The sequence below is a fragment of the Pseudomonas sp. FW215-R2 genome (genome assembly GCF_058789255.1).
On record NZ_JBYTBO010000001.1, the window covers coordinates 516412 to 572774 of the forward strand.

The window sequence follows — 56363 nt, forward strand, 5'->3', positions numbered from 1 at the left end:
TGCTCGCGGTGGAACTGCTGGCCTCCAGCGAGGGCATCGGTTACCTGATGGTCTGGGCGCGGCAGCTGTTCATGCTCGACATCGTGTTCGTGTGCATCGTGGTGATCGGCCTGATCGGCGTGGCGATGGATCGCGGCATCGGCCGGCTGGACAGAAAACTGGTGCACTGGCCGCACCCGGCCACGGCAGAAATTCGTCGCGGGCCGCGCTATGAAGGCTGGCAGCGCGTGCAGCCGTGGCTGTTGCCGCTGGGGTTGTTTGCGCTGTGGCAACTGGCGGTCGATCAGCAATGGGTCGACGCCAACATTCTGGTCAGCCCGTTGGCGGTGCTTGAGGCGACGAAAAACGGATTGCTCGATGGCACGTTGATCTCGGGCATGGTCCTGAGCCTGGGTCGCACACTCGGCGGCCTGTTGATTGGCGGCGGCCTCGGCCTCGTTCTGGGTTTGCTGCTGGGTCTTTCGCGCACCAGCGAACGCGTGCTCGGCCCGACTCTCGCCGCGCTGCGGCAGATCGCGATTTTCGCCTGGGTGCCGCTGTTGACCGCATGGTTCGGTCTGGGCGAGTTGGCCAAGTGGGTGTTCGTCGCCCTTGCCGCGTTTTTCCCGCTGTTCGTCGCCACCCAGCGCAGCGTCGCCAACCTTTCGCCACAACTCAACGAAGCCGCGCAGGTGCTGCGCCTGAGCCTCGCTCAACGCCTGCGCCGACTGGTGCTGCCGGGCGCCGCGCCAGGGATTTTCGCCGGGCTTCGACTGAGCCTGATCTACGCCTGGCTCGGCACCATCGGCGCCGAATATTTCATGCCGTCCAACGGCGGCATCGGCAGCCAGATGATCGGCGCCCAACAACTGCTGCGCATGGACCTGATCATGGCCGGGATGCTGCTGGTCGGCCTCACCGGCGCCCTGCTCAACCTCATTGGCCAACGCCTGGAAATCCGCGCCACCCGCTGGAGACACGCATGAACGCACCGATTGTCAGCTTCACCCACGTAGGCAAATCCTTCGACGTCGACGGCTTCGAACTGGAGGCGATTCGCGAATTCAACCTCGACATCGCCGAGGGCGAATTCGTCGCCATCGTCGGCTCCAGCGGCTGCGGCAAATCCACTCTGCTGCGCTTGCTGGTGGGCCTCGACACACAGTTTCGCGGGCAGATCACGGTCGATGGCAAAGCCGTCAGCGGGATCGGCGGCGAACGCGGCATCGTGTTTCAGGAACACCGTTTGTTCCCGTGGCTGACGGTGGCCGACAACATCGGCCTGGGCCTGGTCAACGAACCGCTGGCTGCCTCCGAAAAGCAGCAACGCATCAACGACTTCATCGAACTGGTGGGCCTGCGCGACTTCACCCGCGCCTACCCGCATCAACTCTCCGGTGGCATGGCGCAGCGCGTGGCGATTGCTCGCGGGCTGGTGGCGAGCCCACGGATCCTGCTGCTCGACGAACCCTTTGGCGCCCTCGACGCGCTGACCCGCCAGCAGATGCAGGACGAGCTGCTGGCGATTCGTGAACGGGCAAAAATCACCACGATTCTGGTCACTCACGATGTCGAGGAAGCGATTTTCCTCGCTGATCGCGTGGTGGTGATGGAACCGCGCCCCGGCCGGATCAAACAGGTGGTGGACATCGCCCTGCCCCATCCGCGCCAGCGCAGCAGTTTCGACTTCCACCAATTGCGCGAAGAACTGCTGCACGAACTGACCAGTGATGACCATTACCAACCGAGCGTGCCGGTACAGATCCGTGATCTGCCGTTGTCGTTCATTGCCTGCTGAACAGGAGCCTGTTGATGCCGCAACGTCCCAACTTTCTGGTGATTCTGGCCGATGACCTCGGCTTCTCCGACATCGGTTCCTTCGGCGGCGAAATCGCCACACCGAACCTCGATGCCCTGGCCAACAACGGCCTGCGCCTGACCGACTTTCACACTGCACCGACCTGCTCGCCGACCCGCTCGATGCTGCTCACCGGCACCGATCACCACATCGCCGGCATCGGTACCATGGCCGAAACGCTGACGCCGGAACTGATCGGCAAACCGGGTTACGAGGGTTACCTCAACGACCGCGTCGTCGCGTTGCCGGAGTTGCTGCGCGAGGCCGGCTACCAGACGTTGATGAGCGGCAAATGGCACCTGGGCCTGACCGCCGAACTGGCGCCCCACGCCCGTGGCTTCGAGCGCTCGTTCTCGCTGCTGCCCGGCGCCGCGAACCACTACGGATTCGAACCGACCTACGATGAACACACGCCGGGATTGCTGAAATCCACCCCTGCGCTGTACATCGAAGACGACACTTTCATCGACGAATTGCCCAAGGATTTCTATTCCTCCGACGCTTTCGGCGACAAGCTGTTGCAGTACCTCAAAGAGCGCGATCAGAGCCGGCCGTTCTTCGCGTACCTGCCGTTTTCCGCGCCGCACTGGCCGTTGCAGGCACCCGCCGACATCGTCGAAAAATACCGTGGCCGCTACGACGCGGGCCCCGAAGTCTTGCGCCTCGAGCGTCTGGAAAAACTCAAATCGCTGGGGCTGATCGAGCCGGATGTCGAGCCGCATCCGCTGATCCAGCTGACCGCACAATGGGCTGCGTTGAGTGATGAGCAGAAGCAGATTTCCGCGCGGGCGATGGAGGTCTACGCCGCGATGGTCGAGCGCATGGACTGGAACATCGGCCGCGTCGTCGACTACCTGCGCCAGCAAGGCCAACTCGACAACACCTTCATCCTGTTCATGTCCGACAACGGTGCCGAAGGCGCGCTGCTGGAGGCTTTCCCGAAATTCGGCCCGGAGCTGGTGACTTACCTGAGCCAGCATTACGACAACAGCCTCGACAACATCGGCCGCGCCAACTCCTACGTCTGGTACGGGCCGAACTGGGCGCAGGTGGCGACCGCGCCCTCACGCCTGTTCAAGGCGTTCACCACCGAGGGCGGGATTCGCGTTCCGGCACTGTTGCACTATCCGCAGCTGCCGCTGAAGGGGCAGATCAGCCATGGTTTCGGCACGGTGATGGACATCACGCCGACCATTCTCGATCTGGCCGGCGTGCGCCATCCGGGCAAGCAGTGGCACGGCAAACCGGTGGCGCCGTTGCGTGGCAAATCGTGGCTGGGGTTCTTGTCCGGCGAAACGGCGCAGGTGCATGACGAACACACCGTTACCGGCTGGGAACTGTTCGGGCGCCGGGCGATTCGGCAGGGGCAGTGGAAGGCGGTGTGGATCCCCGGGCCAGTGGGGCCGGCGACCTGGCAGCTTTATGATCTGGGCAGTGATCCGGGGGAGATTCATGACCTGGCGTCGAGTCAGCCGCAGAGGCTTGAAGCGCTGATCGAGCATTGGCAGCGGTATGTGGAGGAGACCGGGGTGATTTTGAGTGAATCGCCGTTTCAGCCGGATTGAGATTGCCGGATACAACGCTATCGCCGGTTGGCCGGCGATAGCTTCGAATACCTTCAAGCCTGAGCCGTCTGCACTTCTTTCTGCACCACCTCTTCTTTGCGAACAAACCGGTTCGCCCGCCCGAACGTCCCGAAATCGTTAAACCGAACCCCCATCTCCCGCATCACTTTGTGCGCCACCGGCACCGTCAGCTGGCGAATGTAGAACGGCTCCTTCACCACAAAATGATGAATCCCGTGACTGCTGCCGAAGTTGAAGCAGAACGCCTGCAACGGCCACAGCCACCAAGGATTCAACACCTGGCACTGCTGAAGCACATTACCCGGCTCCACATCCCCGTAGTAATGCATGTTCGAACTGATGAAGTGCAGGCAAAAGGTGCGCAACACGTTCGGCCCGATGATCACCACAGCAGCGATGTCGATCACTTGCATCACCGACAACGTGGTCGCTGACCATTCAATCGGCGAGCCCATCAAGTAGGCGATGCCATTGGCCGCATGGAAACCGAGAAACACATACCACGCACCCCAATGCACCAGCGCCAGCGGCGCGTAGACCTTCAGCGAGCGTTTGATGATGCTGAACTTGTGCGTCCATGTCCTGGCCCGCAGCATGCGGATGAACGCCGACATCACGTTGTCGCCGACCATCAGCAACCGCGCAAATCCCCAGGGTTCACCGTTGGTGATCGCCCGCTCTTCCATGTCGGTTTCGGTGCCGGACACCTTGTGGTGATTGAGGTGCAGATGACGACGGATCCACGGGTTGATCGTGCTCGGCCGCGCCAGCCACACCAGGCCCATCATCAGGTTGTGCGGCACGCGCTGTTTGCGGAAATACATGCTGTGAATCAGGTCGTGTTCGAGCTCATGGGTCAGCGAGGCAAAAAACGCGTTCAGCAACAGGCATACCCACCAAGCCATGTGCCCGCTGATGTAGAGCGCCGCCGAACCGATCATCCCGGCCAGCGCGAAGGCCAGAATCCCCGCGCCGAGGGCGTCCTGATGGTTGAGAATCGGGTAGCGCTCGCGCAGCTCGACGCCTTTGGCCAGCACCACTTCGCGAATATGCGCTGATCGCTGGGCAGCATTGTGTCGCTGGGGACTTGCAGAAGTACGGTCCATGCTTCCATCCTCTGGTTATTGATGTTCGCATCCTGCCCTGTGCAAGTTCCGAACGCGGTAGCCGAGAACGCCAACCTGTTGACCGGAAGCGCCAATCAGCATGAAGGAACCGACTTCTCTCGCCAGCTGGACCCGTGCCCTGCGCAAGCAACTCGACGCGCTGGGGCTGGACAGCACTGCCCTGTGCCAGCAGGCCGGGCTCGATCCACAATTGATGGACGACCCGAACGCCCGCTATCCGTTGTCCGCCACCACGCGCCTGTGGGAAATCGCGGTGCAGGTCAGCGGTGATCCGGCGATCGGTTTGCGGGTGTCGCGATTCGTCAGCCCCACGACATTTCACGCGCTGGGATACGCGTTGGTGGCCAGCGGCAGCTTGCGGGAAGTGTTCGAGCGGATCGTGCGTTATCACCAGGTGGTCAGCGACGCACTGGAACTGGAGCTGACGCGCACCGAAGACCGCTACCGGTTTCGCCTCAAGATCCCGGCCGACAACCCGGCCCCGGCGTTCGAAGCCATCGACGCCTTCGCCGCAATCTACGTGCGCACCTGCCGCAATCGCCTGGGCCGCGACTACGCGCCACTGGCGGTGTATCTGCGTCGGCCTGCACCGGCCGATGAGCACCAGTGGCACAAAGTGTTCCGCTCACCCGTGCATTTCGCCGCCGAAGAAGACCGCATCGAATTTGCCCTCACCGACTTCGACAGCCACCTCGACGACGCCAACCCGGAACTGGCCGAGCACAACGAAGCAGTGCTCAAACGCACCCTCGCCCAGCTCAAGCCGCTGACCTGGGAGCGCAAAGTCCGCGACGCCATCGAAGAACAACTGCCCGAAGGCGAACCCAGTGCCGAACGCATCGCCCAGGCCTTGCACCTGAGCCTGCGCAGCCTGCAACGGCACTTGGCGGACGAGGGTTGTCGCTTCGACACGCTGCTGAATGAGAGCCGCGAGAACCTGGCGCTGCTGCACCTGCGGGATCCGCACTGCTCGTTGAGCGAGGTCAGTTATCTGTTGGGGTTTGCTGATACGAGCAGCTTCAGTCGCGCGTTCAAACGCTGGACGGGAATGACGCCGGGGCAGTTTCGGGATCAGTTGCGCTGATCACACATGGGTCGCTCAACTCTTGGTCAGACTGCGTTCTATCCCGGATTCCCACTGCTCGATCATTGCCACACCCACCTCTGCGAACGACTGATGGGTTCGGCAATGCTCAAGCATTTCCTCCATCGCCGTCTGCATGCCATGAACAACCTGCAGCAGTAGTTCATTGCACCGGCCTTCAGTGAGATTGCACGCCGTACGACCGAAGCGGATGAGCGCCTTGTGCTTGGGCCATGCCTTCGACCCGCCCAACAGCAAGGCCAGGCTGTCGTTCCTGATGTAAACCGATGTGGTGATGATGTCGTAAGCCGGGGCCAGCCGGATCGAAGCCTGCGCACCGCAATGGTCATACAGCACACCGAAGTTCTTCAGATGCGCATCGCCGTTTTTCAGTCCCGCTGACAGCGCTACGATCTTGAAAAAAGCTTCCAGCGCCTGACTCAACAGCGCAGGCGAAACAAAGGCCTTGATCTGTCGGGCAGCGCCTTCGTAAGAACCATCGTACTTGGCTCTGGAAGGCCAACCATTGAGTACGCAAAAGTCCTCGAAACCCAGATAGCCGTGCTCAATCAGGTCAAAACGCTCGACCACCAGAAACTTGCCCTGCTCACTCAATTCAAACTTTGGCACTTCAAGTCCGCTAAGCGCGGCGGCGCGCATACAGAAGTACTCGTTGGTCGCCAGCTCGGGAAACTCTTCGGGATGGAAGGCTTTGAGCAGATGTGTGGAGCCTCGGTGAGTCAGGCGATCAACTGCTGCCGCGCTATCGCGTACCAGCACTTTGGGCTGCACGCCCGAAACCCCGGAGTATTGGCCGTACTTCTGTAACAAGTCATCGAACAGTCCCTGGGCACCGTCATGCACCAGAAGCTCGGCCAGTGATGTTTCGGGCTGACGCTCGGTTGCCGACTCACTGGTAATCGCCAGCCGCCCCAACTGATGCGGTCCGACAATAGCGAGCAAGGCGAAATCATCAAAACCGCGGACGGCCTTACTGAAGCGTCGAACCAGCTCATCGCGCAACGCGCCTTCCGGCAGATTCATTTCGAAAACGGGATGAATGCCCCGCTCCCAGCCGTAGCTCTCCAGCCGGGTCGGCATTGTCAGCGACACCGCATTTTCGTCGATGGCGTCCTCGCGATAGCTGAACACACTGTCCATGCCCGGCTGCCCTCGACCGAGCGTTCCGACCAGGCTATCAGCGACGGTGATGTGCAAGCGATCTGTCGGCTCAGTCATGGAAATTGACCTTCTGCAACGCGTCGAGTGTCGGGCGTTGCGCTCTCACTGGAACCGCAGTCAGCTCATAGCCAAAGCCGTTGAGGATCGCCTCGACTTTGCGCAGACCAATTTCAGAAATCGTATTGTTTTCGATACCCGAAATGGTGGCGCGGCTCATGCCGTAACGTTGCGCCAGCGCCTGTTGCGAGAGTTTTTGCGCTTTGCGCAGAGTTCTGATCAATTCACCCAACTGTTCCATGACACACCAGTGCATTATATGCAGTGCAAGAAAGTGTAATTAAAATTATATGCATCGTATTTGATGCCAATTCAGGGCGAGTCTAGCTTAGATGAAACGGCATGTGCGGGCCGATTAGCGACTGGTTACAAATCCAAGCTCAAAAACCGTAACCTGCACATCACTACTCACCCGCACCTGCCCCCCATGCAATTGCATGATCGACTGCACGATCGCCAATCCCAATCCGCCGGAATCTCCCGGTTCGGCGCGGGATGGGTCGACGCGGTAGAAGCGATCGAACAGTCTGCCCAGATGCTCATCCGCGATGACCGGGCCAAGGTTGTGGACTTGCAACCAGCACACGCCTGGCTCATCGCGCCGGCACAGGCTGATGACCGAACCTGCGTCGGCATGGCGTACGGCGTTGGCCAGCAGATTGCCCAAGGCGCGTTGCAGCAGTTGCTGATCGGCCAGCAAATCTCCGCTGAGCGTGTTTTCGAGGCGGATTCCACGGTCATCGGCCAGGGCTTCGAAGTACTCGCACAACTCACTGCCGATTTCGTGCAACTTCAGTGTGCGCAAATCGAGCGCCCGCTCCGCCTGTTCTGCGCGAGCGAGAAACATCAGGTTTTCGGCCATGCGCTTGAGCCGTTCGAATTCTTCCATGTTTGACGCCAGCACTTCCTGATACTCCGCGCTGCTGCGTGGGTGATTTAGTGCCTGGCCATTGCTCGCGAGCAAGGTGTGCAGCGGCGTGCGGATTTCATGGGCAAGGTCGGCGGAAAACTGCGAGAGGCGCTGGAAGCCGTCGTCCAGCCGCACGAGCATGCCGTTGAGCGCCTGCACCGGTTCGAGCAATTCCGCTGGTGTGCCTTTTGCGGGCAAGCGTTGATCGAGGCTGCGCAGGTCGATACCGCGCACCGCCTCGCTCAGCTTGCGCAGAGGAAGCAAACCCCGGCGCAACAAAACCAACCCGAGGGCAAAGGCGAGTAAAGCACCGAGTCCGACAGCCAGGTACAAACGCAGGCGATAACTGCCGAGCATCTGCTCGCGTTCGCTCAATACCTTGCCGGCGATCACGGTCAGCGATTCGCCATTCGGGCCTTGGGCCTGACCTGACAACAGCGCCAACTCGACACCGTCGGGCGCCTGCCAGGTCAGCACATCGCTGCGTTGCGGAGGTTGCTCTCGCGGAATGGCCCGCACGGTCGGAAGTGCGCGTTGGCGGGGGTTGATCGCGATCACGTTCGAGCCGTCCGCACGTTGCACCAACAGCAGACTGTCGAGGTTGCCAAGCATGTTCTGGTACAGCCGTGGCCGTGCCTGCAAGGCGTCGAGGCTGTCGCTGTCGGCGAGCAGCGCGCTTACCTGTTCCAGACGACCGAGCAAGGCCATGTCGTCGCGCCAGGCGATTTCCGAGGCCAGCGAGCGATACAGGAACACGCCAATCGCGCTGAGCACCAAGGCACAGACTGCAGCGAATGCCAGCGCCAGGTGCCAGGCAATGGATCTAGCGCGCATCGTCGGGCGCTTCCAGTTGATAGCCGACCCCGCGCACCGTGTGGATCAGTTTGGGCATGTACGGATCATCGACTTTCGAACGCAAGCGGCGCACTGCGACTTCGACCATGTTGGTGTCGCTGTCGAAATTCAGGTTCCACACTTGCGAGGCAATCAGCGTGCGCGACAGCACTTCGCCCTGACGGCTGGCGAGTAAATGCAGCAGGGCGAATTCCTTGTTGGTCAGGGCGATACGCTGACCGCCTCGGCTGACCCGGCGGCGCAGCACGTCGATTTCCAGATCGGCGATGCTGTACGACTCGGCTTCGCGCATCGGCCCGCGCCGCAACAACGTGCGCACCCGCGCGAGCAATTCGGCGAAGGCGAACGGCTTGAGCAAATAGTCATCGGCCCCCAGTTCGAGACCGCGCACGCGATCTTCGATCGCATCCTTCGCCGTCAGGAACAGAACCGGCGTGGCGCCACGCTGACGGATCAGTTGCAGCAATTGCCAGCCGTTGAGGCCTGGCAGCATCACATCGAGGATGATCAGGTCGTAGTCCTGCTGCTCGATGAAGTAGCGCCCGTCGAGGCCATTCAGCGCCACATCCACGGCAAAACCCGACTCACCCAGCCCTTTGGCGAGGAAATTCGCGGTTTTGGCTTCATCTTCTACAACCAGCAAACGCATGGCACACCTCGATTATTCAGAGGCACAGGCTAGGCCCCTTCCGCGGCGTTGCCCATTACAAACTTGTAATCCGACTGACGAGGTTTCGACGGGGACCGGCGGATAAGGTGGCGGCCTTCGCTTCTGGAGCCTGTCCATGTCCGCTAAATACTTGGTTGCCAGCCTGGCAATCGGCCTCGGCACTGCCGCGTTCGCCGCACCTGAGCTACCCCGCCACGCCGATCTCGATCTGAAAACCGCTCGGCTGCTGGCCGATGCGACGCTGGAAAACTGCACCGGCACGGTGTCGGTGCTCGACCGGGGCGGCAACCTGTTGGTGACCTTGCGCGGCGACGGTATCGGCCCGCACAACACCGTCGCCAGCCAACGCAAGGCCTACACCGCGCTGTCGACGAAAACCCCGACCCGGTTGTTCGCCGAGCGTGCCCGAAGCAACCCGGAAGCCGTCAACCTCAACACTCTCGATAAATTGCTGTTGCTCGGTGGCGGCATCCCGTTGTTTGCCGGCAAAGAACTGGTCGGCGCCATGGGCGTGGCCGGTTCCGGTGGCGGCGAGCAGGACGAAAAATGCGCGATCAAGGCCGCCGAAATCGTCGGCCTGTCCATCAACCGTACTTGAACCCAGGAGCATCACCATGACCCCACTGCGCATGACTTTCGCCGCGCTCGGCCTGAGCGCTTTTTCGAGCCTGGCGCTGGCCGCCGGCAACCCGCTGAGCGTACACGTACTCAATCTGGAAAACGGTCTGCCATCGCCGGGTATCAACGTGACACTGGAACGCCACGTGGGCCAGAACTGGCAGCCGCTGGCGCAGGGCACTACCAATGAACAGGGGCGGATCGCCGAACTGTTCCCGGCGAACAAACCGTTCGAGGCGGGTGAATATCGAGTGGTATTCAAGACCGGCGAGTACTTCGAGAAGACGAAGCACGAGACGTTTTTCCCGGAGATTCCGGTGATTTTCAAAGTGGAGCAGACGGATCAGCACTACCACATTCCGTTGCTGCTGAGCCCGTATGGCTTCTCCACTTATCGCGGTTCGTAAGCCATTGATCGGTAGCGATCAGAGTGTCGCCAGCGCGCGCAATCGCGTGGCGTCGAGGATTTCGATTTCGCCATAACTCAAGCCGATAATCCCCTGCCCCTGCAGCTCCTTGAGGATCTGGTTGGTGGTCTGGCGCGACAGCGACAGCATCGATGCCAGTTGCTCCTGAGGCAGTTGCAGCACCCGGCGTGGCGGATCGAGTTCGCCGTAGCCTTCGGCGATCATCAGCAAGCGATGAGCCAGACGCGCCGGGGCCGGCAGCAGGCTCAGCTGTTCAAGGTTGATGAAGGTCAGACGCAGTTTGTGGCTCATCAGCAAGGCCAGATGCCGCCAGTAAACGGGGTGTTCGTCGAGCAGCTTCAGTAGCGTGGCCTGAGGAATGTTCAGCAGGGTGCAAGGCCCGACCGCATAAGCATCGTGGGTGCGTGGCTGACCGTCGAACAAGCAGATTTCGCCGAACCAGTGCGGCGCCTCCACCAGGCTCAGCAATGCCTCCTTGCCCTGCTCGCTGACCGCACCGATGCGCACTGCGCCGTCGAGCACCGCGTACAACCCGCATGGCGCATCGCCGCGCTGGAACAGCCGCTGCCCCGCCGCCAGCCGCCGCTCCTTGGCCGTCGCCAGCAGACTATCCTGAAAGGACGAAGGCAGATGACTGAACCATTGCCCGGTCAGCAGGCGCTCGCGCCAGACCTTATCCATGCGTTCTCCTAAAGATTGTCGCCTGCCTGACAGAGCGAACCGTTTACCCGGGGCATGATTCGATCACCCTACAGGAGGAACAACAATGAAAAGCCTCGTCGATCATTTGAGTCAATACGCCGCTTACCACCGTGACCCGCGCAACATCGCCAGCCACTTTATCGGGATTCCGCTGATTGTGGTGGCGGTGGCCGTGCTGTTGTCGCGGCCGGAATGGTCGGTGGGCGGATTGTGGATTTCGCCTGCCGTTATCTTGGCGCTGGCCTCGGCGTGGTTTTACCTGCGACTGGAAGTGAAACTCGGTGTGTTGATGACGGTGCTGATGGGGCTTTCCGTCTGGGCCGGGCATGTATTGGCACAGCAGAGCACCATGGTCTGGCTCAGCAGCGGTCTGGCGATGTTCGTGATTGGCTGGGTGATACAGTTTGTCGGGCACCACTATGAAGGGCGCAAACCGGCGTTCGTCGATGACTTGAGCGGGTTGATTGTCGGGCCGCTGTTTGTGGTGGCCGAGTTGGCGTTCATGCTCGGGATGCGTCATGAGCTGAAAGAGCAGATTGAAGCGAGGGCGGGTGTGGTGCGGGTCAATCCGAATCGTGCGGCTGTCTGAATACAGGCTGATTCGCTCGTTCCCACGCTCTGCGTGGGAATGCATCCCGCGGCGTTCCCACGCAGAGCGTGGGAACGCGCAAGATCAAACGTTGGCGACTTTCTGCCAAACCTTCGGCTTGAAGAACAACGTCTCCCCCTTCGCCAACCCGGTCAGGCTGTCGTGGTCTTTCACCACTTCCGCCTCGATCAGATCCGTCTGACCTTCAACCTTCAACGTCACCCGCGTGGTCGCGCCCAGCGGCCGGATATCGCGAACTTCAGCGGCGTGGTGATCCTCCAGCTCATGCCGCGACAGCGACACTTCGTGCGGACGGAACAGCACGTGGTTGTCATCACCCAGATGCAGACGGTTCGAATCGCCGAGGAAGTGATAGACGAAATCGCTGGCCGGGTTTTCGTAGACATCGCCCGGTGAGCCAATCTGCTCAATCACACCCTTGTTCATCACCACGATGCGGTCAGCCACTTCCATCGCCTCTTCCTGGTCGTGGGTCACGAACACCGAGGTCAGGTTGATGTCTTCGTGCAGGCGCGCCAGCCAGCGGCGCAGCTCTTTACGCACCTTGGCGTCGAGGGCACCGAACGGCTCGTCGAGCAGCAGCACTTTCGGTTCTACCGCCAGGGCGCGAGCCAAAGCGATACGCTGACGCTGGCCGCCAGACAGTTGCTCCGGATAACGATCCGACAACCAGTCCAGTTGCACCATGTTCAGCAGCTCGTGAACCTTGGTCGCGATCTGGCTTTCGCTCGGGCGCTGGTTTTTCGGCTTCATGCGCAGGCCGAATGCGACGTTGTCGAACACCGTCATGTGGCGGAACAGGGCGTAGTGCTGGAACACGAAACCGACGTTGCGATCCCGCACGTCGTGGCCGGAAACGTCTTCGCCGTGGAACACGATGTTGCCGTTATCCGGGGTTTCCAGACCGGCAATAATGCGCAGCAAGGTGGTCTTGCCGCAGCCGGACGGACCGAGCAGCGCCACCAGCTCGCCGCTGTGGATGTCCAGGCTGATGTTGTCCAGCGCCTTGAACGCGTTGAAATTCTTGCTGACGTTACGCACTTCGATCGACATGAATTATTCCTCCGCGGCGCTGGCGCGCAGGCGGTTGATACGGTTTTCGCTCCACTGCTTGAGCAGCAGGATGAAGAGCGCCAGGATCAGCAACAGGCTCGCCACGGCGAACGCGGCCACGTGGTTGTATTCGTTGTAGAGGATCTCGACGTGCAGCGGCAAGGTGTTGGTCACCCCGCGAATGTGCCCGGAAACCACCGACACCGCACCGAACTCACCCATGGCCCGCGCGGTACACAGCACCACGCCATAGATCAGGCCCCATTTGATGTTGGGGACGGTCACGTGCCAGAACATCTGCCAGCCATTGGCGCCGAGCAGACGCGCGGCTTCCTCTTCCTGAGTGCCTTGTTCCTGCATCAGCGGGATCAGCTCACGGGCCACGAACGGCACGGTGACGAAGATCGTCGCCAGCACGATGCCCGGCAGGGCGAAGACGATCTGGATGTCGTGATCCTGCAGCCACGGCCCGAACAGGCCCTGGGCGCCGAACATCAACACATAGACCAGACCTGCGATCACCGGCGACACCGAGAACGGCAGGTCGATCAGCGTCACCAGCATACTCTTGCCACGGAACGAGTATTTGCTCACGCACCACGCGGCGCTGACACCGAACACCAGGTTCAGCGGCACCGAAATCAGCACGGCGATCACCGTGAGTTTCAGCGCCGACAAGGCATCCGGTTCAAAGATCGCGGTGAAGAACGCACCGAGGCCGTTCTTCAAACCCTGCGACACCACGATGAACAGCGGCAACAGCAGAAACAGGAAGAAAATCAGCCAGCCGAGGCCGATCAGGATTCTGCGCGAAGTGGCGCTGCCACGGCGGGCGGCGTTGGCCGAGGAAGCGGCCGCAATAGACGATTGGGACATGGTTCGCGCCTCCTTATGGGGTTTCGATGCGCCGCTGCAGCAAGTTGATCAGCAGCAACAGGACGAAGGAAACCACCAGCATCAGCACGCCGATGGAGGTAGCGCCGGTGTAGTCGTACTGGTCGAGCTTGACCATGATCAGCAGCGGCAGGATCTCGGTTTTCATCGGCATGTTGCCGGCGATGAAAATCACCGAACCGTACTCGCCGACGCCCCGGGCGAACGCCAGGGCAAAACCGGTCAGCCAGGCTGGCAACAATGCTGGCAGCAGGATGTGGCGGAACACCTGCAACGGCTTGGCACCGAGGCACGCCGCCGCTTCTTCGACTTCACGCGGAATGTCAGCCAGCACCGGCTGCACCGTGCGCACCACGAACGGCAGGGTCACGAAGGTCAGCGCCAGGGTAATCCCGAGCGGGGTGTAGGCAATCTTGAAACCGAGGTCGGCGGCGAACTGCCCGACCAGCCCGGTCGGCGTGTACAACGCAGTGAGCGCGATACCGGCCACTGCGGTCGGCAGGGCGAACGGCAGATCGATCATCGCGTCGATCACCTTGCGCCCCGGGAACGTGTAGCGCACCAGCACCCAGGCCAGCAACGTGCCGATGATGCCGTTGATGATCGCGGCGCACAGCGCAGTGCCGAAGCTCAGCTTCAGTGCGGCGAGAACGCGGGGCGCGGAGATGATCGTCCAGAACTGATCCCAGGTGAGTTGGGCGGCGTGGACGAACATCGCCGCCAGCGGGATAAGCACAATCAGGCTGAGGTACACCAAGGTGTAGCCCAGCGTCAGCCCGAAGCCGGGTATGACGGGGGAGATACGACGCGACATAAAAGTCCTTGGTTTGAGAACGCGCAAAGCCCCGAACATAAATCCGGGGCTCGTTTTAGGCTATTGAAACTTACTGCGCCTGATAGATCTGGTCGAACACGCCACCGTCGTTGAAGAATTTCGGCTGCGCGGTTTTCCAGCCGCCGAAGTCCTTGTCGATGGTCACCAGTTCCAGTTTCGGGAACTGCTGGGCGTACTTGGCAGCCACGTCCTTGTCACGCGGGCGGTAGAAGTTCTTCGCCGCGATTTCCTGGCCGGCCGGGCTGTACAGGTGCTTGAGGTAGGCTTCGGCGATCTGCTCGTTGCCCTTTTTCTCGGCGTTCTTGTCGACCACCGCCACCGGTGGTTCGGCGAGGATCGACAGCGAAGGCACGACGATGTCGAACTTATCCTTGCCGCCGTCTTCTTTCAGCGCCAGGAAGGCTTCGTTTTCCCAGGCCAGCAACACGTCACCCTGACCGTTGTTGACGAAGGTGATGGTCGAGCCACGGGCGCCGGTGTCCAGAACCGGAACGTGCTTGAACAGGGTTTGGACGTACTCCTTGGCTTTCGCTTCGTTGCCGCCGTTGGCTTTCAGGCCGTAGGCCCATGCCGCGAGGAAGTTCCAGCGCGCACCGCCGGAGGTTTTAGGGTTCGGAGTGATCACCGAGACGTCGTTCTTGACCAGGTCGCCCCAGTCCTTGATGCCTTTCGGGTTGCCCTTGCGCACCAGGAACACGATAGTCGAGGTGTACGGGGTGCTGGCGTCCGGCAGACGCTTCTGCCAGTCGGCCGGCAGGGTCTTGCCGAGCTTGGCGATTTCGTCGATGTCGCCGGCCAGGGCCAGGGTCACGACGTCGGCGCGCAGACCGTCGATCACCGCACGGCCCTGCTTGCCCGAACCGCCGTGGGATTGCTGGATTTTCACGGTGTCGCCGGCATGCTCTGCCTGCCAGTACTTCACGAATTCGGCGTTGTAATCCTGATACAGCTCGCGCGTCGGGTCATACGAAACGTTGAGCAGTTCGTAATCCTTGGCAACCGCGGAACCGGCAAACACAGCGCTGGCCAGGGCGGCCAAAGCGTAACGGCGAATCGACGACATGGTGAAAGCTCCTGGAATTCTTGGTGGTGGCTTTTTCTTATGTATTGCTGGAATCGGGTTGCTCATTCAACGACCGCAGCCTGTGGCAGCTTCTGCCAACAGCTCCCCGCAGGAGCTGCCGCAGACTACGAATCAGGCCGGTTTGTTACCCGGTTGCTGCAGACGGAATTTCTCTTTGCGTTCGATCTGGACCACTTGGGCGTTGTGCACAGTGATTTCCACCGCGCCGAAACGCAGGTCGCGCAAGGCGCTCTGGATTTCGCGCAAGATGGTGGTTTCGTCCTGACCGTCAACGCTACGCAGGGATGCGCTCATGGTGCTGCTCCTTTGTATGGGATATGCCTGGCAGTGGGCGGCACTGCGTTCGGCGTGGGAGCAATATAAGAGAGGCGCGGATATTCTTAAAAAGACTATTTAAGAATGTTTATATAACTGGAAAACATTATGTGATGCAGCAAGGGTTTGCGGCGGATTTGCCCGATTACAAACCCGCTGTGCACAACCGTCAGCCGATTGCCGGCGCTCGGGTCCAGTCGATTTGAGCTTCGGGCACCGGCCGCCCGAACCAGTAGCCCTGCCCCAGATCGCAGGCCTGCTCCAGCAGGAACGCCGCCTGCTCGGCCTGCTCGATGCCCTCGGCATGTACCTGCATGCCCATGCTGCGCGCCAGGGCGATGATCACCCGGACGATCGCCGCGTCGTCCTCGTCCCACGGCAGGCCGGCGACGAAGCCCTGATCGATCTTGAGTTTCTGCACCGGCAGGCGCTTGAGCCGCAGCAGCGACGAATAACCGGTGCCAAAGTCATCGATGGCCAGGCGAATGCCCAGCTCGCGCAGACGATGCATCTGTTCCAGCGCGACTTCCGGATCGTCCATCACCGCGCTTTCGGTAACTTCCAGTTCCAGATAGGCCGGGTCCAGCCCGGTGTCGTGCAGCACTTGCGCCACCTGTTGATAAAGCTCGCGGCGGGCGAACAGCCGCGACGACACGTTCACCGCGACAAACGACAGCACGACCCCGGCCTGCTGCCATTGGCACATCTGCCGGCAGGCTTGCTGCATGACCCAAGCGTCGATTTCCGAGATCATCCCGGTGCGCTCGGCAATCGGGATGAACTCCGCCGGCGACACCAGCCCCCGCTGCGGATGCTCCCAGCGCACCAGCGCCTCGACGCCGATCAGGCGGCTGGTTTTCAGGTCGTGCACCGGTTGGTAGTAAACCCGCAGTTCTTGCTGCTCCAGCGCACGGCGCAGTTCGAAGGCGATCTCGACCCGCTGCTGGGCGTGGGCGGTGAGTTCTTCGGTGTACAGCGCGTAGCCGTTGCGGCCGCTGCTCTTGGCCTTGAACAGCGCCGCATCGGCGTTGCGCAACAGCTGTTCGGCGCTCAACGCATCGCTGGGAAACAGACTGATGCCGAGGCTGGCGTTGATGAACAGTTCATGACCGTCGAGGCAGAACGGCTCCTTGAGCGCATCGAGAATGCGTTGGGCCAGCGCCGCCGCCTGCGCAGGCTGTGGACAACTTTCCGCCAATACTGCGAATTCATCACCACCCAGCCGCGCCAGGGTGATGCCAGAGCCGAACAGCGCCTGCAAACGCGCGGCGACCGCCTTGAGCAAGCGGTCACCGATGTTGTGGCCGAGGCTGTCGTTGATCAGTTTGAAGTGGTCCAGATCGATCATCAGCAGCGCACAGCCGCGCTTGTGGGTCTGCGCCGACGCCAGCGCCTGTTCGGCGCGATCGCTGAACAGCAGGCGATTGGGCAGATCGGTCAGCGGATCGTGGTGGGCCAGGTGCTTGAGTTCATGCTCGGAATCCTTGATCGCGCTGATATCGGAAAACACCGCGACGTAGTGGCTGAGCCGACCGTCTTCGTCCCGAATGACGCGGATCGTCTGCCATTGCGGATAAATCTCGCCGCTTTTACGACGGTTCCAGATCTCGCCGCTCCATTCATCCTGCGCCTGCAATGTGGCGAACATCGCCTGATAGAACCCCGGAGGATGGTGCCCGGACTTGAACAGGCTGGGCTGCTGGCCAATGACTTCTTCACGCTGATAACCGGTGATTTCCATGAAGGCGCGATTGACGTGCACGATCAGCCCCTGCCGATCCGTGACCAGCACGCCTTCGCGGGTGCAGTCGAACACCGCCGCAGCCTGACGCAGGCGTTCGCGATCCGCCTGGCGTTCGCGCAACCGGGCACCAATGCCCAGGCACTCGAACAGGCGCGCCCGGGCAAGAAAGATCAAACCGGCGCTGAACACCACAAAGGCATAGCCGTTGATCAGTTGCCAACGCAGCAACTCATCAGAGCTATCGAAGAAACTGTTCAATAAATAGCCAATGCCTTGCAGCCAGACAACGGCAAGGACCAAGTAAAGCAGCGCTGCACGCAAGGCATCGCGGTATGAGGCAGACATTCGGCCGTCCATGTCCCTACAAAAATGTCGGGATTATAGGTCAAGAAACATCCAGCCATCTCTTATCTGAAAGGGCGACTGGTTTTATCTGTGTGCTTGGTGATAATGCAACGGCTGTTTTTTCTTTATCGAGGGCCCTATAGCCTATGTGGTACGAAGGTTTTCTTGGCTTGTCGGCCTGGTCACTGGTCGCCGTCACCCTGCTGATGACCCATGTGACGATCGTTGCCGTCACGGTCTACTTGCACCGCTACTCGGCCCATCGCTCCCTGGAGCTGAATGCTGGCCTGAAGCATTTCTTCCGTTTCTGGCTGTGGCTGACCACGGCGCAGAACACCCGCGAGTGGACGGCCATCCACCGCAAACACCACGCCAAATGCGAAACCGTCGATGACCCGCACAGCCCGGTCGTCAAGGGTCTGTCGACAGTGCTGCGCAAAGGCGCCGAGCTGTACCGCGAGGAAGCGCAGAACGCCGAGACCCTGCGCATCTATGGCAAGAACTGCCCGGAAGACTGGATCGAGCGCAACCTCTACAGCCGCCACCGGTTGCTGGGCATTGCAATCATGGCGGTCGTCGACCTGCTGCTGTTCGGCACCATCGGCATCACCATCTGGGCGATCCAGATGATGTGGATTCCGGTCTGGGCCGCCGGCGTGGTCAATGGTCTCGGCCATGCCATCGGCTACCGCAACTTCGAATGCCGCGATGCCGCGACCAATCTGGTGCCATGGGGCATCCTGATCGGCGGCGAAGAGCTGCACAACAACCATCACACCTACCCCAACTCGGCCAAACTGTCGGTCAAGAAGTGGGAGTTCGACCTCGGTTGGGCCTGGATCCAGGTCTTCAGCTTCCTGCGTCTGGCCAAGGTGCAGCGCGTTGCGCCGATCGCCCACCGCGTCGAAGGCAAGGGCAGCCTGGACATGGACACCGCCATGGCGATCCTCAACAACCGCTTCCAGATCATGGCCCAGTACCGCAAGCTGGTGATCGGGCCGCTGGTCAAGCAGGAGCTGGACAAGGTCGATCATTCGGTACGCCATCAGTTCCACCGCGCCAAGCGTCTGCTTTCCCGTGAAACCAGCCTGCTGGAGGATCGCCACCACGCGCGCATCCAGAACATGCTCGAGCACAGCCAGGCGCTGAAGGTAATTTACGAGAAACGTCTGGCCCTGCAGCAGATCTGGGTCAAGACCAGCGCAAATGGCCACGACATGCTCGCGGCCATCAAGGAATGGGTACACGAGGCCGAGGCCAGCGGTATCCAGTCCCTGCGCGAATTCGCCGACCAGTTGAAAACCTACTCGCTGCGCCCCGCCGCCGTCTGATGCCGTTGATCGGTGCGCCCGGTTCCGGGGCGCACCCTTCGGAACTTCACCCCCGATCCCCTATCTCAAAGACACTTCGCCACCCCCGGCGGGCTGTCCCGTGGCCGTTGTCGACTGATCGGCACGCCCTTTGAGATCCGTGTCGATGGTCAACAACAATCAAAAAGACTCATCCCTTCCCCAGTGGCCAGAGGCCGCACAAACCCTGATGGCGCTGATGCACGCCCAGGGCGAAGTGGCGCGCCTGAGCGAACGCGAACAGCTGTTCAGCTCGCTGCTGGTCAGCGTCAACGCCGTGCTTTGGGCCTTCAACTGGGAAACCCGTCAGGTGCTCTACGTCAGCCCCGCCTATGAACGGATTTTCGGCCGTTCGGCCGCCCTGTTGCTCGCCGACCATAACCAGTGGCGCGACAGCATCTACCCCGAGGATCTGGAATACGCCGAACGCAGCCTCGCCGAAGTGCTGCACAAAGGCGCCGTGGAAGACCGCGAATACCGGATCATCGACGCCGACGGTCAGGTGCGCTGGATCAGCGACAAGTGCTTCATCAACCGCCAGGAAGAACCGGGACAACCGGTGATCATCGTCGGCATCGCCGAAGACATCACCGAGAAAAAACAGATGGAAACCGAGCTGCAACGCCTGGCCACCACCGACGTGCTGACCCAAAGCAGCAACCGTCGACACTTCTTCGAATGCGCCAACCGCGAGTTTGAAGAAGCCCGTTTGCAGGGTGCGCCACTGGCGTTTCTGTTGCTGGACATCGATGACTTCAAAGTGATCAACGATACCTACGGCCACCCGGAAGGCGACCACGTGCTGCAACGAATCGCCGAAAGTGGCCGCGCCTCGTTGCGTCGGGGGGATCTGTTCGGACGGATTGGCGGTGAGGAATTTGCTGCGGTTTTTCCGGGCTGCGCGCCGGACATGGCGATGCAGGTGGCCGAGCGCCTGCAACAGGAAATCCAGCGTCTGAGCTTCAGCCACGGTGAACAGGCCTTCGGCATCACCGTCAGCCAGGGCCTCACCAGCCTCACCCCGGAAGACGAAAGCCTCGACGACCTGTTCGCCCGAGCCGATGCGGCGATGTACGAGGCCAAGCGTCAGGGCAAGAACCGGATCATTTCCGGCTGAACACAGCGCTGATGCGGAACAAGCGCTATTTGCGCATCCGCATCAGCTCCGGCAGCCCGATCTTGAGCAAGCGCGCCGTGCGACTCTTAGCCAGCTCCTCGACGCCCTCGTGCTCGGTCAGTCGCGCCATTTGCGCCGCCATGTTCATCACCAGCGCTTCGCGGGAGTACACCCCGCCACCGAGCTGGTAGACGGATGCAATCAACTCGCGCAACTCCAGCGGCAAACGCCAGCGAGTACGCAACGCCGAGCCGTACGCCGCACCGAATTCCGCCAGCGCATCGCCGACTTCCTCCAGTTCATCCAGCTCGCCGCCGGCCTGCTTCCACTCCTGCAAACAACGCAGCAACGCCAGATCGCCGAGACGATGGAGCATCCCGGCGCAATAGCAGCGTTCCTGATCCAGATCGAGCAGACGCGCCAGGGTACGCGCGTATTCAGCGGTGTGTAGCGACAGGCCCCAATAGCGCTCCGCGTAGTCCGCCAGGCATGGATCGCTGAGTCTGGCGCTGCGCTTGAGGGCCAGGCCGAGGATCAGGTTCATGCTTTGGCCGGTGCCCAGGCGATGCAGCGCCTGAGCCAGGGTCTGCACCGCCGCACCGTGATGCTGAGCGGCACTGTTGGCTGCGGCGATCAACACGGCGGTGATCTGCGGGTCGGTGCGGACTTCCTCTTCCAGCAGCTTCAGATCCAGCCCGTTGGGGTTGAGGCTGCGTTTGACCGCCACCTGTACGTCGGTCATCAACGGTGCGCCGTCGGCCTGCTCGCGGCGACGCTCGAGGAACACCGACAGGGTCATGCCCGGCGCCAGTGCAGGCACTTCGCAGAACACTTCCTCGCCGGCATTGAGCAGCAGCCCCTGCAAACGCTCGGTCAGGCTTTCCATGTTCAGGGGTTTGGCCAGATAGGCCGTCGGCGCCAATGGCAGGGCTTCGCGCACACTGGCGCTGTCGTTGCGGCTGCTCATCAGAATGAACGGCAGCGGCGGATTGCGTTTGCGCTGGCGGACACTGCGCAACACATTCAAACCGTCGACACCGGGCAGCTCCCAGTCGACGATCGCCAGGTCATAGGGGACTTCGCTGAGCAGCGTCATCGCCTCCTGGCCATCGGCGCACAGATCCAGCCGCGCATCGCAGCGCACGTTGAGCAAAACCTGTTTGAGCAGGTCACGAGACCATGGGTCCGCCTCGGCAATCAGGACTCGGGGTACAGCGGGTAATTCGACGGCAGGCATGCTCGCCCTCCCTTGCAATGCTTGAACCTTAGCCAATGCTGGCGTTTCGATACAGCTCGAATGCGGGGTATGTGTTTCAGCAAGCGTAAAAAAACCCGCCGAAGCGGGTTTTTTGTCGATCCGATCACACAGTGCCCGGGCTTACAGCTCCGAGAAGCACTCTTCGATGATCGCCAGGCCTTTGTCCAGTTGCTCGTCCGGCGAGGTCAGCGGTACCAGGACGCGCAGAACGTTGCCGTAGGTGCCGCAGGACAGCAGGATCAGGCCCTTGTCACGCGCCTTGGCCACGACGGCAGCGACTGCGGTCGGGTTTGGCTTGTGACTGTCGCCGTTTTCGAACAGCTCGACGGCAATCATGGCGCCCAGGGCACGGACTTCGCCGATCACCGGGTACTTGGCCTGGATGGCCTTCAGGCCGGTTACCAGACGCTCGCCGACAGCCTTGCAGCGGTCCAGCAGTTTTTCTTCTTCGAACACTTCCATCACGGCCAGGGCCGCGGCGCAAGCGATCGGGCTACCGGCGTAGGTGCCGCCCAGGCCGCCTGGCGCGATGGCGTCCATGTATTCGGCCTTGCCGCAGACACCAGCCAGCGGGAAGCCGCCAGCGATGGATTTGGCGAAGGTGGTCAGGTCGGCGGCAACGCCCATCTGTTCCATGGCGAAGAAAGTACCGGTACGGCCAGCGCCGGTCTGCACTTCGTCAGCGATCAGCAGGATGCCGTGCTGGTCGCACAGGGCACGCAGACGCTTCATGAATTCCTTCGGCGCGACGTAGAAACCACCTTCACCCTGCACAGGCTCGATGATGATCGCGGCGATGTCTTTCGGCTCGGCGTCGTTCTTGAAGATGCGTTCGATGGAAGCGATCGAGTCGTCGATGCTCACGCCGTGCAGTTCGTTCGGGTACAGCGCGCGGAAGATGCCGCCTGGCATCAGGCCCATGCCGGCCGAGTAAGGCACGACTTTACCGGTCAGGCCCAGGGTCATCATGGTGCGACCGTGGTATGCGCCGGTGAAAGCGATCACGCCAGCACGGCCAGTGGCAGCACGGGCGATCTTCACGGCGTTTTCAACGGCTTCGGAACCGGTGGTCACCAGCAGGGTTTTCTTGGCGAAGTCACCCGGTACGCGAGCGTTGATTTTTTCGCACAGCTCAACGTATGGCTCGTAGGCCAGTACCTGGAAGCAGGTGTGAGTCAGCTTGTTCAGCTGTTCGGTCACGGCGGCGATGATTTTCGGGTGCACGTGGCCGGTGTTCAGCACGGCGATACCGCCGGCGAAGTCAATGAACTCGCGACCTTCAACGTCGGTCACGGTCGCGTTCTTCGCGGACTCGGCAAAAATCGGGTGGATCTGGCCAACACCACGTGGAACAGCTGCGGTACGACGGGCCATCAGTTCAGCGTTAGTCTTGCTCATTACAGTCCTCATTCACCGCTCATCGGGCGGCGTGGTTCAAGGATTAAGCGGGAGGAATCGGCGGTGGCAGCATGCGATGATCGACTGCCACGGCGTTCCCGGCCGCAGAGAAAATTCCGGTTTGAAACGACGCAAAGGGACAGCGCTCTCGTGCCCTTTGCGTTTGCAGCGATCCCTTTCTCGGCTTAGATGCCCAGGCAGAGGTATTTGATTTCCAGGTAATCTTCGATGCCGTACTTGGAGCCTTCACGGCCCAGGCCCGAGGCCTTGATGCCGCCGAACGGCGCGACTTCGTTGGAGATCAGCCCGGTGTTCACGCCGACCATGCCGTATTCCAGGGCTTCAGCCACACGGAACACACGGCCCAGGTCACGAGCGTAGAAGTAGGAAGCCAGACCGAACTCGGTGTCGTTCGACATCGCGATCACTTCGGCTTCGTCTTTGAAGCGGAACAGCGGCGCCAGCGGACCGAAGGTTTCTTCCTTGGCCACCGCAGCGTTTTTCGGCACGTTGGTCAGGATGGTCGGTTCGAAGAAGTTGCCTTCCATCTGCTTGCCACCGGCCAGCACGGTTGCGCCTTTGGCAACGGCGTCAGCGATGTGCTCTTGCACCTTGGCCACAGCTTTCTCGTCGATCAGCGGGCCAGTGGTGGTGCCATCTTCCAGACCGTTGCCGATCTTCAGTTTGGCGACGGCCGCTTTCAGCTTCTCGGCGAAGGCGTCGTAGACCGAATCCTGAATGTACAGACGGTTGGCGCAGACGCAGGTCTGGCCGTTGTTGCGATACTTGGAAATGATCGCGCCTTCGACGGCCTTATCCAGGTCCGCGTCGTCGAACACGATGAACGGTGCGTTGCCGCCCAGTTCCAGCGAGACTTTCTTGATGTCCTTGGCGCATTCCGACATCAGCTGACGACCGATTTCGGTCGAACCGGTGAAGGACAGTTTGCGCACGATCGGGTTGCTGGTCAGCTCGCTGCCGATGTCGCCGGCGCTGCCGGACACCACGCTGAACACGCCTTTAGGGATGCCGGCGCGCTGGGCCAGTTCGGCCAGAGCGAATGCGGAGAACGGGGTTTGCGAAGCAGGCTTGAGCACCATGGTGCAACCGGCAGCCAGGGCCGGGCCTGCTTTACGGGTGATCATCGCCGCCGGGAAGTTCCACGGGGTGATGGCGGCGGTCACGCCGATCGGCTGCTTGATCACGATCAGGCGCTTGTCAGGCTGGTGGCCCGGAATCACGTCGCCGTAGATGCGCTTGGCTTCTTCGGCGAACCACTCGATGAACGAAGCGGCGTAAACGATCTCGCCCTTGGCTTCGGCCAGTGGCTTGCCCTGCTCAAGGGTCATCAGGCGAGCCAGGTCTTCCTGGTTCTCGATGATCAGTTCGAACCAGCGACGCAGCTTGCCTGCACGCTCCTTGGCGGTCAGTGCACGCCAGGCCGGCAGCGCCTTGTCGGCGGCTTCGATGGCACGGCGGGTTTCGGCAGCGCCCATCTTCGGCACGGTGCCCAGGATTTCGCCAGTGGCCGGGTTGTTGACCTTGATCGTCTGACCGTTGTCCGCGTCGACCCAAGCGCCATCGATGAAGGCTTGCTGGCGGAACAACTGGGTGTCTTTAAGCTGCATGTCGGCTTTCCTTAACAGCACCGCGGCCAGCGCGGAGCAAAATTATGATTGTAGAAAGGCGCCTCGCAAGGCTGCCGTCAGGGAAATCATTCACCGGGCTGAAGCACCTGAAGTGTGCACGGTTGCAAACACGTGCGGCTCGGCACCCGATCAAAGAGCGTTTGAAATCTCAAACGGATCGTAGGATCAAAGGGGGTAAAGGACAATAGGTCGTTCGAAAAAAAGAACAAAAACGCCGCTTTTGCCGGATTTTTCAGATCAACGAGCAAACCAGCCTGCGCCGCAACGAAACCTTAGTTCAGTCCCGCCAAAGCGCCAAGCGAGCCTTTTGCAGGACGTTACAGCTTTATGGAATGCAGCGCTTTCGACCGACACGCGCACTGACAATAAGCGCCAAAACCCGGCATGGACGCCCCGAGCCGACCTAGGTATGATGTCGCCCGCTGCACCAGTAGCTCAGCTGGATAGAGTACTGCCCTCCGAAGGCAGGGGTCGTGGGTTCGAATCCCGCCTGGTGCGCCATGAACAGAAACGAAAAAGCCTCAGGCCGTAAGGTCTGGGGCTTTTTTGTGGGTGCTGATTGGCGACTCACTCCGTCGTCCAGTCAAACTCGTCATATTCATCATCGTCTTCGTCGTCCTCGATCAACTCATCATCAAGAACGTCTTCCTCCAGATCCTCTTCTGCCTGTTTCGCCAGAAGAAACTCCTTGCGACTCTCGGTCACTGCTCGCCGCAGTTCCTCACCCTTCACCGGGCAGTTGAGCATTTGGGCGATGCGGTCGATTTTTTGGGCCACGGCATCCTCCAGCGCATCGGCAATGGCCTGATAGTGCGCGTTTTTGCGGGGCAATGCCAAATGGCTGAGAGTTCACCCGGTCAGTTCTGGCGGATTTGTTCGAGGCGCAGGTCCAGATTCACGCTCGGGTAACGCTTGTGCAGATTGTTGTACAGGGTATCGGCAGCCTGTGATTGACCGGATTCGCGCAGGCGCAGGACTTCGCGCAGTTGCTCGTCGAGGCCATTGGCCGGGGCGGCAGCGCGCTTGCTGACTTTGGCTTCGTCCGCGCTGTCGGCGCTGATCGATTCGCTTTGCATCGGCGCAGCCATTTCCGCCATCGGCGCAGGCGCAGGTGCGGATAACGCGCCAGCGGGTGCTGATAATGTCCGGGATTCGCTGGCCTCTTTACGAGCCATTGGCGCAGCAGGTTTGGCGGCTGGGGCGAAATCGTAATGAGCCACGGGTTCCGGCGCGCGATGCACCAGCGACAGCATCAGCGCGATGCCGACCAGACTGGCGAAAGCCACCTGATAGCGCGGTGTCTGGCAGGCCTTGATCCAGCGTTGCCACAGGTTCGGTTTCGGTGCCGGGATCTGGCGATGCGCGGCGCTGAGAATCAACGCGTCGAGATTTGCCGGCGGTTCGCCGGTCTGTTGCTCGCGGTAATGCTTGAGCAGTTGCTCTTCGGGTGTCTGGCGGGTGTCCGTCATGTCAGTACCTCCTCGGCCAGCAGCCGACGCAATTTTTGCTGGGCGTAGCGCAAGCGGCTCTTGACGGTTTCCAGCGGTGTTTCGGTGAGGCTGGCGATTTGCGCCAGGTCGAGGTCGCCGTGGGCGCGCAGCAGGAACACTTCGCGCTGGTCGGCGGGCAAGGTTTGCAGGGCGCTGTCCAGGCGTTGGCTGTCGCGGCTGAGGCTCAGCAGTTGCTCCGGGTCGCTCGCATCGTCACTGACCGCATGGGCCTGTTCGTCGTAACTGTCATGCAGCGGTTGATGGGCGCCATGCTTGCGCCAGTGATCGATCAGACGGTTGCGGGCAATCTGGAACAGCCAGGTACGAAAAGTCGCCCGGCCTTGTGGCTGACTGCTGCTGCGGATCAGGCTCAGCCACGTTTCCTGATACACCTCTTCGGCCAGTTCCGGTTTGCCGCTCAACCCGAGCAGAAACCGGTAAAGACTCTGGCGATGGCGGGCGTACAGGATCTCGAACGCCTTGCCGTCGCCCTCGCGATAACGGGCCAGCAGCGATTCGTCGCTGCTGGCCTCAAGGCTGTCTGCGGAGGCAAACAGTTGTGTGATGAAGCCTTTGAGGCGGCTCACTATTCAATCCGTCGCTCGGTCGGCATCGTGTTGGAGGCGGTCGAAGTCCGCAGGCTCTGCGCCAGTTCCACCAGTTGCACGAACTCGTTGCGCAGGCCGAAGCGGTCATCGCCACGGGCACCTCGGGCCAACGCTTCGGTGTCCTTGAGGCTGAAATCACCGGTATAGCGGCCATCCTTGAGCTGCTGGGAAAACGCGGCAACGGCGGCGGCAAATCGCAGATCCTCGCTGGCCGGCGCGACTTGATTGGTAATTGGACGCTCGATCAGCAGACTTTTCCCACCTTCAGGCTTTTGATATCTCACACGCAGCATTGCCAGTTCTCCTTTCTTTTCAGAAACCACTGCATCGGTTTTTCCGTAACGCAGCGGTTCCAGCCAGCCCTTCTCGCCTGCGGGGACAATTTCGTACAACGCCGTCACTGTGTGTCCCGCGCCGATCTCACCGGCATCGACCTTGTCATTGCTGAAATCCTCACGCTTGAGCGCGCGGTTTTCGTAGCCGAGCAGCCGGTATTCGCTGACCTGCGCCGGGTTGAATTCCACCTGCAATTTGACGTTTTTCGCCACCACGGCGAGGGTCGAACCGAGCTGATCCACCAACACCTTGCGCGCTTCACGCAGATTGTCGATGTAGGCGTAATTACCGTCGCCGGCATCCGCCAGTTGTTCCATCAGATGTTCATTGTAGTTATCCACACCAAAACCCAGGGTGGTCAGGGAAATCCCGGTCTTGCGTTTATCCACAGCCATTTGCTTGAGGCTGTCGAAGTCGCTGACGCCGACATTGAAGTCACCGTCGGTGGCCAACAGGATGCGGTTGATGCCTTTGGGGATGAAGGCTTGTTGTGCCAATTGATAGGCCAGTTCGATGCCGGAGGCGCCTGCGGTCGAGCCTCCCGCCGTCAACTGCTCGATGGCTGTGCGAATTTTCGCCTTTTCCCGTCCGGAAGTCGGTTCCAGCACGACTCGTGATTCGCCGGCATACACCACCAGCGACACGCGATCCTGTTCGCGCAGTTGATCGACCAGAAGCTTCAGGGTGCTTTTGACCAGCGGCAGCCCTTCGCGACGATCCATCGAGCCAGATACGTCCACCAGAAACACCAGGTTGGCCGGGGCCAGTTCCGCTACTGAACGGTCGGACGCCTTGATACCGATGCGCAGCAGGCGGGTGTGCGGGTTCCACGGCGAAGCGGCCAGTTCGGTGGTTACGCCGAACGGCGATCCGTCAGTGGGCAACGCATAGTCATACGGAAAGTAATTGACCATCTCCTCCAGCCGCACCGCGCCTTCCGGCGGCAGGCGTCCCTGATTGAGCAGACGGCGGACATTGGCGTAGGCGCCAGTATCCACATCGGCACTGAAGGTCGAAACGGGCGTTTCGGCAACGCTGTGGATCGGATTATCCGCCAGGGTTTCGTATTGCTCACGCGGCTCGGCGCGATAGTCCTGTGGATAACTTTCCCCGGCCGGCATCGGTGCAAAACTGGCCATCGGCACCGCCAGCGCGCTGCGCTTGGCCAAGGAGTGATCGGCCATGACCACTTCTTGCTGCACCACGGGTTTCGAGGGGAGCTGTGCCGGTGGCGGCACGGCGGCGGATTCCGGACTGGAGGAAATGCCGCAACCGGCGACGGCCAACAGCACACCGGCAGCAAGGGGTCGCAGAAGCATCGAAGGAAGAGACATGGGGCTGACCTCGAGGAAGAATTGATCCATTCAACCTCTGAGACGGACAGCCCTTTCAGTTCGGGTTAAACGCCGCCGAAATTTTTTTTCAGCGGTGATAACGCCGCACTGCACTGCTGTTGCGCAGCACATGGCCTTTGATTTTCTCCAGCAGCTGTGCGCGAGTCAGGCCGGCCGGCAAGGCGTCGGGGGCCAGGTCCAGGGCGTAGATCTGAATGATGTAGTGGTGCGCACTGTCGCCAGTCGGCGGGCATGGGCCGACATAAGTGGTCGTGCCTTTGCTGTTGGTGCCCCCCAGGCCTTCGAAGGTCGGCTTGGTGCCAATGCCGGCCGGGATCTGCCGGGTCGTGGCCTTGATGCCGTAGTGAACCCAGTGATCGACGCCCAGGCCTTTCTGGCCGTCCGGATCGTGCATCACGATGGCGTAGCTCTGGGTCGCGGCCGGGCCGGCGTTCCAGCTCAACGCCGGCGACTGGTTCTTGCCGCCGCAACCGGCGGCGTCACTGGCTGCCGCCGCAGTGAACAGACGGTTGTCCGAAACACCGGGAATGCTGAGGGTGAAGCGCTCCTGGGCTTGCGCCGGAAACTGCACGCAAAGGGCGACGGCAACGGCCGCCAGCCAAGGGTTGAGAGAGGTCAATCGGGTCATTCCGGGAGCACCTTGTGCAGTTGGGCCGTCTTCGGCCTGCAGACTATAGCTGTACCGTTCGTGCCGTGGCAGTGGCAAATGACGCCCATTGGTATCACCGCGCTTACAGACGGTTCACCGGCTCACGGTTATCGTCGTCCTCGGCATGCAGAAAGATCACCCGCGGATGCTCCAGTGGCGCCAGCGGTGGCGGCAATTCCGCCTGTTCCACCGGCCACAGGTGCGGCACCACATGGCTGACGTCACCGTCCTGATTGTTGTGGATGGTGATGACGCCCGGGCTGCGAAGCTTCTGCAGGCGGTCATCGCACAGCTTGAAGCTTTTGCTCAGGCCATCATCGTCAACCACCGGAGCCGCCAGGCGACGCTGAGCAAAACTGCGGCTCTTGCGTTGTTGATAACGCGCCCAGGAAATCAGAATGACGGCGTTGACCAGCGCCACCCACAGGTAGATCTGCAAGGTCCCCAGCGCTTCGAACGCCGAGTTATCGATGCGCGGCCCGCCGGCATGGGTTTCGATCAGCGGCCACAGCCCGCGCACCAACAGATACAGCAGGCCAACCCAGGCCAGCACCGTGAGGAACACATCGACCACCACCAGGAATGGTCGCTGGCGGGTCCGGATGATTTTCATTTGATGACCTCCTCTTCGTCGTCCCCGACCGGTTTGATACCCCGGTCCGGGCTGACCCAACGCGCACGCTTCTGATGCTGGCCGAACAGCACCTTGGGAAAACTGACCAGCGTGGTCAGCAGGCTGATGAACCAGAACACCAATGGATACCAGACCACCCAGAACATGGTCTTGCCCAGACCCGGCTCGTAGCGCCGGTCGATGATGATGCTGACCGCGAACTGCACCAGGCAGACAAACGCCAGCAGCAACCCGGTAAACGCCGGCGGCATCAGGTGATGCACGGCGATCGCTTCAGGCATGACCATGAATTTGCCCATCACCCAGAAAATCACCGACAACAGGAAAGTGAACGCCCAGCCGGTCGACAGGCAGTATTCGAACAGCAGCGGCCACAGGTAACGGTGACGGTATTGCCAGATGCCGCGAATGTTCTTGAACAGCACTTCGGCACCGCCCTGGGCCCAGCGCAGGCGCTGCTTCCACAGCCCGCCCAGGGTTTCCGGCATCAGGATCCAGCACAGGGCACGGGGCTCGTAGAAGATGCTCCAGTGGTCCAGTTGCAGTTTCCAGCTGATGTCGATGTCTTCGGTGATCATGTCCGGGCTCCAGTAGCCGACCCGGTTCAGCGCCGTGCGGCGAAACGCGACGATCACACCCGACACAGTGAAAATCCGCCCGAACACTCGTTGGGTGCGTTTGATCAGCCCGATGATCGACGAGAACTCGCCGACCTGAACCCGCCCGACCAGCGTCGAACGCGTGCGGATCCGCGGGTTACCGGTCACCGCGCCCAGTCGCGCGTTGTCGAGCATCGGCGCCACGAGGTAAGCCGCCGTGTTCGGCGCCAGCAGCGCATCACCGTCGATGCACACCAGATATTCGCTGCGTGCAGCGATGGCGCCCATGCGCAGGGCCACGGCCTTGCCCTGGTTCTCCGCCAGGTGCAGCACGCGCAACCGTGGATCTTCCTTGGCCAGCGCATCCAGCACTTGCGCGGTGTTGTCCTTGGAGCCGTCGTTGATCGCGATGACTTCGATGTTCGGGTAATGCTGGGCCAGCGCCGCGTGAATGGTGTCGGCGGCGTTGTCGCCCTCGTTGTAGCAAGGGATCAGGATCGAAATCAGCGGTTCGCCTTCCAGCGGTGGCGGCAGCGTGTCGTCCTTCCACGGCCAGTGCCGCTCCCAGTGCAGCCAGAAATACAGGCCGCCGGAAATCCACAACCCGGACATGAACAGCGGGTAGAAGAACACGAAGTCCATCAGGAATTGCCCGGTGACCAGGAAGATCAGCCCCAGCGGTACGCCGAGGACAATCGCCAGAACAAGCAGGGCCAGCAGTCTATCCAGCATGTCATGGGTTCCATTTGTTGGAGAGCGCAGGCCGCACGGTTTTCAGGTCCGGCAGGTTCTCGAGGAAGTTGTCCGGGTAGTAGCCGAAACTCGTCGCGCCCTGACGCTTGAGGCGGCCCATCCAGTCGGCCAGTTGTGCACCGTCGATGTCGGCCTGGTCCTTTTTCGTCCAGTCCCGGGCCTGCAATTCGAACACCGTGCGATCCAGCGCACCGGGGCGCTGTTTGATCTTCGCCACCAGTTCTTCCAGCCACGGGCCGGATTGCGCATGGGTCTGCTTTTCCATGAGCGGCATGGCCATCGGCGCCGTCCAGTCGTAGCTCACGAGGAAGTCGTCGAGGTTCTGCGCGAACCACGCTTCGCTTTGCGGATTGAGCACCGGCTCGGCAAAGATGTTGCGTGCGGTCAGCACTTGCGGGCCGCGAATCGCGCGGACCTTGGCGGTCAGTTCGTTGGTGAAGTCGATCAGGTAGCGGCTCTTGAATCGCGTCCAGCGCTGCATGGCCGCCGGATCGTCGCGCAGGGCGGCAATCGAGCCCGGCAGACCGTGGGCGGCATAGGCCTTGAGAGCCTCGGGGCTGGCGTCCTCGAAGTCCGACAGCACGGCGTCGTCGTGGTAGAGGATGCCGTCGACCGAGGTCAGGCGCGCCACGTCTTCGTAGATTTCACCGATGATCCGTCGCACTTCGGGGTCGAACGGCGACAGCCGTTTGTACTGATCCGGGTCGACCGACGTGGTGCCGGTCTTCGGATCCCAGCGCGTGACCCGTGGCAATTTCGAATCCAGCGCAAAACTCAGCACCGGCATCCAGGCGAACACTTTCACGTGAGCCCGAGTGCGCAACTGCCAGGCGACACGGTCGAAAATGTCGGCACGCATGGGCAGATGACGGTTGGGGAAGTACAGCGAATGCACCAGGCCATCGCCTTTCGGATCGGCGAAGGCTTGCAGGAACACCGTGTTGGCGCCCATGTCGGCCATGCGCTGGATCAGTTTGCCGAGGTTCACTTCCTGTTGCGCAGGATCCGGGTCGTAGACGTTGTCCAGGTCCACATGCACCACGCGCATGGCGAAATCGGCCTGCACCGCCACGATACTGTTGGCGAAATGCTCGCCGTCCGGGTCGGAGGCGACGAGGAATCGTGGGCTGCTCATCAGGTTGTCTAAGGCATCGAGACCGTCGTCGAGGGTCAGGGCCATTTCATAACCCTGCTCGCTCACCACGGTCAGCGAAGTGCCGTCCGCCGTACCGTATGGCCAGACCCAGATACGCGGTTTCTTGCCGGTGGCCTTGCGGATTTTCTCCGAAATGGTGGCCACGTCGGTGCGGATCCGCGCCTGGAAATCCGCCTCGGTTTCATAGCGTTTGGTCACCGGATCGTAGCGCCGGGTCGCGGCGGCCGGCTGCAGGTTGCCTTGCGGGTTGGCGAGGATGCCTTTGTGGCTGGCATCGGTGTGAGCGGCGATTTCCACGAGGCCGGATTGCGAGATTTCGCGCACCTGATCCCAGGTCAGGAAGTCAGAGCGCTGACGCGGGGTACCGGCGAAATCCACCGGCTGGTTCAGCGGTGTGTCGATCCACACGCCGACCGGCGCCAGCAGCGCATGCCAGTTGTAGGCACGCAGCACCGGCAGCACACGGGTGTAGAAGCTCGCATAACCGTCGTCGAAGCTGAGCAGGATCGCTTTGGGCGGCAGTTCCGGCCCGCCCTTGCGCGCGGCCATGATCTGATCGACCGTCACCGGCTTGTAGTTGTTTTCCCGCAGCCACGCCAGTTGCTCGATCATGCGCTCGGTGCGCACCGCCACCACCGCCTGATCGGGATCACGGTCTTCGATGTCGTGGTAGGCAATGCCCAGCACGTGGTTTTTCGGCCATGGTTTTTCATTGGCCGCCACCGGGCGCTCGGACGGCGGTGCGAAGGCCGGAGCTTGCTGGGCGCAGGCGCTGACCAGCAGCACTCCCAGCAGAAGGATGAAACGCGAAATAAAAGGCATCTTCAAACTCTTCTAGAAGCGGAAAGTGAGGTCGACGAGCAGACGCAGATCGGTTTCCCGGTCACCGTCGTAGGGCCGGTTGATCACACTGAACAAACCGCCCACCTCGAACACGTCGTTCCAGGCATAGCGCTGGCCGTAGCCCAGCAACGCCATGCCGCCGGTGCCGTGGTCACGCTGGCTGTACGTACCCGCGCCGGCCTGGAACTGCTGGCTCCAGGAGGTTTCGTAGCGGCGGTAGAGCACGTGGTTGACGTTGACCGTCGGCATCACGCTGAGGTCCGCCTTCGGGTTGTAGTACGGCACGTCTTCGGAATTGGAGTTGTGGCTGGTGGCGACTTCCAGACCCGCGTCGACCTGCACGTGGGTGGTGCTGTAGACGCCTTCGCGCCCGGTCAGCAAGGCTTCGACGCGGTTGTTGCCGTCACTGAAATGCGACGGGCTGACCGACAGTTTCCACTCGCGGCTTTCGTTGGCGCGCCAACGAATGAAACCGCTGCCGCCGTTGGCCTTGATGTCGCTGTTCAACGCGCGCAACGGGGTGTCGGCCGACAGGTATTCAAGGCTGCCGCCGTACTGCCAGTTGTCATTGATGTCCCGGGCAATCGCCAGACGAGCGCCCTGCTTGTCGCCGTAACCGTAGGAATGGTTGGAGACTTCGGCTTCAAGGGTCATGTCACGGGTGCGGCGTTCCAGACCGACACGCTGGAAGCGGTGGTTGCCGGTGCCTTCGGCAAAGTCGCCGGTGGCATAACCGACCCCGGCGAACACGCGCCAGTCTTCATCGATCGGCGGGCTGTACAGCGTGCTCTGGATGCCGAAGTCCCGGCTGCCGCTGACCGCGCCGGCATTGCCGCCGCTGCCGCCATTGGCCTTGCCGCCGTAGGCTTCGACGCGCAGCTCGGACATGTCATGCACTTCACGCTCGCGGGCGGCGCGCTGGACCTGGCGATTGTCCGGATAACGTTCCACGACGTCGTCGGTCAGCGCATCCATCTGCCGCCATTCCTGCAACGTCATGGCCGTGCGGGCCTGAGCGACTTCCAGGCCCATGTCCCGTGGTACCACGCTCTCGACTTCCTTGAGCTGGCTTTCTGCGCGACGCGGCCATTGGCGGGCCAGGTACAGATCGGCCTGGGACAGGCGCAAGCCGATGTTTCCCGGCGCCTGATCGACCAGCGTCTGCAAGCGATCCTCGCCGTGGGGCAAGTCCGCGCCGTAGGTACCGGCAGCCTGTGCCGAGAGCAATTGCGCGTCCATCCAGTCGTCGCTGGGGTTGCCGATTGGCAGTCCCTTGAGTTCGACGCGCGGTTTCTCGTTTTTGGCCAGGTCTTCGGCGACCTTGCGTGCCTCGTCGGCCCGGTCGCTCTCCAGCAGCGAGTAATACAGCGCGGTGGTGTCTTCGAGGCGATCGCCGGCATCGGCGTCCGGCGCCGAGAGCACCTGGCGATAGAGATCGGTGGCGACTTCCGGTTGCCGTCGATCCAGATAAGACGCGGCGACCCAACGCAAAGCGTAGGTCGGAATCTTCACGCCTTCCGCTTGCAGCTTCTGGTATTCGGTGATGACGTCGGCAGTACGCGCCCGGGCCTTGAGGGCGCCCATGCGGTCGATGCGCCAGCGGGTCACATCGTCGTGGGCGCTGGCGTCGGGGGTCCAGGTGGCGAGCAGTTTGTCGTAGTCGGCCAACGCACGGTCGGCGATCACATAACGTTCTTTTTCGCTGCGGGTGGCGAATTCGGCGAGACGCACGCGTTCGGCAGCCAGATCGCCTTCGAGACGGCGCAGCGTCACCGGATCGATCAGCCCCGGACGCTGGTTGGCCAGGCGTAGCGCAGGCTCAGGCAGACGGGCTTTTTGCAGAGCGACCACGTACTCACGGGCAACTTCCGGCTTGCTGCCGGCACGAGAGAAGGCCTGATCGTATTCGAACAGTGCGTCGTATTGCTTGCCAGCGCGGGTCAGGGCATAGCCCAAGGCGAGACGGCGGGAAGGATCGTCGGGCTTGGCCGCCACCAGCGCCTTGGCGCGAGTGACTGCCTCGTCGGGTTTGCCGGAATCAGCCTGGGTCAACGCCAGACCGAGTTGCAGGTCGGCATTGTTCGGTTCCAGCGCCAGGGCCTTGGTGTAGACCTCGGAGGCCTGATCCCAGCGCTTGAGATTGCGATAGGCGCGGGCGGTGGCGGTCAGGGCCTGGATCGGCAATGCGCGGCCGCGTCCCTGGGTCTCGTAGACCTGCACCACTTCGGCGTCGAGCCCGGCCCAACTGGCGATTTGCAAGTGATCGCTGACCTGCCCGGTGGAAGCCTGGGCCGGCGGCACTTGACGCAAAGCGGTCAGCGCAGGCGTGTAATGCCCTGCCCGGGCGTCGAGCACCATTTGATCGTAGGCCGTATCGGCCAACGCGAGTACCGGCCAGAGCAACTGGCTGCACAGCGCGACTCGAAACAAAGGGCGTAAACCACGATGTAATACGGGAACATCAGTACGCGGCATTCGTCAGCATCCTTACATGGCCAGCCGGGTTGCAATGCCCCCCCTTGCCCAATTCGTAACGGAGGCCAAGTCAGAATCACTTGGCCAAGCTTATCCAAGCAGTCTTGCACGCAAGCGTAGACCAATATTCAGAACACAATATTTGTTCAGATTCGTGACCGGAAACGCTGGCGCGCGCCGCAAACGCAGAGTCCAGACAGCAAAACGCCCGGCGTCTGCGGGAAGCAAAGGCCGGGCGTTGAGGTGTAGCGAGGGGTTTTACTGTTCCTGGCTTACGTTGACGCCAGCGAATTTGCTCATCAGGAAACCGACGAACTGCTCGACGGTCATTTTCTGGCCGTTGAACTCCACCTGATTGGCGGCGTAATGCAACTTGGTCGTCACATTGGTGCCATCCAGCGTTGCCAGCTGCGAACCCACGGCCATGCCGGAGAACATGTCGGCAGCGGCGCTGGCCTGGTCAACGATGGCTTTGGCGTCGGTCTGACCATCGATCTGGGCCTGAACGCTGAGCAGGTCCACCAGCATCGGCTTGGACACCTGCACATTGACGTCGAGCAGCGCGATCAGCTGTTTGCCCAGTTGATCCGGCGGCAGGTCCATCGAGGCCGGTTTGGTCAGGTCGAGCACCAGATTGGCCCGGCTTTCACCGTTGGCGGTTTTCAGCGACAGGTCTTCCAGCGCCAGCTGCGGGCCGGCTGCCAACAGTTTCTGCAGGTCAGCCTTGACCTGAGTGGACTCGGCTTCGGTCAGGTTCAGCTCGGGCGCCGGCAGACCGGCGGCGGTGGCTTCGGCGGCGGCTTTTTCGTACGGCTGCAGCTTGGTCTGGTAGATCTGCATCAGCGACAGGGCCGACGGGATGTCGAGGTTTTTCAGGCTCATGGCCAGATTGGCCGAACCGATTTTCTTGTCGTTGAGGGTCACTTCACCGATTTTGTAATCGGCACGACCGGAAGCATTGGTGCCGTTTTCTTCGGTGAGGTTCTTCATTTCGAAGTTCTTCACACCCAGCACGGACTGCTTGGCGCCGAAAGTGGTCTTGCTGCTGGTCAGTTCCAGGGTGTTTTCGCCGGTGTAGTAGCCGTAGCTGCTCTTGGCGAGGCTGCTGGCCAGGGTCAGGCCGCTGAGTTCGATCTGCACCGGCGCCTGGTCTTCAGCCACGGTGGTCAGGTGCAGGCTGTCCATGTAGCCGTTGGCCTTGACCTTCTGCGCCTGGGCACTGGCGGAGATATCCATGTTCAGGCCGGAGAATTTCAGGCTCGACTGCTCGTCCAGTGCGGTTTCCAGTGGCAGCAGTTCGATGTTGCCGGTGGTGGACTGGTCGTAGCCGATATTGACCACACCTTTCAGTGGTGCGGCGCCCTTGGTGGCAGCGAACCATTTTTCGGTGATCGGGGTCTTTTCCAGCTCGTAGTGACTGGTGGCCATGACCGGCAGCCATTTCAGCGAGACCAGACGCGAGAACGGCAGCGGGCCATGTTCAATGTTATCGACGAACAACAGCTCGACCGGCGCTTCACCGAACATTTCGCCTTCGCCCTTGAGGCGATAGTGCGCGGTGCTGCTGAAGGTGTGACGTTCCAGCGACACCAGCTCCAGCGACGCACTGCCGTTGGAACCGGCCATGGCGGTTTGCAGCTCTTTGTTGGCGTCGACGACGGCGTTGTTGAGCACGCCTTCGATCTTGGTGCCGGTGTACCAGGCCCCGCCGACGCTGATGGCGCCGATGGCAACAACGATTCCGAGAAGCACGCCTGCTGATTTATTCATGAATGACCTGATCGATTTCCGTGGCTGAAAGTGTGGTCGTCTTCCGTGAACCCGTGACCGGGCCGTGGCTCGACTCCGCTGAATTTAGCGGTGGAGATTAGCACTGGCAGCGCGGGGCGGCCCAATGTTTAAAGGTTAAAGAGTGTCCACGGGACATGGACAAACAAAAAGATCGCCGGGTTCGGCGATCTTTCGGGAGGTCAGGAATACTGCACCTCGATCTCATCGAGCTGATGATCGAAGCTTTTCAGGCGCGCGGTCCACGTATACACCAGCACCTCGAAATCCCGGTCGATCACCGCCCCGCCCGGCCCGTCGCCGCGCGGGTCGCAGAAATCCAGTTGATAGCGCTCACGGGCCATGGCCGTGGCGACGTCGGACAATTCACGCGCATTGTTCAACCAGTGCCAGCCTTCATCGGCGACTTGTCTGTCGAGTGCCAGGCATTGTTTTTTCAGGGCTTCAAGGCTTTTTTCCAGCGGGGTGCCGGTAAGTTCGCCCATGACTTCGGCGAAGGTGCGCCCCGGTTGCCAGTAACTGCCCCAGAAGTAGCGGTCGAACACGGTTTCGACTTTGCGCAGCGCGACCTTGGTGTCCCAGATCAGCAGCAGGGTCTTGCTTTGTTCAAGCTGCCTTTTTTTGAGCTTTTGCACCTGCACCAACGACCAGGCCACCACCACAATCGCCATCACGGCGATCAACGCAGTCGCGCTGTCGAGGAAGACCATCGCCTTGTCGATCTGGTGGGCCAGCATGATGCCGTAGAAATAGGTGGCCGACAGCAGCACCAGTGCGACCAGGGCGCACCAGAAGCCGAGAGCGTAAGGGTTTTTCATTATTGGTTTCCCCTAGACCTGCGCTAGCAATGTGCACTGAAAAGGCGCCTTGCTCAGGGCGCCCCTTCAATACTTCAAAGCATAGCAACGGCCTCAGGGTTTGCTGGCGCTCGAGGCTTGCGTTCGTCCGCTTTCCCAACCGCCGCCGAGGGCGAGGAACAAATCGATCTGGCTCATGGCAACCTGGGTGTTGGCGGCGGCCAGTTGCGCGGTGACGTCGGTGTAGGTGCGGGTGGCTTGCAGGTCGGCGAGGAACGACTCGCGGCCCGCCTGGAAGAAGCGGTGAGTCTGGTCAGCCGCCAGCTTCGCCGACTGCTCGGCATCGGCCAACGCATCGCGGCGTTGCAACAGCGCGGTGTACTGGGCCAGACCGGTCTGGGTTTCGCGGATGGCGTTCAGCACCACACCGTCGAAATGCGCCAGTGCGCCCTGGGTCGAGGCTTCGGCTTCACGGATCCGCGCCCGGGCGCCGTTGGTCGGCACCTTCCAGCTCAACGACGGGCCGAAGCCCCAGCGGTTGGTCGACGGGTCGCCGAGGTCGGAAACAATGCCGACGGTGCCAATGGTCGCGCCAATGCTGATGTCCGGGTACAACTCGCCGGTGGCAATGCCGATCCCGGCAGTCGCGGCCGCCAGTCGACGCTCGGCCTGACGGATATCCGGACGGCGCTTGAGCAGTGCAGCGCCGTCACCGACCGGCACCAGTTGGGCGATTTTCGGCAATTCGGCGCAGGTCGCGGTGCCGGCCGGCAATTGATCGACCGGTTTGGCCAGCAGCATCGACAGGCGGAACAACCCGGCCTGACGCGCGGCCTCATAACGCGGCATGTCGGCGCGCAAGGACTTGAATTGGGTCTGCGAGCGGGTGACCTGGGTTTCGTCCCCGCGCCCGGCATCGCGCAGACGCTGGATCAGCGTGGTGCTCTGGGATTGCAGGTCAAGGGAATGCTGGGCGATTTCCCGCTCTTCGTTGGCCGCACAAACCTGGGTGTAAGCCCGAACCACGTCGGCCACCAGGGTGATGCGTGCGGTGTCGGCAGCGGCCTGGGTCGCATCGGCGTTGGCTTTCGCTGCTTCGATCCCCCGCTGCAAAACGCCCCACAGGTCGAATTGGTACGAGGCGCTGATGCCGATGTCGGCGACGTTGGCCACCGGGACTTTCTCCGGCAGCAGGAACGCCTGACCGGATTCCTGCAAGCGCTGGGCGCCCATCTTCACACCGCCGCTCCAGCCACCGGCTGCCTCGGCCTCATCGACCTGAGCACGGGCCCGCGACAGGTTCGCCGCCGCCACCCGCAGATCGGTGTTGGACGCCATCGCCTGCTGCACCAGTTGATCCAGTCGCGGGTCGCGATACAACCGCCACCAATCCGCCGGCACCGGCGACGAGACCACCGGCTTGCCGGCCACCGCCAGATCGCCCTGAAAATCCTTGCGCTGGATCGCCGCATCACCCGGCAGGTGATAGTCCGGCCCGACCATGGAACAGGCCGACAACATCACGCCCAGCCCGGCGATCATCAGGGCCCTGTTCATTGCGCGGGCTCCTGCTGTTTATCGTCGATGATCGACACCGTGGCGGTACGCCCGGCGATCATGCGGAAGTCATCCGGCACGTCATCGAAGGCAATGCGCACCGGAATCCGCTGCGCCAGGCGTACCCAGCTGAAGGCCGGGTTGACGTTGGGCAACAGGTTGCTGCCGCTCGAACGGTCACGGTCTTCGATGCCGGCGACGATGCTTTCGACATGCCCGCGCAACCGTGCGCGGTCGCCGATCACGCGGATATCCACCGACTGGCCGACGTGGATGCCGTCGAGTTTGGTCTCTTCGAAATAGCCGTCGATGTGGAACGAATTGCTGTCCACCACCGACAACACCGGACGCCCGGCCGTTACGAATTCCTGGGTGCGCGGCGCGCGGTCGTTGACGTAGCCGTCGACCGGGCTGCGGATCACCGAGCGGTCGAGGTTGAGCTGGGCGCTGTCCACCGTCACCAGCGCTTCGGCCAGTGCCGATTGCGCGCGAGCGACTTTCGACTGGCTCTCTTCCAGCTGTTCGGCCGGCACCAGATTGCCCAGACCACGATTACGCTTGGCTTCACGCTGGGCCTGGGCGAGGGTTTCTTCGCGGTCGGCAACGGCTGCCTTGGCCTGACGCAACGCCAGTTTGAAACGGTCCTGATCGATGCTGAACAACACCTGGCCGCGTTTCACCAACTGGTTGTCCTTGACCTCGACCTGCTGGATCAGCCCGGACACATCCGGAGCGATCTGCACGATATCGGCGCGGATGTGGCCGTCACGGGTCCAGGGCGCGAACATGTAATACATCACCATGCGCCAGACCACGACGACGGCGAAAGTCACGATCAGCAAGGTCAGCATCACGCGACCGATGGTCAAAAACGGTTTTTTCATGTCATCAGGTATCGACTGAGTGAGTCCACGCCGTACAGCATCACGGCGTAGAGAGCCACGTTGAACAATGCCCGGTGCCAGACCAGACGGTAGAAATGCAGGCGTGTAAGCACGCCATGTACCAGCACAAACAGCACATACGTGATGCCCATCAGCACCAGCAGGGTCGGCAGGAAAATGCCGCTGATGTCCAGGTCACCGATCATAGGGGCGCTCCTTCGGGCAACGGTTCTTCGGGCTCGGCGCTGGAAACGAATTCAACGCCGGGCAACAGCGCCAGACGCAAACCACTCAAAGCGTGCAACAGGTGTAGTCGGGTTTCTTCATCGCCGTGGCCGTTGAGCGCACGGCGCGTGCGGTCCATGGTCATCAGCAACGGGCTCGGCGCCGGCAGGCGTTCGCCGGCCTTGAGACAGGCCCGGAAGTAATCGCCGACCTCGGCCACCACTTGCTTGAGCAACGCGTTCGGCACGCCGGTCACGCGCGGGGTGTAGGCCAGCAGATCGAGCAGGTTCAGCCCCACGCGCACTTCGCGCATGGCGATGCCGGTGTCCTGGCCGGTCAGCGCCAGACGCGGCAGGTGCTGCATCAGGCGGTCGAGCAGTTGCACGCCCAATTGCCGGTGCTCAGCGAGATTCGCCGGCTCGGTCATGCTGACGATGTCTTTCCAGCTGAAACGGGTCAGGCGCTTGGCCGCCAGTTCGGCGCCGAACGGCCGGGCGATCAGCGTCCAGATAAACGCAAACAACAACCCCATCGGGCCCGCCAGGTTGGAGTTCACGAAGGCGAAGAAGTCCGCATCGTAAGCGCCCGAAATGCTGATGAACGACGAGGTGTTCACCAGCGTCAGCAGCATGCCGAGGTAGAACCGTGGCTGAACTGTCAGGGTGCCGACGCAGATGAACGGGATGGCAAATGCCAGCACCAGCATCGGGAAGTCATGCAGGTTCGGCAGCACCAGAAACAGGTACAGACTGGCGAACAACACCGACATCCCGGTCCAGAAAAAGAACCGGTAAATCTGCGGCGCCGGGTCGTCCATCGAGGCAAAGAAACTGCACGACACCGCTGCCAGAATCACCGCGCTGCCGCCGTCGGTCCAACCCAACAGAATCCACAATATCGAAGCGACGATGATCGCCAGAATGGTCGAGGTCGCTGAATACAGCATCAGCCCACGGTCGAAAAAAGGTGTCAGGCGACCGAGCCGCCAATGGCGATAGACCGCGCGCCAGCTGTCCTGGCGCTCGCACAGGATCGCGTCCTGCAGGCTGCGGCAGTCCTGCCACAGATCGATGAATTCGCCGAGGCGGTACAGCGCGTTGGAAAACAGTAATTGTTTGCGATCTTCGAGGGCTTCGGCGCTGGGTTGCAGGGCTTCGAGCTGATCGCGCAGCGCTTGCCAGCGGTCGAGATCGGCATCTTTGTGGCCGAGCCATTCGCGGGTGGCAGCGAGCAGCGGCGCGAATTTTTCCACCAGTTCCGGCGTACGCCGTTCGAGGGCGTAAAGCGAATCTTCCAAGGCGTCGATCACAGGCAGCAGGTGGATCATCCGCCCGCGCAGTTCCTTGGTGTTGCGCACGGTTTGCGGCCGCGCACCTTCGTGCGGCAACTGGCCGATCATCAATTCCAGGCTGTTGAAACTGCCGACCATGGCCATGCGCAGGGCGGTGACTTCTTCGGGCTTTACGTCGCGGCTGAGGAATTTCAGGCTGTAGGTGGTCGCATCGGCAAACCACTTGCCCACCGCATCGTTGAACACCGGCGCCAGGCGTCGTGGCCAAAACATCGCGCCGACCACCGCCGCCACCGCGATGCCAAGGAAGATCTCTTCGGTACGCGCCTCAGCCACATCCCAGACCGCCAGCGGGTTATCCACCGTCGGCAAGGCGATCAGCGGCAAGGTGTAGCCCGCGAGCATCAGCGCGTAGTTGTTGGCGGTGCGCAGGTGCAGGGACAGGAACAGCAGGATCCCGGTCCACAACGCGATGACCACCACCAGCACATACGGGCTCTGGACGAACATCGGCACGAACAGCACCGCCGCCGCAGCGCCGAGAAACGTCCCGATCGCCCGGTACAACGCCTTGGAACTGGTCGGCCCTAGGAACGGGCTGGAAACGATGTACACCGTGGCCATCGCCCAGTAAGGACGCGGCATCTGCATCAGCAAGGCGATGTACAACGCGATCATCGAGGCTGCAAACGTACGGATCCCGTAGAACCAGTCCCGGGCCGGAGGAATGCCGGAAAAAAAGCCGTTCACGGATAGATCACCGCTGGCGGACTGGCCGCCTCAAAAGCTCTCAGTACACGAAGCGTAGCCTCCAGATCACTCCGGTCGATGCCTTCGAGCACCTCATTGCGCAGACGCACCAGCTCGACTTCCACCGCTTGCACCAGCTCGCGACCGGTGTCGGTCAGGCTCAGGCATTTGGCCCGGCGATCCTGCGGGTCTTCAGTGCGGCAGACGTAGCCGGCGTGGCACAACTGATCGAGCAGCCGCACCAGCGAAGGGCTCTCGATCCCCGCCGCCTGCGCCACCTGCACCTGATGCACGCGCTCCCCCAGACGCCCGATCATCAACAACGGGACGGCACAGGCTTCGGAAATTCCATAGTTGACCAGCGTGGTCTGGCAGATCTTCCGCCAATGCCTGGCGGCCACCACCATGGCGCTGCTGATGTTCATCTGGAGGGCGTCGAGGGTATTCGGCACGAGGGAATGCACACACTGTTAGTTTGCTAACTATCAATATGGCATTTGAGGGGAAATTCAGTCAAGTTTTGAAACAAATTGCCCCGTTGGTCGTTAGAGCGATCAGGTGGTTCCTAATTAGGAACTTACAATGTATATACCTTTTCAGTACGAACCCCCTTTCGAAGGAGTTGAGCATGTCAAAACAAGCCGTTTTCACAATGAAGCTGGAGCCGGAGTTGCGTGAGCAATTCATGGCCGAAGCTGAAGCAACGCATCGCCCTGCCTCGCAAATCGTAAGAGAAATGATGCGGCACTTCGTCCAGACTCAACGTGAGGCTCGCGAGTACGAGGCGTTTCTGCAGCGGAAGGTAGATATCGCACGAGCCTCTATACGCGACGGGGATGGCTTGTCGAATGAAGAAGTAGAAGCAGAATTCGCCGCAAGGCGCAGGCGGGCAGACAATCAAGAATGAGGATTATCTGGACGAAAACCGCCAAAAAGGATCGTGAAAAAATTTGGGATTATCTTCACTCCGTAAACCCAAAAGCCGCTGTAGATATGGATAACCGCTTCAGCGAAGCGGTTTCCCGAATTTCTCAGAATCCGGAAATTGGCCCAGTCGGTATCATTGCCGGCACGCGAGAAGTCATTCCACACCAAAGCTATCGGCTCGTTTATCAATTGGAACACGATGCAGCCTGGATTCTGGCACTGGTCCATACCGCTCGATTATGGCCGTTACCACGGTGACTGCTACCCCGCCCGCCCCTTCCTCAACATCACATCCAACTGATCCACCACCTCCGCCCAATCCGCATCATCGAGAATCTCGTCCCGCAGGAAATCCGCCTGGCTCTTGGTCCAGAAAAACGCGTCGCACAGGTGCAGTTCGGGCTTGAGCGGGGAATGGGTGGCGATGAACTGGTCGATGCTGACCGGGTCGTTGGGCAGTCCGAGCTGTTTGAACAGGGACGGGAGGCTGTGCGTCGGATTTTCCATTGTTCTACTCCTTCGAAGATTCAGTGGATGAAAACATTTCGCGAGCAAGCCACATTGCCACAGATTCATTGCAGAACCTGTGGGAGCGGGTCTGCTCGCGATTGGCGTCGGCGCAGACGCTAACAAAAACCTACTGACTCAACTCCCGCACCTGGGCATGGGGCACCATTTTCAGGAACTCGGGCATGCTCATGTGCAGCAGGTTGTTGTGGTTGCCGGCCTCCAGGTAAATGTCTTTTTGCCGGGTCAACAACGGGTCGATGACCATGTCCAGCCCGTAGGAGTCGCCCAGCGGCGGCACCGCGCCGCGTTCGCAGTCGTCGAACAGGTGCGCCAGGGTGCTTTCGCGGGTGATCTGCCACTCGCCGCTGGTGCGCACTTTGCTCAGGTCCAGATGGCGGCTGGCGGGCAGCACGGCCATCAGGTAATGCCCGTGGTGGTCGTCGAGGATCACCGATTTGGCCACTCTATCCGCCGGAATCCCCGAAACCCGCGCCGTTTCAAGGCTGCTGCTCGAGTGCGGATGGGAGAGGACGTCATATTCGCATTGCGCCCGGGTCAGGCTGCTTTGCACTTTTCTTGCCATACGCATGATGCACCTCGGTGCCCGCCGACGCTGCGCGGCGGGCGGTGATGAACATTGTTCCTGTCCTTGAAAGTCTAGTCGGGCACGCTGCGAGTGAAGGGAATTCCGCCCACTGGCGACACGGGTAATTTGATCAAAATTCATCCAGCTCCAGGCTCAACTAGACTGTAAAGAGAACCCCTGACTCTCCCGGAGGGTCACGTGAACACCCGTCGCTGTGCGTTTGTCCTGTTGATGCTGCTGAGCGGATCGGCCTTGGCTGCGGACACCCCGTTGCACGCCGTCGACCCCATCGGCCTGTGGCTGATCACCTTGGGCATCGCGTTCCTGATCGCCGAAGCCGCGCTACCCAACTACGGCGTGATCGGCCTGGGCGGCATCGTCATGTTCGTGATCGGCGCGCTGATCCTGGGCAACGCCGAACTGCCGGTACCGATGATGATCGGCCTCGGGCTGGTCAGCGCCCTGCTGTTGATTGCGCTACTGATCCGCGCTTTGAAGACTCGACCGCGCCATCCGGTCAGCGGCGACGCGGGCCTGCTTGGCAGCGTAACGGCCGTGACGGTCGTGCAGCCGCAGGACGCTCGCAACGGCTGGGTGCAATTACAGGGAGAACGCTGGCAAGTTCTGAGCGCGACGCCGCTGCACACCGGGCAACCGGTGCGGGTGGTCGGACGCAAGGGCTTGTTGCTGCAAGTGGCCGCGGCTGACGCGGCACCGCTCGGAGAGTGATCATGGGTCTGCAAATCGGTTTTGTCGCGCTGCTGCTGTTGCTCATTGCCCTGGCCGGCTCGACGTTCCGCATCCTGCGTGAATACGAACGTGGCGTGGTGTTCCAGCTCGGGCGCTTCTGGCAGGTCAAGGGACCGGGGCTGATCCTGTTGATTCCGGTGGTGCAGCAAATGGTCCGGGTGGATCTGCGCACCATTGTTCTCGACGTGCCACCGCAAGACGTGATCACCCGCGACAACGTCTCGGTCAAGGTCAACGCGGTGCTGTATTTCCGCGTGCTCGACCCACAGAAAGCGATCATCCAGGTCGAGGACTTCCTCATGGCCACCAGCCAACTGGCCCAGACCACCCTGCGTGCGGTGCTCGGCAAACATGAACTGGACGAACTGCTGGCCGAACGCGAACGCCTGAACATCGACATCCAGCAAGTGCTCGACGCCCAGACCGACGCCTGGGGCATCAAGGTCGCCAATGTCGAAATCAAACACGTCGACCTCAACGAATCGATGGTCCGCGCCATCGCCAAACAGGCCGAAGCCGAACGGGAACGGCGAGCCAAGGTGATCCACGCCGAAGGTGAATTGCAGGCCTCTGAAAAACTCATGCAGGCCGCCGAAATGCTCGGGCGCCAGCCAGGCGCCATGCAGTTGCGTTACATGCAGACCTTGAGTTCGATTGCCGGCGACAAGAGCTCGACCATCGTCTTTCCGTTGCCGATCGAGTTGCTCAAGGGGATGGCGGATCTGTCGGCGAAATCGTGAGCGCGCGCAGGCGTTCAAGCGCTTCGTAGGGCGCCCGGGCACAACGTTCCACTTGCGCCTGCAACAGCGTGGAAGCTTCACGGCGTTTGCTTTCGCCATCGGCGACATACGCCTGTGACGGCTGTTTCGCATGTTGTGCCGAGCCTGCCAGAGCCTGTTCACGTTGCGTGACGTTCAACCTGAAAAACCTTGCCAACCGCCCCGTCATCGCCTCGGGCAACTCGCTGTAATTGACCGTCAGCCCGCCGAAATCAGCGCAGTGCAAGCGCCCCGCCTCCAGCAGACGTCCCAGCCTCCGGGCGATGAAATCCTCACGCCCTTCGAATGGCAAGTCGTCGTCCAGCACGCACTCGCCGAGCATGCCGGGCACCATGTGCATGCCCGGGCGCCGCAGATGCGAAACGGCGATTTCCAGCGGATCGCGGTAGACGAACAACCAAGGCGTATCGGAGAAGCATTCGTGAAGCAGAGGCCATTCACCGATGTTCCAGGCGTCGAGCTTGATCACCAGCCGTTGCTCCACACCGCGCCGGCGCTGACCGTAGGCCGAGAGCAACCCGGCGATGGCCGCACGGCGTTCGACGGCCGGCAGATCACTGCGCAGCAAGGCATCGAGGGGCGGCGGTTCCGAGATCACGATGTGATCGTCGAGTCGGGCGAGCATCTGGCTGATCAGCGTCGATCCGCAACGCGAGGCGTGCAGGATGAAGGCGCTCGGCGCCAGGCCTGGACTGAGCGCCTGCCAATCCGAGAGTGCCGACAAGGGTGTTTGCCGGCGAAACGCCTGATTGAACGGCAGCCGCAGCGCTTCTTCCACCGCATCGCGAAAAAACGGCTGATGCAGCGGCGTATCGCCAAACCAGCACCAGTCCACCTGCCATTGGCTGGCGTCTTTCCAGATGCGAATCGGCAGCCAGCCGTCGAAATTCAGGCTCGCCATTGTTCGTTCCATGACCGGCGCCCCTTGCGCATCGCCGCCTCCAGCTCTTCCCGGGAGAATGACAAGCCGCGCTCGGCAGCCAATGCCAGTGTCTGGCTGATGAACGCTTCGGGGTCGTGCAGTGCCTGCAAGGTCGCCGACAACGAAGGATCCACGGCCAGCAGACGATGAAATCGCTGCAACGCCGAGTCTTCGGCATCAGGCTGCGGCGTGTTCGATAAGCCCTCGGCAATCATCTGCTCCAGCCAGACGCCGGGACGGCAATCGAGTACCAGATGAATGCGCGCCGTACTGTCGCGATTGTCGACCCGATGCGGCCGCGCAAGGTCGAGAAACCAGCACTCGCCCGCCGACATCGGCATGCGCAGACCGTCGAGCCAGAAGTCCACGGCAGGTGGGCTGAGCAGCGGAATATGCAATCGGAAATCCGCGTCAGGTCCTTCGAGGTCGTAGTCGCGATGCTCGTGAATCTGACCACCCGGCCCCAGCCGCAGCAGCCGGGCACTGACGATATCCAGCGGCAGATCACGCAACGCCTGCTGCCAGCGGCGGTCCTTCAGCCAAGGCACACGCTGTACAGGTTCGGCGGTTCCTGGGGACAGTTCAGTCAGCGCATCGGCAGCGGAAATCAGCGCCACGCCGCTCCAGTCACCCGCGAAATAGGCCGTGTTGAAATGACCGCGCCAGGCATCGTTTTCAATTGCCGCCAGTGCCTGCAACAACAGCGGCAGATCCACCGCCACCGGTAGCCGCGAAAACGCCGGCCGGTTCATGTCCTGGGCAACACCGCGGATTCGCCGAGCCAGGTCAGCAACCGGTCAAGGCAAGCCTCGACCGTCAGCGTTCCGGTATCAAGTACCAGCGAAGCCTGAGCCGGCGGCTCGTAAGGTGCCGACACACCGGTGAAGCCAGCCAGTTCACCACGTCGCGCCCGGGCGTAATGCCCTTTTGGATCACGCTGTTCGCACACCGCCAGCGCGGCACTGCACCAGACTTCGCGATAGTCATCGCCCAGACGTCGGGCGAACACTTCACGCAACTCCACCAGTGGCGCGATCATCGCCAGAATCACGATCTGCCCGTTCTCCACCAGCAACGCCGCCAGTTCACTGGCCCGACGGATGTTTTCCAGTCGGTCGGCATCGGTGAATCCCAGATCGCGGTTGAGCCCGACGCGCAAACCATCGCCGTCGAGCACAACGCTTTGCAAACCACGGCTGAACAACTCGGCATGCAGCGCCTGAGCCAGGGTCGATTTGCCCGCCGCCGGCAAACCGGTCAGCAACATGGCCGTGCCGCGATGGCCATTGCGGGCCTCGCGTTGTGCACGGCTGATGCTGGCGGTCGGCGCCAGCACATCACTTCGCAAAGGCATGGGCCACCGGCACCGAAATATCCCCCGACGCCCACGCCGCTTCGCGGTTGGCCAGCGCCGTGGCGATCGACTGCACTTCGGTCGACTGCACCTGATCCGGTAACGGATCGAGCCCGGCACTGGCGAAGATCTGGCCATAGGCATTGCGCAGATCGGCGTAGGACAGGTCGCGACGCAAATCCGCTTGCAGGTTGTTCAGTTCGCCCTGGATCAGATCCAGTTCGCCGATGCCCGCCGCCTGATGACGGTTGCGCAGCTGACCGACGATTTGCCCGTCGATGTCCGACAGTTGCTGGTTGGTCTTGAACTGACGCAGCGCCTCCTGATAGTTGGCGTTGGCCACGTACAACTGCGCCAGCACTGCAATCGACATGGCCTGACGGCGCGCAGTGGCAACTTCTTCGCCGGCCTTGGCCACGTCGATGGCCGCCGGGGCGGAGATCACGTTGAACAGGTTCCAGGTCACTTTCACGCCATAGTCGGCCCAGCGGTCGTTCACCAGGAACGAGTTGCTGTCGTAGTGTCCGCCAGCAGAAAACTCCAGGCCCGGCAGCATGCGCAACATCGCCTTGCGGGTTTCGGCGGCGCTGATTCGGGTCTGGTAATCCTGCTCACGCAGTTCCGGACGGCTGGTCAGGGCTTCCTGTTCCAGTTTGGCGATATCGACCTTGAGTTCCGGGATCTGATATCCGTCGTCGGTGGCCAGCGTCAGGTTGGTGCCCATCGGCAGGTTGATCAGGGTCGCCAGTTCGGTTTTCGCCAGCGACAGCGCACGGCGCTGCTCTTCCAGCTGTCGGGTGGCTTCGATCAGCGAACGTTGATAACCGAGGGACTGCACCGGATCGCCGATACGCTGCTCGCTCATGCTTTCGCTGTTGCGCCGGGCCGCGTCGACCCGCGCCATCAGGCTGTCGATCTGCTTGAGCAGACGTTCGGCCGCCATCGCTCGCCAATAGGCCGAGCGCACATCCTGAACAATGGTGTTGATCACCTTGCGCCGACGTTCCTGAACGATCAGACGCTGGTCGCCCTGTTGTTTGGCGTTGATGTAGCTGACACCGAAATCGAGAACGTTCCAGACCATGGTCAGGTCCGCGACGTTGCGGTCGCGGTCCTGGGAGGTCGACGGTTCCAGAGACTGGGTGCCGGTGCGTACGCTCTGGCTGCTGGAAGCGCTGACGTTGTTGCGTCCGACGTAACCGGCGTCCAGCGCCATGCGCGGCAGCATGTCGAAACTGGCGAGGTCGAGCTGCCGTTTGGCCAGCGCTTCCTCCATGATTTTCAAACGCCCTTCAAGGTTGTACTTCACGGCACGGGCCATGGCCTGATGCAGGGTCAGCGGACCGCGCAGCGGTTCCTGGCCCTTGTACATGGTTTGCAGGTCGGCTCGGGCCCGTTGCTCACTGACGCTGCGTTCGATCGGTTCACTGGTGACTGCACATCCGCTGATCGCCAGCGCCAGCAGGCTGGCGCCGAACAACTTCTGACTTTTCTTCATCCCTGGATCGCCCCTAGGTCCCGCACATATTGAGTTGTTGTGTGTTGTCAGGCCGGCATTTCGCTGATGCCGACCTGTTGCAGAGCCGCCGCCAGGTTGTCGACCCGGTGCTGCTCGCTGTCCTTGATCTGTTGCAGTTGCTGGCCCAGGGTCGGCGCGCCGAACACACCGCGCAGGCCTTGGGACACGTCGCCGCCCCGGATCGAGTGGCTGTCGAAAGCGTTCAGCGAACCCCGCTCGACGGCGCTGTCCTGATTGAACAGACTCGACAGCGTGCTGCTGCCAAATACCCCGCCATCGCCGCCGCCGAATCCGAGGAAGCCATGGCCGGAACCGTCACCGCCGCTGTCGCTGCTGGTGAAGACCTGGGCAATGAAACTCGGGCTCAACGCACCTTGGTTGATGAAAATATCGCCCAGCGGACGGATGCCGTCGCCGATCACCCGCTGTTCGAACAACGGTGCGAAAGTCAGCGGTGAACCGAGGTTGCCGGTGGGCGGCATGAAGACGATCGGTTGCAGCGGGACGTTCGGCGGTGGCGGCTGCACGACCGGATCGCTGCTGCGGAACTCCGGATCCGGCGTCACCACGACTGACGGTGAAGTCGGTGACACTGCCGGCACTGTATTGATCACGTAGTTGCCGGAACTGCTGACACCACTGCCGCTGTTTCCGGACAGATCGCTGACCCCGGCACTGTTGATGCTGATCGCATTGCTGGCGCTGTTGACGTTGGCGTTCGGCGTCAGGGTAGCGGTCCAGGTCTTGCCGCCGTCGCTGCTGCTCAGGTTGGACAAGGTGCCATTGGCCACGCTGAGGTCCGACAGATCGAAACCGGTCACCGCTTCGTTGAAGGTGATGATCACCTGCGACGTCTGGCCGACGCCCAGGTTCGGGTTGGCGACCACTACCGTGGCGGTCGGCCGCTCACTGTCGAGGGCATAGTTGTTCGACACCGCCACCGTGCTGCCGACGTTGCCCGCCAGGTCGGTGACGTTGCTGGTGTCCAGGGCAATGAAATTGCTTGGGTCGGTGACATTCGCGGTCGGCGTGAAGGTCGCGGTCCAGGTCTTGCCGCCATCGCTGCTGGTCAGGTTGCTCAGGTCACCGTTGGTCACGCTCAGGTCGGACAGGTCGAAATTGCTCACCGCCTCGCTGAAGGTGAAGGTCACCGTGGTGCTCTGGCCGATGCCCAGATGCGGGTTGGCGACCACGATGTTCACCGTCGGCCGGGTCGCATCGAGGATGTAGTTGTTGGAGATGGCGATGCTCGCGCCAAGGTTGCCGGCCAGATCCTGGACACCTGCGGTGTCGATCAGAATCAGGTTGGTCGCGTCGTTGACACCGGCTGTTGGCGTGAAGGTCGCCGTCCAGGTCACGCCGCCGTCGCTGCTGGTCAGGTTCGACAGCGCACCGTTGGCGACGCTGATGTCGGACAGGTCGAAGCCGCTCACCGCTTCGCTGAAGGTGATGGTCACGGTGGTGGTTTCACCGATGCCCAGCCGGTTGTCGGCGACCACGATGGTGGCGGTCGGCAGCGCGGTGTCGATGGCGAAGTTGTTGGAATCGGTGTTGCCGATGCCACTGTTGCCCGACAGGTTGGCCACCCCGGCGTTGTTCAGGGTGATCAGGTTGGTGGCGTCAGTGATATTGGCCGTCGGCGTGAAGGTCGCGGTCCAGGTGATACCGCCGTCGCTGCTGCTGACATTGCTCAACGTGCCGTTGGCAATGCTCAGGTCACTGTTGTCGAAACCGCTCACCGCTTCGCTGAAGGTGATGGTCACCAACGAGGTTTCCCCGGCCTTGAGCGAAGTGTCGGCAACCACGATGGTGGCGGTCGGCACCAGGGTCTGCACCTGGTAGTTGGCCGAACTGGTGGTGCCAGTGCCGGTGTTGCCGGCCAGGTCGGTGATGCCGGTGTTGTTCAGGACAATCAGGTTGGTGAGGTCGGTCACACCGATGTTTGGCGTGAACGTGGCCGTCCAGGTGATGCCGCCGTCGCTGCTGCTGACGTTGCTCAGCGTGCCGTTGGCGACGCTCAGGTCGGAATTGTCGAATCCGGTCACCGCCTCGCTGAACGTGATGGTCACCAGCGACGTTTCACCCGGCCGCAGGCTGGAGTCGCTCATGACAATGGTCGCGGTCGGGCGCTGACTGTCGACCGCGTAGTTGTTGGAGTCGGTGGTGCCGCTGCCGGCGTTGCCCGCAAGGTCGGCGATGCCGGTGTTGTCCAGCGTGATGATGTTGGTGGTGTCGGTGATACCGGCCGCCGGGGTGAAGGTGGCCGTCCAGGTGATGCCGCCATCGCTGCTGCTCACCGCACTCAGCGTGCCGTTGGCGATGGTCAGGTCAGCATTGGTGAAACCGGTCACCGCTTCGCTGAAGGTGATGGTCACCAGACTGGTCTGGCCGACGCCGAGCGCGGTGTCAGCCACTACGATAGTGGCGGTCGGGCGCACCGTATCGATCGAATAATTGTTCGAATCGGTGGTGCCGCTGCCGGCATTGCCCGACAGGTTTTGAACACCAGAGTTGTCCAGCGTAATCAGGTTGGTGGCATCGGTGATGTTGGTGGTCGGCGTGAAGGTGGCCGTCCAGGTGATGCCGCCGTCGCTGCTGCTGACTGCCGACAACGTGCCGTTGGCAATCGTCAGGTCGGCGTTGGTGAAACCGGTGACCGCCTCGCTGAAGGTAATGGTCACCAGCGAGGTCTCGCCGATCTTCAGACTGGGGTCGGCCACGATGATGGTCGCGGTCGGCAGCACGGTATCGATGGTGTAATTGGCCGAGCTGGTGGTTCCGCTGCCAGCGTTGCCGGCCAGGTCGGCGACCCCGGCGTTGGCCAGGGCGATCACGTTGGTGGCGTCGTTGACGCCCACGTTCGGGGTGAACGTCGCCGTCCAGGTGATGCCGCCGTCGCTACTGCTCACGGCCGTCAGCGTACCGTTGGCAATCGTCAGGTCGGCGTTGGTGAAACCGCTCACCGCTTCGCTGAACGTGATAGTCACCAGCGAGGTTTCACCGGCGCTGAGGTTGCTGTCGGAAAGCACGATGGTCGCGGTCGGGCGCTGGCTGTCGATCGCATAGTTGTTGGAATCGGTGGTGCCGCTGCCGGCGTTGCCCGCAAGGTCAGCGATCCCGGTGTTGTCGAGTGTGATGATGTTGGTGGTGTCGGTGATACCGGCCGCCGGCGTGAACGTCGCCGTCCAGGTAATGCCGCCATCGCTGCTGCTCACCGCACTCAGCGTGCCGTTGGCGATGGTCAGGTCGGCGTTGGTGAAACCGGTCACCGCTTCGCTGAAGGTGATGGTCACCAGGCTGGTCTGGCCGATGCCGAGCGCGGTGTCGGCGACCACAATGGTGGCGGTCGGACGCACGGTATCGATCGCGTAATTGTTCGAATCGGTGGTGCCGCTACCCGCGTTGCCCGACAGGTTCTGTACGCCGGTATTGTCCAGGACGATCAGGTTGGTGGCGTCGTTGATGTTGCTGGTCGGCGTGAACGTTGCCGTCCAGGTGATGCCGCCGTCGCTGCTGCTGACAGCCGTCAACGTACCGTTGGCGATGGTCAGGTCGGCGTTGGTGAAACCGGTGACCGCCTCGCTGAATGTGATGGTCACCAGCGAGGTCTCGCCGATTTTCAGTGAGTTGTCGGAAATGATGATGGTAGCGGTCGGCAGCACGGTGTCGATGGTGTAGTTGTTGGAGTTGGTCGTGCCGCTGCCGGCGTTGCCCGCCAGGTCGGCGATGCCGGTGTTGGCCAGGCCGATCACGTTGGTCGCGTCGTTGATGCCCACGTTCGGCGTGAACGTTGCTGTCCAGGTGATGCCGCCGTCGCTGCTGCTGACCGCCGTCAGGGTGCCGTTGGCAACCACAATGTCGGCATTGCTGAAACCGGTCACCGCTTCGCTGAAGGTGAAAGTCACCAGAGTCGTTTCACCGGCCGTGAGGTTGCTGTCAGCGACCACGATGGTCGCGGTCGGACGCTGGGTATCGATGGCGTAGTTGTTGGAATCGACGGTGCCGCTGCCGGCGTTACCGGCCAGGTCAGCGATACCGGTGTTATCCAGCGTAATCAGGTTGGTGGCATCGGTGATGTTGGCGCTCGGGGTGAACGTCGCGGTCCAGGTAATGCCGCCGTCGCTGCTGCTGACGGCCGACAACGTGCCGTTGGCGATGGTCAGGTCGGCGTTGGTGAAACCGGTCACCGCTTCGCTGAAGGTGACGGTTACCAGCGAGGTTTCGCCGATTTTCAGAGCGTTGTCAGCCACCACGATGGTCGCGGTGGGACGCTGGGTGTCGATCGCGTAATTGTTTGAATCGGTCGTGCCGCTGCCGGCGTTGCCGTTCAGGTCAGCGATGCCGGTGTTGTTCAGGGTGATCAGGTTGGTCGCGTCAGTGATGCTGGCGGTCGGCGTGAACGTTGCCGTCCAGGTGATGCCGCCGTCGCTGCTGCTGACCGCCGTCAACGTGCCATTGGCGATGGTCAGATCAGCGTTGGTGAAACCGGTCACCGCTTCACTGAAAGTGATGGTCACCAGCGAGGTTTCGCCGATTTTCAGAGCGTTGTCAGCCACCACGATGGTCGCGGTCGGCCGCGCGGTGTCGATGGCGTAGTTGTTCGAGTTGGTGGAGCCGCTGCCGGCGTTGCCGGCCAGATCGACGACCCCGGTGTTATCCAGGGTGATCAGGTTGGTGGTGTCCGTGATGCTGCCGGTCGGCGTCAGCGTAGCAGTCCAGGTAATGCCGCCGTCACTGCTGCTCAGTCCGCTCAGGGTGCCATTGGCCACCGTCATGTCGGCGGTGGTGAAGCCGCTGACCGCTTCGCTGAAGGTAATGGTCACCAGCGAGGTTTCACCCGCCGCCAGATTGGTGTCGGCAACGACAATGGTCGCTGTCGGCCGCACGGTATCGATCACGTAATTGGCCGAATCCGTCGTGCCGCTGCCGGCGTTGCCGGCAAGGTCAGCAATACCGGTGTTGTCCAGAGAGATAAGGTTGGTGGTGTCGGTGATGCTGGCGCTCGGGGTAAATGTTCCGGTCCAGGTGATGCCACCGTCGCTGCTGCTCACCGCCGTCAATGTGCCGTTGGCGATGGTCAGGTCGGCGTTGGTGAAACCGGTCACCGCCTCACTAAAGGTGAAGGTCACCAGCGACGTATCGCCGATCTTCAATGCCGTATCGGACATCACGATGGTCACGGTCGGCCGTGCGGTATCGATCGCGTAGTTGACGGAATTGGTCGTGCCGACGCCCGCCACGCCGTCGCTGATCGCGGTCACCCCGGTGTTGTCGAGGGTGATCAGGTTGGTGCTGTCGGTAATGTTGTTGGTTGGCGTGAAGGTCGCGGTCCAGGTCAGGCCGCCGTCGCTGCTGCTGACCGATGTCAGCGTGCCGTTGGCGATGGTCAGGTCGGCGTTGGTAAACCCGGTGACTGCCCGGCTGAAGGTGATGGTCACCAGCGAGGTTTCGCCGATTTTCAGGGCTGTGTCCGACATCACGATGGTCGCGGTCGGTGGTTCCACATAGGCGGTATTGAGCGTGCCGCCATTGTTGTAGATCGCCGCGAAGGCCAACGGTACAGAGCCCGTCACGCCGCCGCCCAGTTCCGTACCGCCGGCGCCGCTGCCGGCCGCGTTGCCGCTGATGGCGCTGAAGTTGGCGGCGGTAATCAGTACCGTGCCGCCCTGGTTCCAGATCGCACCGACCCCCCGACCACCGTCGCCGCCGTTCAGGTTGTTGCTGCCCTGGCCGCTGCCGCCACCACCCCCGCCGCCTGCACCGATGTTGTTGCTGATGACCGAGGTGCCGACGATTTTCAGGGTGCCGGTCGAGGCGTTGTAAATGCCGCCGGCCGCGTTGCCGCCGACGCCGCCGACCTTGTCCCAACCGGAGCCGCCACCGCCGCCGCCAATGGAAATGGTGCCGTTGTTGGCCGTGCCGCCGTTGCCGCCGTTACTGTAATAGGACACGCCCACACCGCCGGCGCCGCCGGTGGTGGAGCCGCCGCGGCCACCCATGTGCGTCGCGTCATAGCCGCCACCGTAGCCACCGACACCGCCGCTGCCAGCCTGGCCGCCCAGCGTACCTGTGCCTGGCCCGGCCGTGCCGCCATGGCCGCCGCCCTGACCGCCTAGGCC

General features: G+C 61.7%; 51 protein-coding genes and 1 tRNA gene (1 of these 52 running past the window's edge). 14 read left to right on the plus strand and 38 right to left on the minus strand.

Annotation, left to right across the window (positions count from 1 at the left end; translation table 11 throughout):
- The 3 genes in view from AC3WRD_RS02275 to AC3WRD_RS02285 are tightly spaced (at most 14 nt apart) and all read left to right on the plus strand, a layout consistent with a single transcriptional unit that may run on beyond the window.
- On the plus strand, window positions 1-965 hold the 3' portion of the coding sequence (locus AC3WRD_RS02275) for an ABC transporter permease (RefSeq protein WP_102620570.1). The gene continues 634 nt to the left of window position 1, outside the view; only the last 965 of its 1599 coding nucleotides appear in the window; its start codon lies off the left edge, out of view; its stop codon occupies window positions 963-965.
- The gene (locus AC3WRD_RS02280; RefSeq protein ID WP_096821867.1) at window positions 962-1777 is read left to right on the plus strand and encodes an ABC transporter ATP-binding protein; all 816 of its coding nucleotides are present in this window, start codon (window positions 962-964) and stop codon (window positions 1775-1777) included. The genes AC3WRD_RS02275 and AC3WRD_RS02280 overlap by 4 nt, the downstream gene beginning before the upstream one ends.
- A gap of 14 nt (window positions 1778-1791) precedes the next feature.
- A complete protein-coding gene (locus tag AC3WRD_RS02285; RefSeq protein ID WP_102620569.1) occupies window positions 1792-3402 on the plus strand; it encodes an arylsulfatase in 1611 nt (536 codons plus the stop codon).
- A gap of 53 nt (window positions 3403-3455) precedes the next feature.
- Here AC3WRD_RS02285 and AC3WRD_RS02290 read toward each other — a convergent pair whose 3' ends face one another.
- Window positions 3456-4529: a fatty acid desaturase gene (locus tag AC3WRD_RS02290; protein WP_102620568.1), complete on the minus strand. Its 1074-nt coding sequence runs from the start codon at window positions 4527-4529 to the stop codon at window positions 3456-3458.
- Between the two features lie 100 nt (window positions 4530-4629).
- Here AC3WRD_RS02290 and AC3WRD_RS02295 point away from each other — a divergent pair, with 100 nt between their 5' ends.
- On the plus strand, window positions 4630-5634 hold the full coding sequence (locus AC3WRD_RS02295) for an AraC family transcriptional regulator (RefSeq protein WP_102620567.1): 1005 nt from the start codon (window positions 4630-4632) through the stop codon (window positions 5632-5634).
- A gap of 15 nt (window positions 5635-5649) precedes the next feature.
- Here AC3WRD_RS02295 and AC3WRD_RS02300 read toward each other — a convergent pair whose 3' ends face one another.
- The 4 genes from AC3WRD_RS02300 to AC3WRD_RS02315 all read right to left on the minus strand — a co-directional run bounded on the left by AC3WRD_RS02300 (window position 5650) and on the right by AC3WRD_RS02315 (window position 9287).
- Entirely contained in the window at window positions 5650-6873 is a 1224-nt protein-coding gene (locus tag AC3WRD_RS02300) for a type II toxin-antitoxin system HipA family toxin (RefSeq protein ID WP_102620566.1), read from the minus strand.
- A complete protein-coding gene (locus tag AC3WRD_RS02305) occupies window positions 6866-7114 on the minus strand; it encodes a helix-turn-helix domain-containing protein (RefSeq protein WP_085746304.1) in 249 nt (82 codons plus the stop codon). Before AC3WRD_RS02305 ends, AC3WRD_RS02300 begins: the two co-directional genes overlap by 8 nt.
- A 114-nt stretch (window positions 7115-7228) precedes the next feature.
- Complete coding sequence (locus tag AC3WRD_RS02310; RefSeq protein ID WP_102620565.1) at window positions 7229-8617, minus strand: heavy metal sensor histidine kinase; 1389 nt, start codon at window positions 8615-8617, stop codon at window positions 7229-7231.
- Window positions 8607-9287: a heavy metal response regulator transcription factor gene (locus tag AC3WRD_RS02315; RefSeq protein ID WP_102620564.1), complete on the minus strand. Its 681-nt coding sequence runs from the start codon at window positions 9285-9287 to the stop codon at window positions 8607-8609. Before AC3WRD_RS02315 ends, AC3WRD_RS02310 begins: the two co-directional genes overlap by 11 nt.
- Window positions 9288-9423: 136 nt before the next feature.
- Here AC3WRD_RS02315 and AC3WRD_RS02320 point away from each other — a divergent pair, with 136 nt between their 5' ends.
- Entirely contained in the window at window positions 9424-9906 is a 483-nt protein-coding gene (locus AC3WRD_RS02320) for a GlcG/HbpS family heme-binding protein (protein WP_102620563.1), read from the plus strand.
- A gap of 16 nt (window positions 9907-9922) precedes the next feature.
- Window positions 9923-10333, plus strand: coding sequence for a hydroxyisourate hydrolase (gene uraH, locus AC3WRD_RS02325; RefSeq protein ID WP_102620562.1), 411 nt, complete (start codon window positions 9923-9925; stop codon window positions 10331-10333).
- Window positions 10334-10351: 18 nt separating this feature from the next.
- Here uraH and AC3WRD_RS02330 read toward each other — a convergent pair whose 3' ends face one another.
- The gene (locus AC3WRD_RS02330) at window positions 10352-11035 is read right to left on the minus strand and encodes a Crp/Fnr family transcriptional regulator (protein WP_102620561.1); all 684 of its coding nucleotides are present in this window, start codon (window positions 11033-11035) and stop codon (window positions 10352-10354) included.
- 85 nt (window positions 11036-11120) lie between these two features.
- Between AC3WRD_RS02330 and AC3WRD_RS02335 the strand changes: the two genes are divergently transcribed.
- Window positions 11121-11645, plus strand: a complete 525-nt coding sequence (locus AC3WRD_RS02335; RefSeq protein ID WP_102620560.1) for an Mpo1 family 2-hydroxy fatty acid dioxygenase — start codon at window positions 11121-11123, stop codon at window positions 11643-11645.
- A gap of 84 nt (window positions 11646-11729) precedes the next feature.
- Here the strand turns inward: AC3WRD_RS02335 and AC3WRD_RS02340 are convergent, their stop codons facing one another.
- The 6 genes from AC3WRD_RS02340 to dibA form a co-directional block, all read right to left on the minus strand.
- Complete coding sequence (locus AC3WRD_RS02340) at window positions 11730-12719, minus strand: sulfate/molybdate ABC transporter ATP-binding protein (protein WP_102620559.1); 990 nt, start codon at window positions 12717-12719, stop codon at window positions 11730-11732.
- Between the two features lie 3 nt (window positions 12720-12722).
- The gene (gene cysW / locus AC3WRD_RS02345; protein WP_064361637.1) at window positions 12723-13595 is read right to left on the minus strand and encodes a sulfate ABC transporter permease subunit CysW; all 873 of its coding nucleotides are present in this window, start codon (window positions 13593-13595) and stop codon (window positions 12723-12725) included.
- Between the two features lie 13 nt (window positions 13596-13608).
- Window positions 13609-14427: a sulfate ABC transporter permease subunit CysT gene (gene cysT / locus AC3WRD_RS02350; RefSeq protein WP_007952818.1), complete on the minus strand. Its 819-nt coding sequence runs from the start codon at window positions 14425-14427 to the stop codon at window positions 13609-13611.
- Between the two features lie 70 nt (window positions 14428-14497).
- Window positions 14498-15511, minus strand: a complete 1014-nt coding sequence (locus AC3WRD_RS02355; RefSeq protein ID WP_096821860.1) for a sulfate ABC transporter substrate-binding protein — start codon at window positions 15509-15511, stop codon at window positions 14498-14500.
- 132 nt (window positions 15512-15643) lie between these two features.
- On the minus strand, window positions 15644-15826 hold the full coding sequence (gene oscA / locus AC3WRD_RS02360; RefSeq protein WP_085733386.1) for a sulfur starvation response protein OscA: 183 nt from the start codon (window positions 15824-15826) through the stop codon (window positions 15644-15646).
- A 190-nt stretch (window positions 15827-16016) separates the two neighbouring features.
- Entirely contained in the window at window positions 16017-17936 is a 1920-nt protein-coding gene (gene dibA, locus AC3WRD_RS02365; RefSeq protein WP_096821859.1) for a phosphodiesterase DibA, read from the minus strand.
- 146 nt (window positions 17937-18082) lie between these two features.
- On the opposite strand from dibA, the gene desA reads away from it, so the two are divergent.
- Both desA and AC3WRD_RS02375 read left to right on the plus strand, forming a co-directional pair.
- Window positions 18083-19267: a delta-9 fatty acid desaturase DesA gene (desA, locus tag AC3WRD_RS02370; RefSeq protein WP_096821858.1), complete on the plus strand. Its 1185-nt coding sequence runs from the start codon at window positions 18083-18085 to the stop codon at window positions 19265-19267.
- 145 nt (window positions 19268-19412) lie between these two features.
- Complete coding sequence (locus tag AC3WRD_RS02375) at window positions 19413-20402, plus strand: GGDEF domain-containing protein (RefSeq protein ID WP_102620558.1); 990 nt, start codon at window positions 19413-19415, stop codon at window positions 20400-20402.
- A gap of 25 nt (window positions 20403-20427) precedes the next feature.
- On the opposite strand, the gene AC3WRD_RS02380 is transcribed toward AC3WRD_RS02375, so the two are convergent.
- The 3 genes from AC3WRD_RS02380 to gabD form a co-directional block, all read right to left on the minus strand.
- Window positions 20428-21639, minus strand: a complete 1212-nt coding sequence (locus AC3WRD_RS02380; protein ID WP_102620557.1) for a response regulator — start codon at window positions 21637-21639, stop codon at window positions 20428-20430.
- 141 nt (window positions 21640-21780) lie between these two features.
- Window positions 21781-23058 (minus strand): 4-aminobutyrate--2-oxoglutarate transaminase, encoded by a 1278-nt coding sequence (gene gabT / locus AC3WRD_RS02385; protein WP_007957613.1) that lies wholly within the window; start codon window positions 23056-23058, stop codon window positions 21781-21783.
- A gap of 185 nt (window positions 23059-23243) precedes the next feature.
- Complete coding sequence (gabD, locus tag AC3WRD_RS02390) at window positions 23244-24686, minus strand: NADP-dependent succinate-semialdehyde dehydrogenase (RefSeq protein WP_085712649.1); 1443 nt, start codon at window positions 24684-24686, stop codon at window positions 23244-23246.
- A 445-nt stretch (window positions 24687-25131) separates the two neighbouring features.
- Between gabD and AC3WRD_RS02395 the strand changes: the two genes are divergently transcribed.
- A tRNA-Arg gene (locus AC3WRD_RS02395) sits at window positions 25132-25208 on the plus strand.
- A gap of 66 nt (window positions 25209-25274) precedes the next feature.
- Here the strand turns inward: AC3WRD_RS02395 and AC3WRD_RS02400 are convergent.
- The 16 genes from AC3WRD_RS02400 to AC3WRD_RS02475 form a co-directional block, all read right to left on the minus strand.
- Window positions 25275-25544, minus strand: coding sequence for a hypothetical protein (locus AC3WRD_RS02400; RefSeq protein ID WP_219737388.1), 270 nt, complete (start codon window positions 25542-25544; stop codon window positions 25275-25277).
- A 20-nt stretch (window positions 25545-25564) separates the two neighbouring features.
- Window positions 25565-26176: a hypothetical protein gene (locus AC3WRD_RS02405; RefSeq protein ID WP_102620556.1), complete on the minus strand. Its 612-nt coding sequence runs from the start codon at window positions 26174-26176 to the stop codon at window positions 25565-25567.
- Window positions 26173-26754, minus strand: a complete 582-nt coding sequence (locus AC3WRD_RS02410) for an RNA polymerase sigma factor (protein WP_173861335.1) — start codon at window positions 26752-26754, stop codon at window positions 26173-26175. Before AC3WRD_RS02410 ends, AC3WRD_RS02405 begins: the two co-directional genes overlap by 4 nt.
- Window positions 26755-26783: 29 nt before the next feature.
- Window positions 26784-28475 (minus strand): vWA domain-containing protein, encoded by a 1692-nt coding sequence (locus tag AC3WRD_RS02415; protein WP_102620627.1) that lies wholly within the window; start codon window positions 28473-28475, stop codon window positions 26784-26786.
- A gap of 88 nt (window positions 28476-28563) precedes the next feature.
- A complete protein-coding gene (locus AC3WRD_RS02420; RefSeq protein ID WP_085733396.1) occupies window positions 28564-29124 on the minus strand; it encodes a YbhB/YbcL family Raf kinase inhibitor-like protein in 561 nt (186 codons plus the stop codon).
- Between the two features lie 103 nt (window positions 29125-29227).
- Window positions 29228-29758 carry a poly-beta-1,6-N-acetyl-D-glucosamine biosynthesis protein PgaD gene (gene pgaD / locus AC3WRD_RS02425; protein ID WP_096821852.1) on the minus strand — a complete coding sequence of 177 codons (531 nt, stop codon included), beginning with the start codon at window positions 29756-29758 and terminating at the stop codon, window positions 29228-29230.
- Window positions 29755-31110: a poly-beta-1,6-N-acetyl-D-glucosamine synthase gene (gene pgaC / locus AC3WRD_RS02430; RefSeq protein ID WP_096821851.1), complete on the minus strand. Its 1356-nt coding sequence runs from the start codon at window positions 31108-31110 to the stop codon at window positions 29755-29757. The genes pgaD and pgaC overlap by 4 nt, the downstream gene beginning before the upstream one ends.
- 1 nt (window position 31111) lies before the next feature.
- Complete coding sequence (pgaB, locus tag AC3WRD_RS02435) at window positions 31112-33109, minus strand: poly-beta-1,6-N-acetyl-D-glucosamine N-deacetylase PgaB (protein ID WP_102620554.1); 1998 nt, start codon at window positions 33107-33109, stop codon at window positions 31112-31114.
- A 12-nt stretch (window positions 33110-33121) separates the two neighbouring features.
- Window positions 33122-35605 carry a poly-beta-1,6 N-acetyl-D-glucosamine export porin PgaA gene (gene pgaA / locus AC3WRD_RS02440; RefSeq protein ID WP_102620553.1) on the minus strand — a complete coding sequence of 828 codons (2484 nt, stop codon included), beginning with the start codon at window positions 35603-35605 and terminating at the stop codon, window positions 33122-33124.
- Between the two features lie 258 nt (window positions 35606-35863).
- Window positions 35864-37375, minus strand: coding sequence for a YdgA family protein (locus AC3WRD_RS02445; protein ID WP_102620552.1), 1512 nt, complete (start codon window positions 37373-37375; stop codon window positions 35864-35866).
- A 200-nt stretch (window positions 37376-37575) separates the two neighbouring features.
- Entirely contained in the window at window positions 37576-38211 is a 636-nt protein-coding gene (locus AC3WRD_RS02450) for an NADH:ubiquinone oxidoreductase subunit N (RefSeq protein ID WP_096821847.1), read from the minus strand.
- A 93-nt stretch (window positions 38212-38304) separates the two neighbouring features.
- Entirely contained in the window at window positions 38305-39747 is a 1443-nt protein-coding gene (locus tag AC3WRD_RS02455) for an efflux transporter outer membrane subunit (RefSeq protein WP_096821846.1), read from the minus strand.
- Window positions 39744-40631 carry an efflux RND transporter periplasmic adaptor subunit gene (locus AC3WRD_RS02460; RefSeq protein WP_102620551.1) on the minus strand — a complete coding sequence of 296 codons (888 nt, stop codon included), beginning with the start codon at window positions 40629-40631 and terminating at the stop codon, window positions 39744-39746. The genes AC3WRD_RS02455 and AC3WRD_RS02460 overlap by 4 nt, the downstream gene beginning before the upstream one ends.
- Window positions 40628-40837, minus strand: coding sequence for a DUF1656 domain-containing protein (locus AC3WRD_RS02465; RefSeq protein ID WP_007957657.1), 210 nt, complete (start codon window positions 40835-40837; stop codon window positions 40628-40630). The genes AC3WRD_RS02460 and AC3WRD_RS02465 overlap by 4 nt, the downstream gene beginning before the upstream one ends.
- Window positions 40834-42897, minus strand: coding sequence for an FUSC family protein (locus AC3WRD_RS02470; RefSeq protein WP_102620550.1), 2064 nt, complete (start codon window positions 42895-42897; stop codon window positions 40834-40836). The genes AC3WRD_RS02465 and AC3WRD_RS02470 overlap by 4 nt, the downstream gene beginning before the upstream one ends.
- On the minus strand, window positions 42894-43322 hold the full coding sequence (locus AC3WRD_RS02475; RefSeq protein ID WP_173861332.1) for a MarR family winged helix-turn-helix transcriptional regulator: 429 nt from the start codon (window positions 43320-43322) through the stop codon (window positions 42894-42896). Before AC3WRD_RS02475 ends, AC3WRD_RS02470 begins: the two co-directional genes overlap by 4 nt.
- 203 nt (window positions 43323-43525) lie before the next feature.
- Here AC3WRD_RS02475 and AC3WRD_RS02480 point away from each other — a divergent pair, with 203 nt between their 5' ends.
- Together AC3WRD_RS02480 and AC3WRD_RS02485 are read left to right on the plus strand one after the other, a co-directional pair.
- Window positions 43526-43804 carry an antitoxin of toxin-antitoxin stability system gene (locus tag AC3WRD_RS02480; protein ID WP_096821982.1) on the plus strand — a complete coding sequence of 93 codons (279 nt, stop codon included), beginning with the start codon at window positions 43526-43528 and terminating at the stop codon, window positions 43802-43804.
- On the plus strand, window positions 43801-44082 hold the full coding sequence (locus AC3WRD_RS02485; RefSeq protein ID WP_096821842.1) for a type II toxin-antitoxin system RelE/ParE family toxin: 282 nt from the start codon (window positions 43801-43803) through the stop codon (window positions 44080-44082). Before AC3WRD_RS02480 ends, AC3WRD_RS02485 begins: the two co-directional genes overlap by 4 nt.
- 3 nt (window positions 44083-44085) lie before the next feature.
- Here AC3WRD_RS02485 and AC3WRD_RS02490 read toward each other — a convergent pair whose 3' ends face one another.
- Window positions 44086-44331 carry a DUF2789 domain-containing protein gene (locus AC3WRD_RS02490; protein ID WP_085712632.1) on the minus strand — a complete coding sequence of 82 codons (246 nt, stop codon included), beginning with the start codon at window positions 44329-44331 and terminating at the stop codon, window positions 44086-44088.
- Window positions 44332-44461: 130 nt separating this feature from the next.
- Window positions 44462-44923, minus strand: a complete 462-nt coding sequence (locus AC3WRD_RS02495) for an aminoacyl-tRNA deacylase (protein WP_102620548.1) — start codon at window positions 44921-44923, stop codon at window positions 44462-44464.
- A gap of 195 nt (window positions 44924-45118) precedes the next feature.
- On the opposite strand from AC3WRD_RS02495, the gene AC3WRD_RS02500 reads away from it, so the two are divergent.
- Both AC3WRD_RS02500 and AC3WRD_RS02505 read left to right on the plus strand, forming a co-directional pair.
- Complete coding sequence (locus tag AC3WRD_RS02500) at window positions 45119-45649, plus strand: NfeD family protein (RefSeq protein WP_102620547.1); 531 nt, start codon at window positions 45119-45121, stop codon at window positions 45647-45649.
- Window positions 45650-45651: 2 nt separating this feature from the next.
- A complete protein-coding gene (locus tag AC3WRD_RS02505; protein ID WP_007957673.1) occupies window positions 45652-46410 on the plus strand; it encodes a slipin family protein in 759 nt (252 codons plus the stop codon).
- Here the strand turns inward: AC3WRD_RS02505 and AC3WRD_RS02510 are convergent.
- From AC3WRD_RS02510 to AC3WRD_RS02530, 5 genes are all read right to left on the minus strand, one after another.
- Window positions 46376-47350, minus strand: a complete 975-nt coding sequence (locus AC3WRD_RS02510) for a sulfotransferase family protein (RefSeq protein WP_102620546.1) — start codon at window positions 47348-47350, stop codon at window positions 46376-46378. The genes AC3WRD_RS02505 and AC3WRD_RS02510 overlap by 35 nt on opposite strands.
- Complete coding sequence (locus tag AC3WRD_RS02515) at window positions 47338-48123, minus strand: aspartyl/asparaginyl beta-hydroxylase domain-containing protein (RefSeq protein ID WP_102620545.1); 786 nt, start codon at window positions 48121-48123, stop codon at window positions 47338-47340. Before AC3WRD_RS02515 ends, AC3WRD_RS02510 begins: the two co-directional genes overlap by 13 nt.
- A complete protein-coding gene (gene cysC / locus AC3WRD_RS02520; RefSeq protein ID WP_102620544.1) occupies window positions 48120-48725 on the minus strand; it encodes an adenylyl-sulfate kinase in 606 nt (201 codons plus the stop codon). Before cysC ends, AC3WRD_RS02515 begins: the two co-directional genes overlap by 4 nt.
- Window positions 48709-50223 (minus strand): TolC family protein, encoded by a 1515-nt coding sequence (locus tag AC3WRD_RS02525; RefSeq protein ID WP_102620543.1) that lies wholly within the window; start codon window positions 50221-50223, stop codon window positions 48709-48711. Before AC3WRD_RS02525 ends, cysC begins: the two co-directional genes overlap by 17 nt.
- Before the next feature lie 47 nt (window positions 50224-50270).
- Window positions 50271-56363 (minus strand): beta strand repeat-containing protein (locus AC3WRD_RS02530; protein WP_256581052.1); only part of this gene is annotated, 6093 nt, incomplete at its 5' end.

What these genes read in the sequence shown, in the direction of transcription:
- AC3WRD_RS02280 (WP_096821867.1), top strand. Translation starts at nt 962, where the DNA reads ATGAACGCACCGATTGTCAGCTTCACCCACGTAGGCAAATCCTTCGAC.
- AC3WRD_RS02285 (WP_102620569.1), top strand. Translation starts at nt 1,792, where the DNA reads ATGCCGCAACGTCCCAACTTTCTGGTGATTCTGGCCGATGACCTCGGC.
- AC3WRD_RS02290 (WP_102620568.1), bottom strand. Translation starts at nt 4,529, where the DNA reads ATGGACCGTACTTCTGCAAGTCCCCAGCGACACAATGCTGCCCAGCGA.
- AC3WRD_RS02295 (WP_102620567.1), top strand. Translation starts at nt 4,630, where the DNA reads ATGAAGGAACCGACTTCTCTCGCCAGCTGGACCCGTGCCCTGCGCAAG.
- AC3WRD_RS02300 (WP_102620566.1), bottom strand. Translation starts at nt 6,873, where the DNA reads ATGACTGAGCCGACAGATCGCTTGCACATCACCGTCGCTGATAGCCTG.
- AC3WRD_RS02305 (WP_085746304.1), bottom strand. Translation starts at nt 7,114, where the DNA reads ATGGAACAGTTGGGTGAATTGATCAGAACTCTGCGCAAAGCGCAAAAA.
- AC3WRD_RS02310 (WP_102620565.1), bottom strand. Translation starts at nt 8,617, where the DNA reads ATGCGCGCTAGATCCATTGCCTGGCACCTGGCGCTGGCATTCGCTGCA.
- AC3WRD_RS02315 (WP_102620564.1), bottom strand. Translation starts at nt 9,287, where the DNA reads ATGCGTTTGCTGGTTGTAGAAGATGAAGCCAAAACCGCGAATTTCCTC.
- AC3WRD_RS02320 (WP_102620563.1), top strand. Translation starts at nt 9,424, where the DNA reads ATGTCCGCTAAATACTTGGTTGCCAGCCTGGCAATCGGCCTCGGCACT.
- uraH (WP_102620562.1), top strand. Translation starts at nt 9,923, where the DNA reads ATGACCCCACTGCGCATGACTTTCGCCGCGCTCGGCCTGAGCGCTTTT.
- AC3WRD_RS02330 (WP_102620561.1), bottom strand. Translation starts at nt 11,035, where the DNA reads ATGGATAAGGTCTGGCGCGAGCGCCTGCTGACCGGGCAATGGTTCAGT.
- AC3WRD_RS02335 (WP_102620560.1), top strand. Translation starts at nt 11,121, where the DNA reads ATGAAAAGCCTCGTCGATCATTTGAGTCAATACGCCGCTTACCACCGT.
- AC3WRD_RS02340 (WP_102620559.1), bottom strand. Translation starts at nt 12,719, where the DNA reads ATGTCGATCGAAGTGCGTAACGTCAGCAAGAATTTCAACGCGTTCAAG.
- cysW (WP_064361637.1), bottom strand. Translation starts at nt 13,595, where the DNA reads ATGTCCCAATCGTCTATTGCGGCCGCTTCCTCGGCCAACGCCGCCCGC.
- cysT (WP_007952818.1), bottom strand. Translation starts at nt 14,427, where the DNA reads ATGTCGCGTCGTATCTCCCCCGTCATACCCGGCTTCGGGCTGACGCTG.
- AC3WRD_RS02355 (WP_096821860.1), bottom strand. Translation starts at nt 15,511, where the DNA reads ATGTCGTCGATTCGCCGTTACGCTTTGGCCGCCCTGGCCAGCGCTGTG.
- oscA (WP_085733386.1), bottom strand. Translation starts at nt 15,826, where the DNA reads ATGAGCGCATCCCTGCGTAGCGTTGACGGTCAGGACGAAACCACCATC.
- dibA (WP_096821859.1), bottom strand. Translation starts at nt 17,936, where the DNA reads ATGTCTGCCTCATACCGCGATGCCTTGCGTGCAGCGCTGCTTTACTTG.
- desA (WP_096821858.1), top strand. Translation starts at nt 18,083, where the DNA reads ATGTGGTACGAAGGTTTTCTTGGCTTGTCGGCCTGGTCACTGGTCGCC.
- AC3WRD_RS02375 (WP_102620558.1), top strand. Translation starts at nt 19,413, where the DNA reads ATGGTCAACAACAATCAAAAAGACTCATCCCTTCCCCAGTGGCCAGAG.
- AC3WRD_RS02380 (WP_102620557.1), bottom strand. Translation starts at nt 21,639, where the DNA reads ATGCCTGCCGTCGAATTACCCGCTGTACCCCGAGTCCTGATTGCCGAG.
- gabT (WP_007957613.1), bottom strand. Translation starts at nt 23,058, where the DNA reads ATGAGCAAGACTAACGCTGAACTGATGGCCCGTCGTACCGCAGCTGTT.
- gabD (WP_085712649.1), bottom strand. Translation starts at nt 24,686, where the DNA reads ATGCAGCTTAAAGACACCCAGTTGTTCCGCCAGCAAGCCTTCATCGAT.
- AC3WRD_RS02405 (WP_102620556.1), bottom strand. Translation starts at nt 26,176, where the DNA reads ATGACGGACACCCGCCAGACACCCGAAGAGCAACTGCTCAAGCATTAC.
- AC3WRD_RS02415 (WP_102620627.1), bottom strand. Translation starts at nt 28,475, where the DNA reads ATGTCTCTTCCTTCGATGCTTCTGCGACCCCTTGCTGCCGGTGTGCTG.
- AC3WRD_RS02420 (WP_085733396.1), bottom strand. Translation starts at nt 29,124, where the DNA reads ATGACCCGATTGACCTCTCTCAACCCTTGGCTGGCGGCCGTTGCCGTC.
- pgaD (WP_096821852.1), bottom strand. Translation starts at nt 29,758, where the DNA reads ATGAAAATCATCCGGACCCGCCAGCGACCATTCCTGGTGGTGGTCGAT.
- pgaC (WP_096821851.1), bottom strand. Translation starts at nt 31,110, where the DNA reads ATGCTGGATAGACTGCTGGCCCTGCTTGTTCTGGCGATTGTCCTCGGC.
- pgaB (WP_102620554.1), bottom strand. Translation starts at nt 33,109, where the DNA reads ATGCCTTTTATTTCGCGTTTCATCCTTCTGCTGGGAGTGCTGCTGGTC.
- pgaA (WP_102620553.1), bottom strand. Translation starts at nt 35,605, where the DNA reads ATGCCGCGTACTGATGTTCCCGTATTACATCGTGGTTTACGCCCTTTG.
- AC3WRD_RS02445 (WP_102620552.1), bottom strand. Translation starts at nt 37,375, where the DNA reads ATGAATAAATCAGCAGGCGTGCTTCTCGGAATCGTTGTTGCCATCGGC.
- AC3WRD_RS02450 (WP_096821847.1), bottom strand. Translation starts at nt 38,211, where the DNA reads ATGAAAAACCCTTACGCTCTCGGCTTCTGGTGCGCCCTGGTCGCACTG.
- AC3WRD_RS02455 (WP_096821846.1), bottom strand. Translation starts at nt 39,747, where the DNA reads ATGAACAGGGCCCTGATGATCGCCGGGCTGGGCGTGATGTTGTCGGCC.
- AC3WRD_RS02460 (WP_102620551.1), bottom strand. Translation starts at nt 40,631, where the DNA reads ATGAAAAAACCGTTTTTGACCATCGGTCGCGTGATGCTGACCTTGCTG.
- AC3WRD_RS02465 (WP_007957657.1), bottom strand. Translation starts at nt 40,837, where the DNA reads ATGATCGGTGACCTGGACATCAGCGGCATTTTCCTGCCGACCCTGCTG.
- AC3WRD_RS02475 (WP_173861332.1), bottom strand. Translation starts at nt 43,322, where the DNA reads ATGAACATCAGCAGCGCCATGGTGGTGGCCGCCAGGCATTGGCGGAAG.
- AC3WRD_RS02480 (WP_096821982.1), top strand. Translation starts at nt 43,526, where the DNA reads ATGTCAAAACAAGCCGTTTTCACAATGAAGCTGGAGCCGGAGTTGCGT.
- AC3WRD_RS02485 (WP_096821842.1), top strand. Translation starts at nt 43,801, where the DNA reads ATGAGGATTATCTGGACGAAAACCGCCAAAAAGGATCGTGAAAAAATT.
- AC3WRD_RS02490 (WP_085712632.1), bottom strand. Translation starts at nt 44,331, where the DNA reads ATGGAAAATCCGACGCACAGCCTCCCGTCCCTGTTCAAACAGCTCGGA.
- AC3WRD_RS02495 (WP_102620548.1), bottom strand. Translation starts at nt 44,923, where the DNA reads ATGCGTATGGCAAGAAAAGTGCAAAGCAGCCTGACCCGGGCGCAATGC.
- AC3WRD_RS02505 (WP_007957673.1), top strand. Translation starts at nt 45,652, where the DNA reads ATGGGTCTGCAAATCGGTTTTGTCGCGCTGCTGCTGTTGCTCATTGCC.
- AC3WRD_RS02510 (WP_102620546.1), bottom strand. Translation starts at nt 47,350, where the DNA reads ATGGCGAGCCTGAATTTCGACGGCTGGCTGCCGATTCGCATCTGGAAA.
- AC3WRD_RS02515 (WP_102620545.1), bottom strand. Translation starts at nt 48,123, where the DNA reads ATGAACCGGCCGGCGTTTTCGCGGCTACCGGTGGCGGTGGATCTGCCG.
- cysC (WP_102620544.1), bottom strand. Translation starts at nt 48,725, where the DNA reads ATGCCTTTGCGAAGTGATGTGCTGGCGCCGACCGCCAGCATCAGCCGT.
- AC3WRD_RS02525 (WP_102620543.1), bottom strand. Translation starts at nt 50,223, where the DNA reads ATGAAGAAAAGTCAGAAGTTGTTCGGCGCCAGCCTGCTGGCGCTGGCG.